Genomic DNA, 57,671 nt, shown 5'->3' with positions numbered 1-57,671 from the left:
TCGCCAATTCACGCGCAAAGCCGTTATCAAAATAGCCAGTCCTCGGCAGCACCTGTTGCTGGAAGGTCCGCGGCAATATCCGTTATGGCGTAAGAGGCACGCAGGGTCCCGTCGGACCCACGAACTGGAAAGCCGCGACATGAAAAACCGTGGGTTCCGGCATTTCTCATTCTATTGGGGATAAGCGCTGTCGTGTTCGCGGTCTTGAACCCACAATATTACACGCTTGCGCCTCAAATGTAACGGAGAGACGATTGTGATTACTTCCGCGCCGCCGTAACCGGATATCTATGCCGGTTCATATGCGTAGTGCAATTTCCTGTCTCGCTTGATTAATATAGAATTGATTCGAGAGCCGATTGGCAAGAGCCGTTTGTTACTTCCGTGTCGCGTCAGGATAGGTTGGTTATTGTGAGAAATCCAAGCCTTCGCCAGCTTGAGGCGTTAGTAGCGGTAGTCGGGGCCGGGACTGTTAGTCGCGCGGCCGAGGTGTTGCGAATATCGCAGCCCGCCGCGAGCAAACTGATTCAGGACTTGGAGGCAGATACTGGCCTTCAGCTCTTTGAACGCGAAAGCGGCCGCCTAGTACCAACTGATCGCGGAATGCGACTTTACGAAGAGGTAGAACGAATATTCGGAGGGGTCAATCAACTGGCCCGCGCTATCGAAGCCATCCGCCGCGAGGAGCACGGTCATCTTGTCATCGGCTCCATGCCGGCCCTTTCGGGTCCGTTTCTAAGCCGCGTCCTTGCACAGTTTCGTAAATGTCACCCCAATGTCTTCGTTTCGATAGAAGCGCGGAGCTCGCAGCTATTAACCGAAGCGGTGTTGTCACGCCGGCTCGATCTCGCTCTCGTCGCGAGAGGCGTCGAACACGACTCGATTATAGCGGAGCAATTGAAGAGCCCCCCTGCAGTGGCGATCTTGCCTCAAGGACATCGTCTCGCTAGGTTAAAAGAAACTACTCCTGCCGATCTGGCCGGAGAACCTTTTATCGCGTTTGCCCCTATGACGATGATGCGTAGAAAGGTGGATACAGCGTTCGAACAGAGGGGATTACGGCCAAACATTATTCTTGAGGCCACCACCGCGACGAACGTCGGCGCGCTGGTGGCGGCCGGACTCGGAGTGACCGTGGCTGATTGCCTCGCGATGGAGTCTGTCGCGGGCCGTGTTATAGTTCGACCATTCAGTCCAACCCTAAACTTCGAATATGAGCTCATCAGACCTATGAGAGCTCGCAACAGTATTCTCGTATCCGATTTCGCGAAGACGGTGCACGCCGCGGCCGCTGTACACGGTGAGCGCAACGAGCATCCCACGGCTTTCGTCTGTTGAGTCCGTTCAGAACTTCTGCTTTGCGCACTTTGGCATGAAGTAGCTTCGGATATTGACGAGCGCTTCGGCGACGGCAGCGGCATCCTCGTGGGTGGCGGCCCTTGGGTCTCGCTGAGTTTGCGGATTGGCGCGATGATATCGCCGGTGATGGCATGGCCGCGAATGACGGGTCGCCTCAGCTTCGGCGCGAACCCGGTTCCAGAAAGCAGACGTCTCAGTCCATGGCATCGAAGGTCTGATCATCGATCCTGGTAAACCTGGGCCGGTGGTCTTTCGGCGTTTCGGCGAGGCTCATTCCTGCTAATCCGGACGCCTCTGGCACCGATCTTCTTGAGCGTTCACGGATGGCGGAAAGCTCGGATAGCAGGTGATGGCGTCGTTTCGAGCGCAGCTTCTGCATTCGTCGGGCTGTTTTTTTGGCCTGATCGTTTGGGCAATCTTGGTCGGGATGCTCGCGCCGATATTTGGGCTTGTGAATGGAAAAAGAAACCCGCGCCGGAGATCAATACACGCGGGTTTTAGGTTGGTCGTCCGAACGACCCTGGGGGATGTGGGGAGGAGAGGAAACTCAACCCACAATCAAAGTGTGCTCATCGGCTCTGCCGGCGGCAATCGATATTTTTGTCGTCAGGCAAATTGCAGGTCGGTCACGATCAGGAGCAGTGGCGGCGGCGGGACTACCGTATCGATTTCCAATGCCACCCCGATATCGCCCAGCGCGGACCACACCTCGGCCGGGGCATTCGGATCGTTGGGGGGAAAGCCAGCTCAAAAGGCCTGTCATTGCATCGGGAATCGTTGACCAAGTGTGCTCGAGGCGATGTGGTCAATAACCGAGGATCGGGTCAACTCTGTTTCGTAGGCTTTTTCCAGCTCTCGATCTACCCAGATTGTCCGCAAGGATCACGAGGCAGCGATCAATATAACCATCTGGCGCATCGGCAGAAACGTGTGGAAACACCATTAGATTTGGTACGTCCCAGAGCTGTGAATCTGGGGGTAGCGGCTCCTGATCGAAGACATCAAGGATCGCGCCAGACAGGTGTCCGCTTGCGAGACAAGAAACCAACGCGGCATGGTCGATGACGCCACCGCGACCCAAATTTAGAACACCGGCGCCCGCTGGAAGCGCTGATAACTCTCGCAGGCCGATCACACGCTGCGTCTCGGGTGTGAGAGGGCAAGCCAAAATCAGGATCTCTACGTTTGGAAGCTCCTCGAGGACTCTATCAGGCGTGATCATGCGTTCAACCGACGCGAGAGGCGCTCCACCGCGACGAACACCCGTGACGCGGAAGTCAGCGCTGTGCAAACGTCGGGCGATTGCTCCACCCAAAGCTCCAACGCCATAGATCATAACGCGACGGCCTGCGGCCGTTCCGCGGAGTTGGCGCGACCAAGTGTGATTTCGTTGCCTCGTCGCAATTGAAGGCACGCGTTCATGCAACATCAAGGTCGCCATCAAACCAAATTCGCCGACTTTATCGGTATGGACACCGCTTGCGTTCGTAAGAGTAGTTGATGCGCCCAGCCAGTTGAAGGGAGCGTACTTTTCGACGCCAGCGCTGGTGCACTGAATAAGCTTCAAACATTTGCCCTCCGACGCTATGAAGGCCGTATCGAGCCTGCTGGCAACGAGGATATCAGCACCCCTAAATGCTTCTATGTCTCGTTCATCGGAATAGCGGCACGTCAATGCGGCTGGCGTGCAAACAGAGCTAAGACTTCTGAGGATTGCTTCCGCAGTGACTTGATAAGCGGCCACACCGTCGCGCACGTTCTCAATGTATATTCGCGGGGCCGAAACCCAGCCCTTCGAAGTGCCGTCTACCATACGATGTTTGATCCCAGTTCGTGCCCGAAAGTTTTGCTGATCTAATCGATGCAATCGGTTGTACTCATAATACAACCGGTTGCATTGTCAAGAAAACCCGATAAGAATTGGACGATGACCGACGCCAACCGTTGTCCCCGGCCAAACCGGCTGGTACGTTTCGCCAAACCGCCCCAGCCGGTCCAGTTTTTGGTAAACTCATTTTGGAATAAATATGCCACCTTCATCGACCGACGATCCCGTTAAACTGCCTGCCTCAGGGCGTCGGCCGACAATGGCCGAAATTGCGCGAATTGCCGGCGTCGATACCTCGACAGTGAGCCGCGCACTTGCAGGGAGCCCACGTGTTACGAAAGAGACGCGGGCGCTGATTGATAAAATAGTCAAAGAGACGGGGTACGTCGTTAACGAAACGGCCAGGCACCTGCGAGGCGGCCGAGCAAACCAGATCCTCGTAATCGTGTCGGACATCGCGGCGCCATTCTATTCCGACGTGGTTCAGGGCATCGTCGAAACGCTGGCTGAACGCGGCGTGAATGTTCTTCTCGGCGTCACGCTGCGCCAGCCTAAACGCGAGGCCCAGCTCGCCAAGCAATTGCTGACTGGCGTCGTAGATGGCATCATCACCGTCACTGGCAGCGTGCCGAAGCCAATTCTGAATATGCCTGGCTTTGAACGGAAGGTAGTTGCTATATCGCGGCCCGTTCCCCACGAGGGGATAACCTGCGTCACAATCGACAATTACGCCGCCACCAAACAGGTCATGCAACATCTACACCACATGGGACATCGGAATATCGTTTACATCGGCGGCCCAAATTACTCTGAAACGTACCGCGATCGAAGTGCGGCCTATGTCGACTTTATGCGAGAGAACGGCCTGGACGAATTCATCAAGATGCGCTCGACCGACACCTTCAACGACGATGCCGAATCCGGGCTCACGATCATGAAATCCATCCTTGAAGATGGAATTCGTCCCACTGCGGTTTTTTGTGCGACCGACGAACTTGCAATTGGCGCAATGGCAGCCTCTCGGCAAGCTGATCAAACCATACCGGACGACATGTCGTTCTTTGGATTTGATGACTTGAAATTGACTCCACTGATGTCGCCGCCGTTGTCGACAGTGTCAGTCCCTCGTTTTGAGATGGGCCGTAGTGGAGCTGAAGCGCTGTTCCGGCAAGTGTACAAGGACGCCCCAGTATCGACAAAGGTTGTGCTCGAACACCGGCTGATACTCAGGAAAAGTGTAGCCAACATCGCTTGAATTGGTCAACGATCGACGAGTTCAGCCAGGTGCGAAGGATCAGCGTGTCTGACCTCTCATGCCGGGTGACGCCGTGCGCGCCGGATCCGGTTTCGCCATCAAAGCCAACAAAAATTTCCCGTATCGCAGCCACATAAACTCACCGCGACGAAGATTCGATATTGACAATCCAACCGATTGCATGAGTAATACAAACGATTGGACAACTGGAAAACACCATGACTGAGAACTCAGCAACCCGTAATATTACCCACTCTTCTGGTGCCGACCGCGCCGACCAGATTGATCGCGCTCAGATTTCGGTATCGGGCATGTCGAAGCTCTGCGGTGAACCGGGACACTCTTCACCCCATCGTACTGACCAGATCAACCGGGTCGCTGCACTTGCAGAGGTGCTCCGCGCCAGGCAGATTGACGCCGCCATCATCGACGCTTCCGAGCACATGCGCTATCTGTTTGGTTATTCTCCAAGCGCGTCCATGTACCAATGCTGCATCGTCACGGCCGACGGCAGCGTACACGGCGTCGTGCGGAAACTGGATGAGGCGCTTTTCGCGTCGGTTTCGTGGGTCGAGGATAGGGTCACCTACCTGGATTGGGAAAGCCCGTTCGATGTGTTGGTCGCCGAGATACACAGACTTAGGCTCGCGAGCGCAACCATCGCTCAGGAACTCGACTCCCATTTCCTGACCGTACGTGACCAGCGTCGCATCGAAGCCGCACTTCCGAATGCGCGGTTCGCCGATATCTCAGGAACCCTCCTGAAAATGCGCGCGAGAAAGTCGCCGGCCGAGATCGAGGAGCATCGCCGTGCCGCTGCGATTGCCGACCTGGGCGTGGCTGCAATCGTTGATGCGATTAGGGAGGGCGTAAGCGAACGTGAGCTTGTTGCAGCAGGCTATTCCGCAGCGCTTGCGGCTGGCGCTGACAACAACGCGCCCCGCATCGTTTTGCTCGGCATGGGCTCTGCGACGCAGCACATGCATGGAAGTGTCGGCGACCGCCGTCTCGAGCCGGGCCAGCCCGTGCATATCGAACTTCTGCCGCAGTCCAATGGCTACTCCTCGCGAGTGATGAGGCCCGCCGTGCTCGGTACTGCGCCTGCGGACCTGCAGGCCAGCTTTGAGCAGTTGGTGGAGATCCAGGATCGTCAGTTTGCAGCAATCCGACCGGGCGTTGCAGCGAAGGAGATTGACCGGATCGCACGAGATGGGCTCGCCACTGCCGGTCTCCGGGCAAGTTTTCCTCACAACACCGGGTACGGGATTGGGATTATCACGGCACCGAAGCTGATGGACGCCACGCACTTGTACACGCCTGGAGCGGAGTGGGAACTCCAGCAGGGCATGGTGTTCCACATGTATCTTTCGGCAGCTGGGATACAGATTAGCGAGACAATCTGCGTGACCAACTACGGTGTCGAGATCCTGACGCGCTCGCCGCGGCGCCTGCAAATTCGACAGCTCGGAAGGAATGCCTGATGAATGATCGACTCCATCCTGCGGTCTCCTTCCAAGGCGTTACACGGCGATATGGAGCCGTCACTGCGGTCAACGATGTCAGTCTTGATATTGCTCAGGGCGAATTCTTCGCTCTGCTTGGATCGAGCGGTTCAGGCAAGACGACACTCCTTATGCTGCTCGCAGGTTTCGATAAACCGACCGAAGGCCGCGTCCTCATGTCCGGCACGTCGGTGACCGAGGTGCCACCGCACCGGCGTCAGATCGGGGTTGTGTTCCAGAACTATGCGCTCTTCCCGCACCTTACCGCAGCAGAAAACGTTGCCTATCCGCTGAAGATGCGAGGTATCGGGCGGGCAGTACGTGAGGAAAGGGTCAAGGCAGCACTGAGCCTCGTCAATCTCACCGAACGTGGTGCATCCTACCCCTCTCAATTGTCCGGGGGGCAGCAGCAGCGTGTGGCTTTGGCCCGTGCGCTCGTTTTCGGGCCGAGCCTCCTGCTCATGGACGAACCCCTTGGTGCGCTCGACCGAAGGCTTCGGGACCAGATGCAGCTTGAGTTGAAGCGGATTCAGGGCGAACTTGGAATCACGGTCATCTATGTGACGCATGATCAATCCGAAGCCATGGCGATGGCCAATCGGATTGGTATTATGGCCCACGGCCAACTCCTCCAGGTGGCCGACCCGGAAACCATCTATGCATCACCCTCCGATCACTTCGTCGCCAGGTTCCTGGGAGAGTGTTCGATTCTGAAGGTGACATCGATCGATGGCGGCCGCGGCTATGAGATTTCCGGTGCACGGCAAGCATTGCCGTTCATCACATCTAAGCCATTCGACATTGTTGTGCGCCCGGAGAATGTCTCCGTTCACTCGGCGGGGGCTCAGGCGACCGGAAATGTTTTCGAAGTTCCGGCGACTATTCGCGACATCACTTATCTCGGCGCCGGCTGGCGCGTGACACTCACACTTTCCGATGGGCAATCCTTGCTTGCCACTATCGTGCGCGGAGACGAAATTGCCGGCTATCTCTGCCCTGGCAAGCCCGTTTTCGCACGGTGGGCGCCAACGTCCGTCGCCGTACTTCCCGCCGAAGGATCGTCCTGAGGCGGTTTCACTGAGAGGCAAAGACATGACAAAAAGAGGGGTAAACACGATGAGACGTAGTTTCTGCACCAGCATCTCGATCGCAATGATTGCAGCAATCGGCGCTACGTTCGCCACCGCCGGGAATGCGGACGATTCCGGCAAAGTCGTTGTGGCATCATACGGCGGGTCCTTCCAAGATGCTCAGACCAAAGCCTTCTTCGAGCCTTATGCCAAGGTAACGGGCGCAACTGTGACCGGGACGACCGGTACAGGCTACGCTAAAGTCAAGGCGATGGTTACGAGCGGTAATATTACCTGGGATGTCATCTCTGCTGATGCAGCGGCGTATGAAAGCGAAGTGAAGGACGATCTGCTTCAACCAATCGATTATTCAGTGGTCAAAGCCGACGGCATCCCGGCTGAGTTGCGCACAAAATACGGCGTCGGCTACATGAAGTTCGCCCAGAACCTGGCTTGGAACAAAGACAAATTTCCGAACGGCCTGACGCCGGCACAGTTCTTTGACCCATCGGTGAAGGCTCGGCGGGTGATGCTCGCGCTGCCTTACTACAATCTCGAGTTTGCACTGCTGGCTGATGGTGTGAAGCCGGCCGATCTTTACCCTTTGGACGTGGACCGCGGCTTAAAGGTCATCGACCGCATCAAGGACCAGATCGTCGGTTTCAAGCCACCGTCAGATGTCCAAGCGCTGATCCAGCAGGGCGAAGTCGACGCCGCCTTTGGCCCCGGGGGGCGCCTCAACAATGCGATCAAGGCCGGCGCTAACTGGGCGTACACCTATGACGGGTCGGTCACGGTCGTTGAGTATTGGGCAGTGCTGAAGGGTGCACCGAATGCAGCAGAGGCGATGAAATTCATCAACTTTGCCGTTCAGCCCGAGCAGCAAGCGGAACTTCCCAAGCAGATATTCTATGGTCCGACTAACACTGATGCCCTGAAGCTGCTGGACCCGGCGCTGGCCAACGATCTGCCAGGCAATCCTGAGAACGAAAAGCTCGGTGGAGTTCTCAATTCGAAATGGTGGAACGATAACCTCGCGTCGGTGTCGACGCGCTGGTCCACCTACATCATGCAGTAAATGAGACGGAACGGGGAGACGGCGAGAATGAAGCTGAGCAGTGGGTTTGGAGACTGGGGGATTAATTGGAAGCAGCTTCTTATGCTGCTGCCAGTAGCCCTCTTGCTTCTCTTCGCTTTCATAATGCCGTTGCTAACAATTGTGCCGACGGCGTTTAGCGGCGATCCCGCCGCGCGGTTTGTACAAATCTTCGGCAGCCCGGTCTTTCGGACGGTCATCCTGACGACGGTCCGTATTGGTCTGGAAGCGACGGCGATCACCCTCGTCGTTGCTTTCCCGCTGGCATGGATATTGAGCCGGGCTACAGGCATCAAGATGCTTTTGCTCGGTCTCCTCGTTCTTATCCCCTTTTTGACAAGCGTTCTGGTGCGGACATTCGCCTGGCTCGCTATCCTTGGGCAGCGCGGCCTCGTTAACGCCGCGCTCCTTAAACTCGGACTGATCGCAGACCCCCTCCCGCTGCTATTCAGTGAACCCGCAGTTATTCTTGCTCTGGTTCACTCCTCTATCCCGATGATGGTCTTTTCACTTGTCACCATCTTACGACGGATCGATGGACGGACGCTCCTCGCAGCTCATACGCTGGGTGCTCCGCCGATACGGGCCTGGATGGGAATCGTCATTCCGTTGGCGATCCGTGGCATCCAATCCGGCGTCACGATCGTGTTTCTGTTCACGATGGCGAGCTTCATCGCACCGGCACTACTTGGAAACCAACGTCAGCAGATGCTCGCGCAGGTAATCCAATCGGAGCTTGAAAGCGGAGCCGATTGGCCGCTCGCCGCGGCACTTGGCATAACGCTCGCAGCCACGGCTACGATAATCGTCTTCGGGCTTTCGATGTTGGCGCGCCAGTTCTCCAGGTGGCAAAATCCCCGGCCATTGCCCTCAGCTCCCCCCCAAAATGCGAAGGGGGTCGACACATCCGTTCTTCGCAAGCCGATAGCCATGCCAAAGCCGGTTATTAGCCTTCCCGTCGTGTCTCATGCTCTCCGACTACTGGCTGAGCCGGTGTATCTTGTCGTTATATCAATCTACATCCTCCTTCCGCTGCTTGTGCTGTTTCCTGTGTCGTTCAGCTCGGCCGATGTTCTCATCTTCCCTCCGCCAGGTTATTCGCTCCGCTGGTTCGAGAAGATCCTTGGCAGCCCGGAATGGATTGGGGCAGGGCTCACTAGTCTTCGCATTGGCGCGGCGACCTGTGCTCTCAGCTTCGTGCTGGCTACGCTGACAGTTCTCGGCTTGGGACGTCGATCCCGGTTCCAAGGGACAGCAGAGGCCTTCGTTCAGTCGCCGCTGACGGTGCCGTCCGTCGTCTTCGCCCTGGGCGCATATCTGATGTTCGCGCGTGTCGGGCTTGTCGATACTGAGGCCGGAATCATCATTGCCCACACGGTTCTGATCTTCCCGGTTGTTTATCTGATTGCATCGGCCACGTTCAGTTCGATCGATCCCTGGTTGTCGTTCGCCGCCGCGACACTCGGAGCCAACCCGTGGCGGATATTCAGGACTGTGGTTTTCCCACTGCTGCTACCGGGTCTGGCAATCGGCGCGCTTCTTGCCATGCTGCTTTCATTCGATGAGTCAGTCGCGTCGATCTTCCTCAGCAACCTTGAGGTGAAGACATTGCCGAGAAAGCTCTGGGAAGGCATTCGCTTCAACACGAGCCCTGAATCTGCTGCGGTTTCGGCAATGCTACTGTGTGTCACTTTCCTGGCCATCACCATCGGCATTGCGGCAGTCTTCGGGCGTCGGCGAGGTGTACAGCTTGTGCGAACCCGGCCCGAACAGGCCTGACGTCTTCAGAGGAATAGAAATGCAGACCATTGAGAACATGCGGGTGTTCAACATCCGTGGCGGCGGATTGCATCCCGTAATCGTCGAACTTAGGACCAAGGACGGAATTGTTGGTTATGGCGAGGCAGCGGTCGCGTACGGCCTGGGCGCCGACGCTGCAGCCGGCATGCTGTCGGATCTGTCGCCGCGTGTCATCGGCGCCGATGCAACATACCCACGTCACGTCTGGCAGGAAATCTATGACAATTCCTTCTGGACCAAGGGCGGCGGTGCAATCGAATTCGCCGCGCTAAGCGCCATCGACCAAGCGCTTTGGGACATCAAGGCGAAGTCCCTTGGTGTACCAGTTTACGAGCTCTTCGGCGCAAAGTTCGAGAGCACGATCGAAACCTACGCAAACGGGTGGAGCACGCTTCACGACGATGTCACGGGTTGGGCGAACTCCGCCGAGCGACCACTCAAGGATGGCTTCCGCACCCTCAAATGTTATCCTCTCGCAGCACGACAGAAAGGTGCAACCCTTCGTCATGTGCAGAGGCGGCAGCTCGACGACGACGCATTTCGCCGCGCGATCGCCCGTGTGAAGACGTTGCGAAAGGTTGTCGGCCCGGACATCGGACTGATGTTCGACCTGTCCGGCGGGCTGAATAACGACCAGCTGATCCGCTTTATGGATGTCTGTGCCGAACTGGACGTAATTTGGATTGAGGAGCCGCTGGACCCCTTCAATTTGCAAGGATTGAAGAATCTGGCGGGTCGTTGGTCTATCCCGATCGCGGCTGGTGAGCGGATCTACACCCGCCATGGCTTCCGAAACCTCCTTGATACCGGCGGGGTAGACATTGTCATGCCCGATGTTGGTAATTGCGGTGGTGTATTCGAACTGGTGCAGATTGCCGCAATGGCGGAAGCCTATAATGCGCGACTGTCGATTCACAATTGCGCAAGCTCGCTGCTAACTGCCGCCTCCGTTCAGGTCGCGTCCGCGTCCGCAATGACCATGCCGCTCGAAACTTATCCGTACTACTCCGAAAAGAATGACTATGTGCAGGTTTTGCAGAATCCGCCGGAGAAGACGATCGTAAATGGGAAGCTTCAGGTCTCGGCCGCACCGGGTCTTGGCGCAGAAGTCGATCTTAACGCGATTGCACCATTCTGCAGCTTCGACTACGCGCGCGACGCGGCTTGATAAGCAACTGCGATTACGACGAGCGGCAAAGACGTGATCCTGCAGGCACCTAACCTCGGCACGTTCGCCCTTCCTACGCAGGAGGTTCTCCTCCCCTGGCTACAGCAGCTGCCCGGAAGCAGGAGCATTACTGGATACAAACGGTTTGGCCCCGTACGCAGGTCTCGGGGCCCTGCTTCGCGCGAGGGAACAACCTCATCTGCTACGAGCTCTTGAAGACGACCGCCGGCCACCCATTGACAATCCAATCGATTGTACATAGAAGACAAACGGTTGTAAAAACGCTCTTATCCCGCACGTTTCATGCGCTCTCAAGAATCTCTTGGACGAACTCGGTTATAGATTCTTCGGAGTCGCGCGTGAACATTGCGCACGAAGGTATGAACATGAACCAAGCATTTATCTCGGCCGCTGACCTTGGGCGGGCGCTAGCCCGAGGGGATTTTACGGCGGAAGCGCTTGTGACTGCGATGCTCACGCGCATTCACAAATACGACCCACAACTGAACGCCTTCGTCGAAGTTTACGCGGAAAGCGCGGTCGCCGCCGCTCGAGAATCAGACATTCGGCGGTCGCGAGACCAGGTGAAGAGCCTTCTTGACGGCGTTCCCTTTGCGGCAAAAGACCTCTTTGATGTCAAAGGCCATGCCACTCTCGCTGGTTCTAAAGCGACCTCTGGAACGATCGCCACGCGATCAGCAAACGCAATCCAGCGGTTGCTCGACAAGGGCATGGTTCTGGTTGGCAAAACACATACAGTGGAATTTGCGTATGGCAGCTGGGGAACCAATCCGAGCAGCAAAACCCCAATTAACCCCCGGGACGCATTAATGCCGCGTGTTCCGGGTGGCTCATCCAGTGGTTCGGGTGTGGCGGTTGCGGCCGGACTAGTACCTGTCGCTTTAGGCACGGATACGGGCGGCTCGGTTCGAACCCCCGCAGCGTTGTGCGGGGTCATCGGAATGAAAACCTCGCTTGGCCTAGTTGGAAGAGGCGGGGTACAACCGCTCGCATTTCTTTTCGATATCGTCGGCCCGATGACACGCAGCGTCGAAGATGCGGCGCTCGTTCTCGCAAGCTTACAGGGTGAGGATCCGGAAGATCCCTCGACATTTGGTGTGCCGCAGCATGATCCGGTCAATGACCTTGAAAAAGGAGTGGCGGGGTTGGTCCTGCGACACCCGACCATGGCTGACCTTGCTGCAGCAGAGCCCGGTATATTGGCACGGTTCAGGCAGACGCTCGACGAACTCAGGGCCATGGGCGCGCTGATCGAGGAAAAGCCGCTACCTCGCCCGCTCGAAACCTACGCAAGCCTTACTGCCAATATGACGACCGTGGAAGCTTGGGGCCGCTACCGTACGTTGGTCGAGCAGGAAAACAGCCTCGTTGATCCCGAAATTGCTAAGCGCATGTCGCGCGGCGCAACCATGGGGGTCGCGGATTATCTTGGTTATCTGGAGCAGCGCCGCATGATGCAGATCGAATTCGATGGCTATCTTGCAGGCGCGGATGCATTCCTGCTTCCCTCCTCACCAATCACCGCCAAACCTTTGGAAGGAATACACGACACTCCGGCTCCGTTTGGCATTTTCACCCGTCTCGCCAATCTAATGGATCTCGCGTCGATCAGCATTCCGATGGGCGACGTAGAGAATCTCCCCTCTGGACTTCAGATTGTTGTTCGCCGATTTGCCGACCCCATGGCGCTCCGCGTCGCTCGAGCGCTAGAAGTTCACCGGGGCGGGCTTTTCCTGGCCCCGTCACATTACTGAGTTTGCACGGCGCCAACGCATCCTTGTGAGGCTGGCGCCCTGCCAACTACGTTGACGGCCTGCCTGCCCTCTCTCTGAACCAGTCCATTGCCCGCTGCGCCTCGGCATGGGGCCGACCAGACGCCAGCAACGGCTGGAAAAGCTCTCTTGAAATTTCGACCCCGACCACCGGACTCCTCGGATCGGTGGGGAGGCTACGTGCAAGCCGCCCGTCTGCGAAACTGCCTACCCTCCCACCTATTTTTCATCTTGCGAAGGAAGATAGATTTCCAGGACGCCACGCTTGCCGTTTCGACGACCTACTTGGATTACAAGATCAATCGTCCGTTTCGCATAGGTGATAACTTCCGCGTGCGACAGCTTAACCCCAGATCGCATCACCATCAGCGCCAACCGGTCGAACGCAAGTGTCGGACTGTCGGCATGAATGGTCGTGATGGCACCAGGATGGCCCGTGTTGATCGCTTCTAGGAAGTCGTACGCCTCGACACCACGGATCTCGCCGAGGATGATCCGGTCCGGCCGCATACGCAGACAACTCTCCAGCAACTTCGACGGCATACGTGCGGAATTCTCTTTGCGGTCGGAAATCAGTCCGACTTGGTTCCGATTAGGTGGAAAGAGCTCCTGCGCGTCTTCGATTGTGATGAGACGCTCATTGGGGTCCATCATCTCTATCAAGGATCTAGCGACCGTCGTCTTGCCGGAAGAAGTGCCGCCAGAAATCAGAACGTTAAACCTTTCGTCGATCGCTTGGCGGAATAGTCCTTGCAGATCTCCGGCGTTCGCCATTTCGGCGATAGCTTTGTGACGAACCTTTCGTTCGTCATCCACCCGGATCTGAGCTCCCTCGACAAACCCGATATCCTCGCTCTTGAGCGCTCGCGTCAGGTACTTACGGATTGACAGCGAAACGCCATGTTCAATTGCTGGCTCGATCACGACTTGGACGCGTTGCGGACTTCCCCAAACCATCACCCGGCCAGATACGATCGGATGCAAAGCGCCGAGCGTGTTACGCGTTTCACCTGCCAGCTGCGCCCCGAGGCGTTTAATCGAGTGTGCCGATAACGACACATCAATCTCATGCATGTGTCCCGCGCCAGCGGCCTCAACAAAGATTGAGCCGTTTGGGTTGATGACAAGTTCGTTGATTCCGTCGTCGGTGAGATACTCCCGAAGCGGACTCAAATATTGCTCGACATAAGAAATTTCTCTGCTTGCATGGACGTGGTTCATCGCAGGATCAAATCCCTATTTACGAAAACACGAATCTCCTCACCCTGTGGAATGCGAATGACCGGGGGCAGCGACAGATATTCTTCCAGAATACCCTTCGTCTGGTCGCTCAGTTCGCCTCCCATGTCGTTCGCCAACTGAGCTCCCGCTCCTCCAGAGCTCTGACCTCCGCCACCAATGTTGATTGTGGTGCCGGAAGAACCAGAGTTTTTGCCGAGGCTTTCGGACAGGATCGTCGGAACCGCTCCGATTGCACTGATCAGAATTCCTGCTCCGAATTTCGTCGCGTAGCGGTTATCAACGTTGCCGAGCGTGCCGGATCTACCCAGGCGATCAGTGCCGATTGAACCGAGGGAAATGGAATTACCATCAGGCGTGATAGCTCGGTTCCAAGCGATCAAAACACGCTTTTGAGCGAGACCAACTTCGTTATTAAATTGGCCGATCAAGATTGTACCGTTGGGCATAAGGACACGCGAGCCGTCGAACGAGTAGACGGGCTGCGTGACCTGTGCTCGAATGCTACCCGGCAGCTGCGTGTCAATGGCTGTTTCTAGAACTGCTGGGATGATCGTGCCTTGAACGACTGTACGTGACGGATCACGCAACCGCTGCGAAACAGATGTTTGCCAGCTGCTCGATGCGGCAGCCTGCAAGAACCGCTCGTTCTGGTCTAGATCACCGGAGAATCCGTTTTCACCTGGAAGGGGCGCGCCCACAGCAAGCCCGTCCCCTTCATCGACAATAACTGCCTGCGATTGCCGCTGTTTCATGTCAATTTCTTGACTGTTTTTGAACTGCTCGGCCTGCAGGCGCGCCGCTTCCTCTGCTTGGCGGCGCTGCTCTTCTGCCTTTTCAGCAGCGGCACGAAGCTTCGCCGCTTCCTCAGCCATTGCTTTGCGCTCTTCTTCGAGCTTGCGCGCCATGGCATCGTTGTAGCTCGACAGCATCCGCTGGATCTCGCTGTTGGACATGCCAGGCTGACGATTTCGTTCCATTTCAGCCAGTTTCTCTTGCAACGCTTTGAACTTTTCGTTGAACGCGGCGCTGGGATCCTCTTCAGTCTTCACCGGTTCCGGAATTGCGGGCACTATGAAATCAAGATTCGTGGTGGCGGTCTTTTCTCGATCGACTTCCATGTCAACCTGCGAGGTCCTTGCATCATCGTTTCCGAAGATACCTAGCAACCTCAATGAGCCGGTCGAACCCACCGCAAGGACGAAGACGCCCAGTGCCACGGCAATGACTGCGAGGGTCGGAACGAGCCGGCTCATGCGCAGGCCCGCTTGTCCCGACTGGCGAGCTCGGCGAGCACCGAGCAATTCTTCGCGCTCGGCTGCCCGGCGACTCTCCTCATGGGGATCCGAAATCTCCCGCGGCAAAGGATCGAGGCTGTGCTCATTATCGGGCATGGGCGACCTCCTGCTTTGTCGCTAGACCAAACAGGGAAGGCCTGGGCTTAATGGCCTCTTGCTTACCTATGCAGACCGTTTCCTCACCGATCCTCAACACCCAAAACTCGCTAATTCCGTCGACAACCACTCGACTGCCCAGAGTTCGTGAGTTGATGAGCTCCTCAGTTCCCTTAGCGCCCACTTTCAAGATCGCTGGCCGAGGAGCATTTTCCGGCAAAAAGAAGCTAGTCTGCTTCCCATTGTCTTGCACCCAGATCGGGCGAAACGCTGCCTGCCCAGAGACCATATAGTTCGAGTTGATCCGCTCAGCTCTAGGCACGGGGTTTGCCTTTGCTTTGGTCGGGGCCGCATAGGTAAATATTGATCGAAACACCGGGAGTTCGCCCGTTCCAACCTGATACTCATTAAGTGAGCGCAGTTCAAAAGCATAGACTCGTGAATTCGTATAGATTGTCATGTTGGTGGCAGCGGAGGGGATCGTGGGCTTGATGCTTACGACATTGCCGCTCTTGAGCTTCACGACCTCCCAGGAGGCGCTGTCACCGATCAAGATTGATTGAACCTCTTCGTTTGCCGCAAATTGAACAGCGGTTACCGATTTCAGGTAAAGGTTGAGTTTGTAGACCTGGTTTTCACTGTATCGGTAGTGTTGGATGCGTGGATCTCGTTTGATCTCAGGCGCGGGGCCAGCGGCCTCCACCATCGAAGTGAGCGAGGCGCTGATCATTAGAATTGTGACAAATCGCTTAAACATGGGATCTCTTTCTCTAAACTAACTATTGAGTAGCCTCGGCATCAATGCGGTAGCTCTGCACACTGAACCCAAGAGGGTTCTTCCAAACTTCCTCAAGCTTGGCGTTGTCCTTTGGTGCGAATGCGTAGCCAACGGTCGCAACGAACGTACGCGCTGCGGTTTCCTTTCCTTTTTCCTCGCGGTACTTTGTAATGCGAACCCGCGCGAGGTCGAATGCGCCGCGCCGCGTAGCGGGGTTGATCGAGATCGATTTGACAACAACCCGTACGCGCACACCCTTGCCGTACACAGTTGGAGGATACTGAGGCGAACTGGAGTTCCATAGCTGAGCAAGCGTGGCTGCCGCATCTTCAGCAGATCGCGTCATCACATCGGGAATACGAATTGCGTTGTCAGCCGGGTCGAACGTCTCGCGATCAGTTACATAAGACACCAGTTGAGCCTGCAGAACGGCATCTTGCTGGTCCAGGGAAGCGGGGCGAACCTGAACAAGCTTTTCAGCTTCCCCCGTTGTCTTGTCCACCATGACGACGAAAGGCTTCGTCTCATTGAGGGGTAAGATTGCAACGAGGCACCCTAGTGCTGCCAAGGTCGCGATGACGGACCCAACAGCGATCTTTGCCCAACTGTCACGTTGCTGACGCAACGTAAAGAAAATTTCGTCTTCAAATAGATTCTTTAGCTCGGAATTTGACATAGTTGCCTCAAAGGAAAACTGGCTGACGTGAACTTAGGACTTAAGGTTATTCCGCTGTTCAGGAGATAGCTGGCTCCCGTCCCCAGTGTTCGACGAAGTGTGTGACGAAGATGGCGAGGAAGGTGAAGCTTGGCTCGCAGCGAAGGCAGGATTTCGGCTCATCTGGGCAGAACCCACGACTTTTTGCTCGCGCCGATTTCTCCAATATTGCTTTCGCTCGTCAGTATGCCGGCGCCATGCCGCAAAGCCAGTGAGTGCTGCCTGCTTAGGAGACGCGCCGGCCTTTAGCGCGCCGACGGTCGCTCCGGCAGCATGTAGGTGCTTTCGCGGATCCAACATTTGCCCCATGGCACGCTGCGGCACAGCTTCCGCTTTCCTCTTGAGAGTGTCAAAACCACTAACACGTCCGGCAAACGAGGTCATACGCCGGCCAACGCTGGCACCACCGACTGCAACCGAAGCTTGGGCAAGCGTCTGAGCCATGGTCGGAATGTGGAAAAGCAGAACCAAGGCCGCGATCATGACAAAGATGAAGCCGAAGAACTTTTGTTTATCCAGACTGCTCGCGCCCGAGGTGGCCAGGATGTGGGCTGCGAAATACAACACGATCGCCATTAAGGCGCCCAACAGGAGCGGGATCACGGCAAAGCCGACGAGAAGACTTACCCAACCTTGGAAGTAGCTTCTTGTCTTCTCCCACATGAACATTATGAGCCCGAGCGGCGCCAAACTAATGGCAAGGATCATCCCCACTTTGGCAATTAGCACGATGACAGCCGAGGCCGCGATGAAAATGCCGCCGACTAACAGGACAAGAATGCCCGAGAATACATTCCTGAAGGTCTTACCCATGTCGGTGATCGCTGTATCCCGGAAAAAATCCCGCGCTATCCAAACAATGGCGTGTCCAAACTCATCCATTGCCGCATAGGTTTTCGCTTCTCCGGCTCCGGTTATCACCGCAGGATCAAGGATGTCCTTACGGAGCGTTTCAATGTCTCTGGCGACCGCTTCAACGACCAGGTTGGAGTAGCCTTGGGTAATTCCTGTCAATGCGTCATAGATCGGGCTGAAGTTGCTCCATACCGTCGAAAAAGTCACGATAAGGATGTATGTAACCGCCCAGTTCAGATAGCGAGTCCACTCAATGTTGCGGGCCTGAAGAACATGATTCAACGCTATGAAGAGCAACGTCACAACGCCGATGACGGTCATCAGGGATTGTACCGGTTCGGCGACGGCGCTGAACACGGATTGCAGATAATCGACCGTCGCCTCGTCAATCGCAGTACCTATCGACTGTATAATTCCCATGACCTCACCTATTAAAGTCTTTAAGTCCGTCGACCCAGCTCTCCTCACTCGCTTCGCTCACCAGGACCATGAAGTAGGTGCTGACAATCGATGTGATGGCGGATTGTGTACGCAAGCTCTCGTTAGACTGCTGAGTAAGTTCGATCATGACCCGTGTGTTAAGGTCGATACTGGTTTTTAGATCAGGACTGCTTTCTAGCGCCGTGATGTAATCATCTAGACGTACATTGCTCAGATTGGCTTGTTTGTAGGCATTTTCAGCAGACGAAGCCGCAATCGCGCTTTTGGCTGCAAGGTGAGCCATCATCTTTTTTCCCGGAAGCTCGTCATCTTTAAGCTCGAAAGCCTGATCCAAGCTGAACGTTGTCCGGAATTCGTTGAGAGCTTCGATCAGATCTTTAGGGCCTTCAGGTGAACCACTTAGCGCACCTTCTGAGAGTTCCCGAAGGCCCTCGCCGCCTTTACGGCCCTGCACCTCTTCCGGCCCATTGAGAAGAGGGAAATTTTTCGGCCCTGTTTGCCCTTTTCGGATTAGCTCAAGCGCGTCCTTTTGCGCTTCGATGGATCCGACAATCTCAGAAATACCCCCTCCAATCAGGCGTGAGAGGCTCACAAGTTTCATCAATTGTTGAATGGCAACGGAATCATAACTCGCCGATGCATCCGACGGAGCGGTTGGCGCCGCTCCAACGCGGGGTTCCTCCACCGGCCGGATCTTCTCTTGCGCATTTGTTGGCAGGGCTACTGACATGCATGTCAGCAAGCTGACGCCTAAGAGAATTTTCATTGAAGATAGTCGGTTCATGCCACTACTCCCTCGGAGAATGGGACAAAAGTTTCCCAGTTACAGGCGCAGTTGTTCTTGCGCTCCGCAGGCACCGACTGGCAGCTGGCTAGCCCGGCGAGCGATAGAAACAAAGCAATCATGTTTAAGATCTTCATTGCAGCAGCATCTCCATTTGAAAGTCAGGACGGTCGCGCCAGCCCGGAGGCGCTTTTTCCCCACGCCCTCCACCAAGCACATCAAGCCCCGTCCCAATTTCGCTGAGATCGAAATCCAAGACGACGCTGTCGCCGCCTGACTTCAAAAGCACGAGATGGTTGTCGACATTGCTGATCTGAAGGAATGAGCTCTCTGTCGGGGTGAGATTTAGCGGCTCTAGTTCAGCTTCGGTGTTGAACGCGCTTGGGTAGATCAGGCGGGTTACGGCGCTCTCGAGGATCGCATCGCCGGCAGCGCTATTCTTGATGTGTGACACACGCTGGGTCAGAAGAACGACTGCAACGTTCTTCTTACGCATGGTCAGCATCCAATCTTTTAGCCGCGCTTGGAAGTAGGAATCGTCGAGCAGCTTCCATGCTTCGTCCAGGACAAGCAGTGTGGGATGCTCGTCCTCGACGAGACGTTCTACCCTGCGGAAGACGTAGCTTAGCCAGGCCGTTCTAATGAGATCGTTGTCGAAAATCTCGCTGAGATCGAATGCGGTTATCTTGTTTTCGAAAGCCAGCGGATCTTTCTCCTTGCCTCCAAAAAGCCATCCGAACTGTCCGGTTTCGTCCCATCGGCCAAGGCGGTTGTACAGGTCGCCGTCGTCGTCGGTTGCCCGTAATTGGCTGCGAAACTGCTCAAAGTTTTGCAGGCGGTGGTCCGCCACAACGTTGGATTGAACTGCGTCGTTCATCGCCTGGATTTGTATCGAGTTAAGGCGACCCCCATCTTGTTCCGCAAGAGCACTAAGCCAATCCGCCAGCCAGGCAGCGCCGCGGCTGTCGGCCTCGGCCCGCATTGGATTGAAGCCCGTCTCCTCGCCCATACGCACGGCTGAGTAGCGCCCGCCCATAGCTCGGACCGCCATCTCAAAACCATTATCCTTGTCGAAAAGAATGGTTCGGGCGCCTAGGCGCTGCGCTTGGCTGATAAGAAAGGCCGTACCCAGGGTTTTGCCAGAGCCTGTCTGCCCCAGAACAAGCGAATGACCGACGGTGCGATGGCCAGGGCGGCCGGGCAGATGGAAGTTGAAACGGAAAGTTTCACCGCGAGCCGTCGGGATGATTGTTACCGCTTCTCCCCAAGGGCATCTCTCCGGGGGGTTGCCTTTGGGAATACCATGCATGGCGCAAAGCTGGGCAAAATTGAGAGACGAAATCATTGCTCGCCGCGTGCGATAAGAGAAGTTTCCCGGATGCTGAGCGAAGTACACCGCCCGAGCGGAGAAGTTCTCTCGAACGATCGCGGCACCCGCGTCCTGCATGGCGCGGGTGACATATGCGACCGCCTGTTCCAGTTCTTTTTCAGTTGGGCAGAAAACAGCGATACTGCAGTGATGGTCTCCGAAGATTACCCGGCCAGACGCTACATCATCTTCGGCGTCTTCGAGCTGGGTCATCAGCGAAACCGCCGCGTCTTCGGCAGCCTGCATTTGCTTTCTAACGCGAGCGATTTTGCCTTGTGCGGAGATTGGATCGATCGGACTGAAGCTCTGAGTGACGACCGTGTCATAGGGCAAATTGAGGCGATCGAGGATGCCCGGATACGTGTCGATGGGATAGTCCTTAAGTGAAATGATGGTGCCGAAACGGCTGGCATCCGTCGGGCCGACGCAATCGAACATCCGGCTTCGGAAAGTTACCTGCGAGGTGGCAAGAAGATCTGATAGCGGATTGAATCGTGCCCCGGGAATGAGAGTGCCTCCCGAGCCATCCACCATCGTACGCAACAGCCCAAGCCAGCGCCCCTCAGACAGCGCCAACCGACTTGGTCTCGCCTCACTGACCGCGACCATGCAAGTCGTGATGAGTTGATCGAGGCGAAGGGCGCGGGCGGTCACCTCCTCGCGGCTGTGAACGTTCTTCCCTCCGAAAAGCCTCAACAGTTTGGTTAGTCTACGGGGTGGTCGAATCACCATAGTCACCATGGTCACGCGATCGCGAAGGCCCACATTCTGGAGATACGACTGCCAGCGACGGTCGATCTCTTCATTGAATGGATGTCCTTTGAGAGGCTCAATGGTGGGGCGCGTCTCGACCGAAATGCGATGGATGTAGTATGCGACATCGGCCCGTTGCTGGGCGATAAAGCGAGAGAGCGCGTTGGAGAGTTCCATCGTATGACGGTGGTCGACGGTATCCGCGTTGATGCCCTCAACGACGAAGGAGCCCATAAGGTCGCCATCTCGCAGCATGATCGTCAGGTCATCCACTTTGCTGAGGTAGGGAAGACCCGTTACGAGCAATTCGCTCTGCGTGTTGTCGGCGACCCTCCGGGTTGCGTGTGTGGGAGCTGCCTCAAGCACGATAGATATGTCCTTTCCCACGCAGCAGAGCGGGACTGATCCGTGTCTGCTGTACGGTTGCGATAAATACGCTGATGATCTTAGGATCGTAGGCAGCGAGCGCCCGCAGTAGGCTATAGCCCGAGCCCCCCATTACCAGAAGGTAGATAAAGGAGCGCGTGGCGATAAAGCCGAGCATCACCGTCACAACCAAGACGACCAAATACATTACGGGAAGGCCGGCGAAGGTCACTTCCCGGGTGAGACCGATGAACAACGGTGTGCGTTCCATCAGAGCTTCTCCTATCAAGATGGAATGGCCGAACCCTTCGCGTGGCCACAAAGGGCTCGGCCCTGTGACCGCCAATCAAACGGCGCTCAACCCCTCGACGAAACTTGCTCCGCCAAAAACAATTGCGATGCCGATGACCACGGCGACGGCATAGGTCCAATCCATGCGTCCGATCATGAACGAAAATCCAACGGCAATGACTGCTAGGGCGGAGACGGCGACACCGATGGGTCCGGTGATCGTCGAAACAATCTTATCCAGGAATGTCGTCACACCCGAAAAGTCCTGTGCCAGACTTGGCTGGGTCGAAATAAGCAAAAGCGCTGCTGTTGCGATTGCAACATCCGAGATCCTGCGATTGGTCAAAAAGTTGATAACTGACTTCATTTTGTTCCTCATGATTTGCGGAGAACCTGACCCAGGAAGTTACCCGGGATACTGATAGACCGTCGGGCCGCTTTTTGTGGACGGCGCGAGGGTTGGGCAGTCGGAGGGAGGCTTCCCTGCGACAAGGTATCTGTTGGCAAAGGTATGTGTGGGCTGCCGCTCCATCACAAAATCGACGGGCACTTCATTAGACGTAAGCGTCACAGCATGAAGGATGTCTGCCACGTACTGACGTGTTTCGCGGTACGGCGGAATTCCACGGTGCCTCTCCACTGCGCCAGGACCGGCATTATAGGCCGCAAGAGCGAGCTCTGGACTGCCGAATTGCGACAGCATGTTCGTCAAGTAGGTTGCAGCGCCCTGCAGATTGTCGGCCGCCGAGAACGAGTCGCAAACTCCCAGTTCAGCGGCCGTTGCCGGCATAAGTTGACCCAAACCGCGTGCGCCAGCTGAAGAAACTGCGAATTGATTGAAGCCACTTTCCCTTTGGATCATCGCAGTGAACAGCTCAACGAAAGACCGTTTATCGAGCCCGGCCCGTCTGACGGCCGGCATAGAGGCGAAGGCTAAAGCCACCTCTGCTGCTACGAGACGCATGCGTTGTTGCTCAATGCTTAACCTGCGCGACATTCCGCGCGGGGCAGGTAGGATCATTTGCCGCGAGATCGCCTTGCTGGCCGCATTGCCGGTAAGCGCGTTCATGTCCGAACGGAAGCTCGCGTCAGGCACCATGTATCCAACAGAAGCCTCATACGGGCCGCTACTGACCCCCGTCGGCGGCGCACCCTCTTGTGCGCCGCCATCCCTTTGGATCAAGGTTCCATCCTTGAGCTCATCAAATATTGCTGCATGCACTGTTGAATGAACCCCATGCAGCTGAACCAAATATATTACTGCAAATGTGATTGTGCTTTCTCGTATAAACACTCCTATCTTTGTCTTCCTGAAAACCCGCATGTTTTTCTCTCTAATATGCATTCTGTCAATTCAGATAGTTTCTTCAAAATTTCCTTCGTAACATTGACTACATACTGGCGACATCGTTCTTTCTGTCAACATTTCCCATGATTTCATTTGTAACCGGCCGCACAGAACTACACTTCCCCTTGGAACCTGGGGCCAGATACGTCGAAATTCGTTACAGTTGAAAGAGAAATGCTGCGCACAAACTCGGCCATTCGACCAGAGAAGCCATCTTTCCTGGGCTTTCGGCGTGCGCGATCGGTTGAATTCGTCAGCGATGCTCCGCCACGTGCATCGTGCCATACGTCCACTGACGATTGAGATTGTAGAACCAGATGCCTAGTTTCTCATCATAGCTTTAGAGCTGGGCGCGCAATCGTTGCCGCAAGGAGTGTCTGATGAAAAATATCATGATCGTAGACGACGATGTTTCGATTAGACGAATGCTGGGAGACTATCTATCGCAGCACGCATTCCGGATTAGCGCAGTTGAAAACCGCGCGCAAATGAACCGGCAAATGGCGATCGAGGCGCCCGATTTGGTGATCGTCGATATGAACCTTGGGCAAGAAGATGGCCTCGAGATCGTCCGTAACCTCAGCTCGAGCCGCAACGTTCCAATTATCATCATCAGTGGCGCCAGGCTGGACGAAGAGGATAAGGTGACTGGACTGGAGGTGGGCGCCCGCGACTATATCACCAAACCGTTCAGCATGCGCGAATTCCTAGCGCGTGTACGCGCGGCTTTGCGTGAACAGCCCGATAAACGCATCCACAGCTCTAAGATCTACACGTTTGATGGCTGGCGCGTAAGCACCAGGAATCGACAGCTTCGCCGGACTTCTGGCGAGGAGGTTAAGCTGACGTCCACCGAGTTTAATCTGCTCGTCGCCTTTTTGGAGGCGCCCCGACAGATCCTGTCTCGCGAGCAGCTTTTGCTCGCGACGCGCGTCCATGATCAAGAGATTTACGACCGAAGCGTTGACGTCCTTATCCTCAGACTACGCCGCAAACTCGAGATTGATGCGTCCACTCCGTCTTACATCAAAACTGAGCGCGGAATAGGCTATATGTTCAATGCCGAGGTTCACAGTGAAACGCTTCGGGTGCGCACACAATGATCCAGCACGAAGGCGGGGTGACCGGATTTAAGGCTAGTGGTCCGGAGCCTGCATCACCCCTGCCCTGCAGTGCCGCACTGGCGGGGGAGCTGGCTCACGAGTTTAATAACATTCTAACAACCATACTCGGCTACGCAGAGATGCTGGCCGAGTCATTTCCACAAGAGCACCCTGGGCAATATTTTACAGAGCAAATTCTTGAAGCCGGCCGTAAAGCCGAGAAGATCGCCGCGCAAGTTCTTACTATTAGTCGGAGAAGTAATTCCATGAGTCAGGTATTTAATGTACAAGAGGGCCTATCGGAGATACTGCCTAGCCTTTACACATCCGTGTCACCTCTGACGAGGCTCGACATCGATGTGTCTGATGTCCAGATGTTCATGGTTGGAACATCCCGCGAGTTGGAACACATGCTGGTCAGCCTATGCCGAAACGCAAGTGAAGCACAGGAAGGTGGCGGGTCTGTTCAACTGAGAATCGCGCCGCACAGGCAAATCGAAATCCTTAGACTGAAACACGGTGAGCTTGTCCCCGGGACCTATGTTCACATCTCCGTATGCGACGAAGGCCCTGGCATTGCACCCGAGCATGAGCGCCGCATCTTTGAGCCTTTTTTCACGACGGCACGGGGGCATGGCCGCACGGGGCTTGGCCTTTCCGTCGTACGTTCGACCGCTTGCGCACTCAACGGGCAGATAGACGTCCACAATAAGGCCACCGGGGGGACGTGTTTCGATCTCTATTTCCCGTTAGCGGTGGCCATTTAGTCTCCTCGCGCCGTATTTCAGCAGTATCTAACACGGATACGTGGATCTTAGCGCCCCGCAGGGAACTCCCTGCGGGGCAATTTGAATGCCAAACGTTCTTTCGGCCTTCGCGTGCCCCTTCACATAAGCCATCCGACCTGAGGGTATGTGCCATAACCATCGGCGTGGAAAGGACGGGCCGCTACTCTAGACCGGTCCCTGAGATGACACTAAACAGATCTGTGTGACAGCACTCCAAACAGCTTGCCCCATCTCCAACAGATCCTCAAAACTTGCGGGCAATGCCGATCGTAAACACGTTTTGATCAAGGTCGGCCTTGACCCCTGCCAAGTTGGCCGTCGAGTAGTCGTTGTACCGATACTCTGCTCGGAAAAATGTCGAGTCATTGATCGTCCAATCGACGCCAGCGCCGAGTGTCCATCCGTTTACAAAGTCGCTGTCGTCGGGGTTTTCGACAAACGCGTTCGTGGCCGTCCAGCCACCCGCAGCGTAAAACAAGGTATTCCCCACTACTTCACCCAAGCGAATTCGGGCCGCATATGATATATCGGTCCCAACTTGAGTGCCATAAAGGTTTCGATCGTTCCAATCGTAGGCGACGTCGCCTTCCAAGCCCACGATAGCATTTTCGCTTACAGGAAAATTGTAGCCGGCGAAAATTCCGAGACGCCGGCCGGCGAAGCTCTCTTCTAGAGTGTCGCAGTAACAATCGGCGTAGAAAAAACCCGTCATCAAGTTTGCACCAAGAGACACGCCTGCATAAAGTCCGTCCCATGCTAACGGGGGGGCCTGTTCTATAGGAGGCACCATAGGAGTCGACGGCGGCAGCTCAGGCAAGTCGGCGCTGTATACGGCTGTCGCAGAGAACCAAACGGAAGCTGCAATTGCAAGAAGTTGAGTATTCATAGGCCGTCCCTGTAATGATTGTGTATATGTATAATAATTTTTCTTAGATCTACGAACAACAACTCTATCATTTCATATGTAATTCAGACGCGAATTGGAGTCTTTCCCCCGTCCTCCTAGGTCCTGTTGACAAAGTGCTGCTGCCAATGCGAATCCTGCCGTCAGGGGGACGTCATGGCGATACTTAGGATTTATGATCTCAAAGAGAATGTCCTCGCGCTTGATCTCAGAGACTTACTGCGGCTTTTGACACCTCGATCTTTGCAGGCAAATTGGACAGTTTCGACCGTCAAGTCATCCAAACCTGGGCACGAATGGTTTGAGGCCACAGGTGACGGCGGCGAGCAACTGGAGGAGTTGGCGCAGGACGACGCCCGGCTTTCAGGCTCCGATCTAGCAGCCTTGGCCGAGAAGACGCAGCAGGTTATCTGGGGCGAGTTTGTCGGCTCCGGACCGATGCAGTCAGACAAGACATGGATTACGATCCGAGCCGTCGACAGCACATTCTACGAGATCGATACGGACGATGAGACGGTGCTGAGTAAGATCAGCTCGACCTACAAAGACGTCCGAACTGGGGAGGCTCCGGTTAGGTCATGGGTTTTGGACCATCCCGGTGAATGATGGCAGCCAGACGCGAACGGCAGCCAAAGCAAGGAAAGCAGCGAACGACCGTTCGGTTTTATCATAGCGGGTGGCTACGCGCCGAAACTGCTTGAGCTTGTTGAACAGGCGCTCGATACGGTTTCGATCCTTATAGGCCCGAAAGTCGCAGACGGGCGGCTCTTTTCGATTTGCCTTCGGCGGTATAACGGGCCTGATCCCGTGGGTCAGCAGTTCTTCACGCAGGAAGTCGCTGTCATAGCCCTTGTCAGCGAGAAACAATCTCGGTTTGCCAACTGGCATTGCTAGCAAGCCCGGAATGGCATTGTAGTCCGATGCTTCGCCACCCGTCAGGATGAAGCCGAGAGGGCGTCCTTGACCGTCTGCGCGGGCGTGGATTTTTGTCGTAAAGCCACCGCGTGATCGACCAAAAGCCTCCTTATAAGTCCCCCTTTAGCGCCCGCTGCCTGTGAATGGCCTCGAACCGTGGTGCTGTCGATCATGTGCTGCCAGTCGTCGGTTAGCCCCAACTCGATAAGCGTTTCGAGAAGTCCATCCCACACGCCTTGTTCCGCCCAACGACGGAAGCGAACATAGATGGAGTTCCACTTGCCGTAGCGCTCGTGCATGTCGCGCCAGGGGCAGCCGATCCGCAGAACATGCAGCATTCCGTTGAGATATCGCCGGTTGTCATGAGAGGGCCGAGACTTCCTGCCGCGCTCGGTAGGCAGCAGCCCCTCAATGATCCTCCATTCCAAATCCGTCAGATCGCCACGCGCCAAACCCGCCTCCTAAAAGACAGTTTTGAATCATGCTTCCACTGATTTGGGAATCCACTTTGTCAACAGGACCTAGTCTGCTTGGGGCTTGCTTTTTGCGGAAGGGAAAAATACACGGCGTATTGCCACGTTGTGATTGCCTCACGAATGACGAATCCTCCCAGCAGCCCCACGGATCGCTGCTTTGTGGTGAGATCCGGCCACGTCGCCAATAGCGAGCAAAGACGAGAAGAAGTATCCCGGGTTCCACTGGATAGACATCACCGGGGCTTTCCTGAGAACGACAGACGATGTTGAGCACCACGCCTGCCCGGGCGTCTTGTAGCTAGAGCTCGCCCCTTTTAATCGAGGTCATGCCCGGCGGCAGGAAAGTAGTTGGCCCATTCCTGCGGTTCGAACAGTTTGACGATGGAGCCGACGGTATTCCACAACGCGTCGACGAAACGCTCTGCCGTTGCCCGCAGGAGCGACTTGAGCTTCGACAAGGCGTTTTCAATGGGAATGAAATGGGGACTGGAAGACCACTACCTTCACCGCTGCGCCCAGGTTTTCCGGCATGACCTCGCCGATATGCCGCCTCCCGAATGCCGCCAAAACGCGGCTGCGAAGGTCCTCGCTCAATGCACGTCCCATTCCTGCCTCGCTGATTCGAAGGCAGAGGATCGCACCGAGTTGTGCTGGTCACCAAAATCCGATTCCGTGTTCAACGGATGCAACCGACGTGCTCTAGTCCAGGAGACTAGGTGATATCTCGGACGCTTAAAGTCGGCGCGTCCTGCTAAAGTGAGTGGCCTCCACGGCGGGTTCGCCGGCGGTATTCTTCCGGTGTTTGGCGACGGTTTGTGGGCTCGCGTACAAGCGCAAGCGGTTCCCCATCTTCAATGCCGAAGCGCCTTCTTTTGGGGGCTAATTGAGATTGCTCATTGGTAGACTGACCAATACGGGCGGCGTCAGCTGTTCTTTTTGTGCCCGTCAAGGCAGATGAGGAGGCTTCCGCCGGCTCGCCACTTGGTCGTATTGAACGAGAACGGACTCGTTCCGGCTTGTCGTGCCCGAGGCCGGAATCGTCCGACGCGCGCTGCTCGCGCTCATAGCGCACCCTCTGCTGCTCATCGAAGCGCAAGAGAGTCTGATCGCTTCCCAATTTCTCAAGCTCGGCCTCGATCCCGCGCGCGACGCGGCCAACATCCCCCGGCAGGTTCCAATTTACGCGCGATCGAACCTGGTCCCTCAAGATCGGATCACGTGTCCGCACATGTTCGTGCAGCACCTGGTGTAAATGACCGAGCGCATCCGTAAATCCCCTTGCTTGCTCCGGACTGAAATCAACACCTGAGTAGGCCGATACAACCTTCCGAAGTCCCAGTTCTCGTCCCAGGAGTTCAAGCGGAAGCCGACGCGAAATGGTCTCTTCATTAAGATTCTTCGCAATTCCGAGATTGTCGTCGGTTGTATCTGGTGAGCGAAAATGTGGAGAAAAGCTGGCAAATCTCTCTGCCCGCTGTAGCAAAGCGCGTCGCATTGATACCGCTAAGGGGCCATCGGTGATTTGAGCATCGACCATTGCCCCCACTTGCGCGAAGCGTTCCTGCACCCGCGGAGTGAAGTGGTAATTCCAATCCTCGTTGAGCAGCTTATAAGAGCCTTGGGCGATGCACTCTGCTGCGTAAGCGACAAGCCGATGCTCTGCTTTTGAAGCCGCTTGAGCTCTTTTCGACGCGACGATGTCGTTTGGAGCCTGCCGGTTCAAGAACGCCTTCCGCAGATCAGCATCCTGCGCTAGCAATCTCATGACGGCCAAACTCCGCCTGTCGCCTCGGGAGGCGTTCGACAAATCGTCCATCATTTCCACCTTCACTCTTCGAGGTCAGCGCTGGCGTATGAGCTACGCCTCTGAAGCGCTATGATACGGTCCAAAAGTGCGCGTTGATGCGCCATGCCCGAAATGTCACTATGCCGATCCTTCTCGTTCGCTTCTTCGTTCTCTTCTTTCTTGTTTTCCTGGGCCCAGATCCAATTTGAGGCAATCGTTCCAACATCTTCTGCATCGCCGTTGGCAGAGCTGCCAATCGTCCCGGTCCACTGAGTGTCATCAGAATATGGGGCGCCGCTATCAGCAGAAGCGTCCCGTTCGTCTGCATTCTCCCGGCTCTCGGTGGTAGCCGACAGATCCTCTGCCGTAGAAATGCCGCCAGTCATATCTTGCGGAATGCCCTCATCGTCCAGCTCTTCAGCGTTCGCGAGAGCGTGGGGCGTTTTCGCTGCCTCGGTCGGCGCAGGGTCAAAGGTGACGGGGTCAGGCATTGGCAGCGGTCCAGCCTGAGCCTCAAAAATCTTCTTCAGCTTTCGGTCCGCGTAATATTTCACTTTGTGCATGTGCAGTGGCGGCTGGCCCTTCACGAGAACAATTTGCATATTGTCGTTGATGAGACGAACCTGTTCGGGACGGAGTAACTTCTCGCCTTGCTCGGAAGCCTGTACCTGAGCGTTCCACCATTGCTTAGAATCGTAAGACTTGCTCTTCGCAGTAAACGTGTAGTCACCGATGGACTTGGAAATATATTCGGGGGTCTCATCGTCCGCGGTGGCCATGAAGACCTGCACGCCAGTGTTCGAGAGGAAGTTTTCCTTTCCTGCCTGCTCGTAGGCACCAGTCAGTGCAGAAAGGCTTTGGATAATGAACATGAAGCGGCCGCCATAACCAGCAATTGTGGTGACCGCAGTCTCGATTGCTTCGAGCTGGCCCAAGTGTTTGAACTCGTCCAGGAGGAACAGGACCTCGAATATCTCGTCCTTTCCTGGCATTTCTTGCTGCAGGATCGAGACGAGCTGCTGAAAGAACAACCTCACGAGCGGAGCTATGACCTCTAGGTCGTTCGGGCTGACCGTCAAGTAGATTGTTGTGGGGTCGCGGCGCAGATTATAAATATTAAAGTCCGAGCGGCTTGTCGCATTTTTTATCAGTGGATCAGCCCACAGATTGAGACCACCGTCACCCAAGACAGACGTGTAGGACGTGATAATCTTGGTGTCGTTACCAGCCATATTGTCGAAAATGCGCTGCACCTCCGGAATCTTGCTGCCTTCTGCCAGCTGCGCAAAAAGCTTGTATTTTTCTCCCGGCTGAGAAAAGAGGTCGTAGACGGCGCCTATAGTCGGTTCTCCCCGCTCAATGCACGCCAGGACGCCCGCCACAAACAGATCGCGCGCGCCGTCGATGAAGCCTTCCGCCCCTTTCCCCTTTGACGTGATCAGGTTGTTAGCTAATCGGCGCGCCTCAGAGAAGCGCCGCTCCGGACTTGTCGCTACGATATCGAGCACGGGATTGTAGCAGTGAGTTCGCCCTTCCTTATCCATTGGCGCAAATTTGAAGATGTTATCGCCATTTCGCTTTCGAGCTCGAGAGGTTAACTCAAATAGCTCGCCCTTAACGTCAAGCGCGAGAACGGAACCGTTGAAGGTCAGGAGTGTCGGGATAACAACACCGACGCCCTTGCCAGCTCGCGTAGGCGCGACCACAAGGCTATGGGGTTGCGGGCCATTGCTCAGGTACTTTCCCAATCCGCGAGGGCCTGTCGTCTTGCCGAATATTGGACCGGAGACTTTTTCATAAGGGAGCAGATACTTGAGCCGCGCCATCTCGGCAAACCGTCCCCATCTCGCAGTGCCGTGATGTTGCTTTTTAAACAAAAGCGCGGCAAGCCCCACCATCACGACGAAAACTGTGACAGCAACAATGATTACACAGTGGATGAAGAGTGGGCTGATGCGGCCTATATATAGTGGCGTCACGTACCAAAAAGCTAGTAGGTCAATTTCGACCAGGGCGTCGACGCCACCGCCAGCGCTTAAACTTACGTAAATATCACAGAACAGCAGTCCTAAAGGAATTGAGAGAACTGTGCTGAGAAGGAGGATGCGGACTTTGTCTCCAATGTTTTCCGGCATAATCCAGTTGCTCCTCAGCGGCCGCGAACCGGCGGCCGGTGATCGTAGAGCTCGGAAGTCCTCTCGTGCTTTTCGAGCGGGGACCTTGGTTCTCTCTCTTTTGAAGAATCTCGCCTCGCTTCCACGGGTTCTTTCCGATTTCTAGCGACGTCGATTATCATAGGTTTAGCGTGAACGACTGTCGTCGGAGGAACCGTCACGATCTCTGCACTTGAGTAAACGACCTCGGGGCTTGAAACTGCCGATTCCACGTCTGTCGCTGTGGTGTCGATGCTCCTTCTGTCCAGATCCGAGTCGCCCTGGAGCGAACTTCTATCCGACTCAAAAGAAGAAACGCTCGAGCGAATGCTATGTGACCAGCGGCTTTTATTACCGCCGTATACCGAGCCTCGATCTGTGTCGAACGACCAAGCAGTAGAAACAGTGTCTCTCCCGTCGATTGGGTCCTTACTAGTCCTCTCCAGCCGCGGTGATTTATTAGACGTGGACATATCTGAGAGCGGTTCCATTGAGCTCATCGATGTGCCAGGCGAAACCGCTCTCTGCCATTCCGATATAAGGTTTGGCGAAATACGCTCTGGGCTCCTCCCGTCTCCCAAACGAGGAGCTGCGCCCTCCAGAATCGCGAGCGTCTCTTCATGTGATTGCCGGGCTGCCCGAGCATTTGGGGCTCGAGAAATGATTTGCTCGGACTTGCCTTTACCGCTTTCGCTCGAAGCCCTCTCCGGCCTTGGCTGCCGGGTCTCATCTCGCAGAGCTCCTTCCTGTGGGCGCGCGCGCCCTGCTCTCTCTTCATGTGTCCGGCGATCGCCGCCACGTGAGCTGAAAAACTGACCGAGATTTCTTAAGTGGTCGCGCCAGCCTTTGCGTGGGCGCGCGCCGTGACTGTCCAGTTGTTGTATGTCCATGTTGTTCATGTGACTATTCCTCGCATGATCTCTGCCCGTCCGGCCTCATTCGGGAGACAGCAACAGCAAAGGCCTACTGCCTGCCATGATGCGCAGATCTGGGTCTCTCCTCCAGCCCCCGATGTGCTGGCGCTGGCTGGTGGTTTTCATCCTCAACTCCTCCCATCACCACATTGTCCGAGCCGTTAGCGCCCGCTTCATTGGCAAAATCGGTCTGACTGGCATTAACCCACTGGAGGGGTTTCGTATCTATCTCCTGTTTGACAGCGGTCGGGATAGCTGCGCTCCTTCCTCCATCATCCTTCCGCCAGCTTCCGGCTGGCCGGTAGTTTTCAGGGTCAAGTTCCATATCCGAACCCTTGGCATATGCAGCTGCACCCCTCCCTACTTGAACTCGTTCCTTCGACCGTCTCCCGGTAAGCTCTTCCCAGGTGTCTTTGACATGCTCGGAGATGTCGCGCTCGTTGATGGTCGCCATGTTTTCCCACATACCGGTCGGCTCGCCACTGCGATTAACTTTAGCGGCGAACCTGCGCTCAGGCGGGTAGGACATTTCGACGTTCTTGGCAGTCAAGCCCAATGCTGGAGACAAACGAAAGTCTTTCCCTTCGCCTTTCATCACGAAAATTGGACTTAGACCTTGAGTATTTGAACTGATATCGTAACTTGCGCCGGTATAGTTCCAGTCTTGAGAGCGAAGAGTGATTTTATGTCCCTCGGCTTGAACCTCGGCTTCCACCCCCTTCATAATTTTGTGAAAGGCTTCGGGCTCGCGTGCGCTAAACTTTTCAGCTGGATAAAGATGGTTGCCGTCTTTAACCAGAACGCTCAGTTGGTGCGGATATCCGGGCGGTATGTCAGCATCTGGACCGTGTTTTAATCGGTCCGCATGAGCGCCATCAGGAAACTTTTTCAAAACTCTCTCAGCCGGCCAAAAATCATCGCCAAAGTGAATCAACAATTGCGGGGTGTCTTTACTGTAGCCGGCGTCCTTGAGGTAGCTATTGAGCCGCTTTTCAACGCTTCTCCCGTCAGCTCTTAGGTTTTCCGCCCTTTGAGCAATGAAAGTCTGGGATTTTAGAATCAGTTCCTTTCCATCACGACCAAGAATCTGTTGTTCGTTTTTCCCCGCAAGTCCGTCGTCTGGATGGCGCCATTTTCCCACCAAACGGTTGTCCTTTCCGCGCACGAAGTAGTCAGGCAATGCCTGGCCGGAGACCTCCGGACTCACATCGCCGTAATCAAACATTTTCTCGCGCTCTCCGCCCGGAGTTTGATAAAACCGCGCTTGACCCTGAAGTTGCCGAGCCTGCTTATCTTTCCCGTCAGGAGTTTTTTGCACCTCTCCCAAGCGGTTCCTCAGAGTACCTTGACTTTCAGGCATTAGCGGATGAGCATTTGGCACACGCGCTTTTGTCATGGCGTCTCGAGCTAGGGATAATTGTTTCCCAAAGATCATCCCTTTGGGGGCCCCGGGGGGGAATGCGCGCGTCGCCTCGTCCAAAAATGTGTGGTGTAGGTTGCGTGGGGTCGCCAGATCACCCCGTCCGCCCGTCATCAAAATTTGCGTTTGACTATCGGGCGCAAAATCGTTCGTGGTAATATACCGCTTTTCACGTTTCTCGAATTCGGATCTTCTAACATACTCGATCGACGGAGGGCTACCCTCTTGTTCAATGCCGAATAGAATGTCATCACTATCTTTTACGAATACCCTAAAACCCTTAGGGGCGTTCACGTTTCCACTGCTATTTGGCATTGGCACACCTTCATATTAAAAACAAAATGAAAACAACTTAAATGGAGCTTGGTTTACTTCTTTGATTATGAATTTGTGTCGCCTTGTCGAATTCAGCCTGTTCCGCCTCTTCCTCGTCCTGGTAAATATCTTCAAATTCAAAATTATTCTGAGTATCGCCGAGGTCTTCTACGTCCTTTACGGTACTAGATTTTTCGTGAAGAATGTCCGTTTTTTTCACATTCATTACTTATCTCCTACTTATTTATATTCAGCGAAAACAGGTGATCTATAGTTGGGCAGATCGTAAGAGGTATAATAATCCTAGTCTCTGCGGTGGCAAACTCATAACTACTACATCTGAAACAGAACATTCAGATCGGTCGGTTGGTTTGCGGCCGGCGGTCGCGTTAACTGGCGCGGTTAGGATGGCAACCACGCGGTGTTAAACCCGAATTCCATCTCGAACGCGTGGACGATGGTCGAGCCCCCTCGACGCCATGTTTGCTTCGTGCTTTTGTGTTGCCCTTCCGAAAGCCGCCTCCGCGTCCGAATCGTCACTCGAGTAGCTCGATACACTACTTGGCCGAGCGTGTTCTTTACTCTGCACGTCAGACATCCTAGTTTGTACCGTCTTCCCAAGTTCCCGAGCCTGATAGGTTCGAGGCTCGAGCCGAGCCAATCCAGCGTCACTCGGCGCCGCCATCCTGACTGCATGTTGTTTTGTTGCCTTTCCGAAGGCCGCTTCCACGTCCGACTCGGCGCCTACTGAGTTTGATCCACTAAGTGGACGAGCGTGATCGTTGTTTCTAACGCTCCACACGCTCGCTTGCACCGGCGTTCCAGGTTCACGAGGCTGATGGAAGCGTGGACCGGGAGCGTTGTTTAACCTTTTTGGACCTGGATCGTTCATGCCGTGCATGTTTAAACGTTGAAGCGGCCGAGAGGGCGCACTTGCCTTGGGGTCCGATCCGTTTGCAAAAGCAACATCAATCCTATCTTTCGATCGCTTGTCCGTCCGAGGGTCGAACTCGGATACCGACGATACGGCAGAATCCCGTTTAGGAACGGTCAGGGGGGGCCCGCGGAACGGCGTGGCGGGGCGACGGAAATAGCTATCTGTGCGGTCAGATCGACCAACTATTGGTAGTGGAGGCAATGGAGGCAATTCCCTCTCTACTGGACTAGGAAACCTCCTATCGAGCAGCACATCCCCATCATCGGTGTAAGCAGTCCCTGAACTCTTTGTTGCCGAGGACGTCCTAGACCGCACATCCCTGAGTGCTTCGGCGAAAGATGTTTCGGCGGCCGCTTGTTGCAGCTCCTTAAGATGCGCTTTATTATCGACGCGCTCTGCTTGGGCCAGTTTCTCGACGGCTGTCAACTCAACAGGGACTTGCTTGGGTCCGCGACCGAACAGAGAGCGACTAACCTCCTTAAACTCTCGGCCGTCCTGGCCTGTCCTGAAGACAGTTTTTTTACTGTAAAACCTGCCGAATTTGTGCTCGGTCTCACGAAGGCTACCGTCTTCGTTCAACTTTGCAGTTCGTTCGTTTAACAGGCGGCGGTGCGAAGTGATCTCCCGCCCGATCTCCTTGCCTCTTTGATCGAACTGGGATTCATAAGTCTTGGAAAAAAGCCCGCCTAAACGCGATTTCATGACGGTGCTACTTAGTCCGTCAGGCGCGTTCCTTTTCTCGAATGAGGATAGCCGTGTCGTTCGCTTGATCCGTTCACGATTTCCGTACTTGTCAACTTCGTAGATCTTCTCCTTCCCTCCGAGAAGTTGCGTCTTTGGGAGCGTCCTCGTTCTGAGCTCGCGGACACCGTCTGTTCCGGCAATAGGCTTGCTCATTTCCTCCTGGTAAAAGCTCAGGAAGTGGCCATCCCGCTTGCGACCCGACCAGTAATTGGTTCGCTCGAGAACACCTCTTGCATTCACCTCCCAAGTCGCCTCAAAATTGGCTTTCGACACGTGAGCTTTTTTAAGGCCTTTCTTGTCAAAATCGTACGTCTGAAGGGCACGCCCGTTGTTAAGTTCAAGGTGAGAGAGGTATCCGCTGCTCCCATCGTAACGACTTACGGCTGTTGCCTCTGTTGCGCCAAATCTCGAGCCTATTTCGCGGGTTATTTCGCCATCGCCTGTGACGCGCGCTGTATTTCTACCTGAGCTATCTCGCGACACGTACTTATCTTCATCCGGCGCATATTTTGCGAGTAAATACTCATCCATTTTGGTATTTTTAAAGAACAATTTCGACGCTTTATATGTGCCATCGAAAACCAGAGCGTTCTCTCTCTTTTGCCTTCTCCGCTTCTGGACACTATTTTCGCTTGTGGATTTATCTTCCTGGAAGGAAGGATTCGCTTGACCGATCTTTGCCATGGTTGTTTGTTCCTCTTACTCTGCTAGACGCGTTTCCCATGTCGAAACGCGCAGCTTTGCGACGGGCCACTGATGGCCAATGATTCGACCCCACAGGGATTCCTGTTCGCTGTTTTTCTGCTTCCCATCGTATCCACTCGTGACATCCGACTCTCCTTCGTTAGCGAGAAAATCAGTCTTCGCGTCCGCCGCGACGAGGGTGGTGACGACCAGAACGGGCGCTTCGAGCCGGTTCACGCTCGTCAGACCTGCCAGATCCTGCCTCATTTTCGCCTGCAGAGCTTCCTTCTGCAGCGGAAGCTAGGCGCGGTCGCTTACTGTTGACCGCTGCCTCATCAGCGCGCCGTTTGCTGCCAGGATTCATCCTGTCATTCTGAGCGTCCCGCTCAGCTGTTATCCACGCTTCCTTCGCTTCCTCCGCTTCCTGGACCGCGCGTTTTTGAGCCCGTGTTACAGCGCCCGAACTGACCTTTTCCTCCGCCGCTTCCCATCGTTCTCTGGCCTTGTTAGCGGACTCTTCAAGAGCCTCGCCACGGCGAGTTAGAACGTTGGGCAGTTCTTTGTCTCTCCTGGCTCTCTTAGAAGGCCGTGTATCTTCCCGCTGTGCCCCACTCGCTGGCGGATCCCCGTTGGTGGCGTCAGAGCCAAGTGCTTCCGACCACCGCCGGCGAAGCCCCGTGCCAGCATCCTCGGCTCCTTCACCTGCTGCGGAGCCAGATGCGCCCGAACTGTCTGAAGTCGTGTGCATATTTTGGGGCAATCTCTCCCCCGGCCGCCCGGCGTCGTCGTCCAGATCCATCTGGCCAGGTACATCCGACGCGCCGTCTTCAAGAGAAGGATTCACATTTGGCTCCGCCCGGGCCGGCATCCAGTCATGCGTGACTGCACGAGCGCGCTCGACCTCGACAGGTTCCCTATCCGTGCCGGTTGCACTCCACTCTGGCTCCGGAGTGTGGCCCCGATCCGGTTCGACGCGATTGCCCGTCCCGCTTCCACTTTCGCTGCCCCCCTCTGTGACACGCACGAAATTGTCATCACCACCAGCAGCCCTGCGAAGCCATTGCTCGCGAATGGCTGGCGACTCCCTACGATACGCCACGTCACTGAAGTTTCTCGGCATTAGGCCCCGCCCCAGACGCGTCGTTGCCTCCAGATCCAAACCCTCTTCAAAGGCCGCTTCGACAAGCTCGTATCGCAGGTCGGAAAATGTGAACGTGTCGAGTACGTTTGGATTAGAACGCTCGCCCTGGCGATTTGCGATCTTCAGCCACCCCCCTTCAGTCGAACTTCGGCACACCACAATATGTATGTGTGGATGCCCTTTGTCTGTGTGTAAGGCGGTGATGTATGGGAACTTATGCTCACGCGCGCCTTCAGGAAAATCAGTTCGTCGGCGCGGTCTATCGAACAGCCGCGACGCAAAGTTTCGAGCTACTCGCTTTGCCAGTTCTTGGTTGGTCCCTGGAGGAAAGCTTGTGACCAAGTGAGTTGTCAAAGTTGGAGACGAACCGTCAACGATCTGGCCACGCTGCCACTTGCCTGTGCTCAGTGCCCATTCCTCAGCTGTCGCTAAGAACTTATCCGGAGACACAACCAACTCAGGCCCGCCGTAGCCATCAGGAAGCTCCAGAAGTACCGTTCCGTCTTGCGACAAGTAGCCAAATTGCCGCTTAGTATCCGCAGGGCAACGCGTGCCCCCGTTTCTGATCATCTTCGCGACTGCTTGCGGTCCCGACATCGTCTGGCCCTCCCGACTTAGGCTACTGCTGGCTCGCTTCTATAAGCATCGCCCGGCCATCGCGCCTGCGCTTTGAAATGTTGAGAAGCTGGTGGAGAAGCGAATCGAGGGTCATGAACTCCTTACCGAATGCCATTCGATGCTCATTAAGGGCGTCCATATTGATGTAATCGGAGCGCTGCGCCACCTGACGTAGGTCAGCAAGGCTTGCAGCCATCTCGCCGATACTGCGAGAGATATCCTGAAGCGACGTGCGTGATCCGATGTCGATCTCTAGAAATCCCGCAATCCGGCGTGCGGCGATACGCAGGGCCATATTGTTGGTTAGCCCTGCGGCGTTCACCTGCTCGGCAAAACTAAAAAACTCGGCTTCACGCAATCGGACACTAACGATCTTATAACCGTCAGGGTTCGGCATAACCTTCTGCGCTCGCGCGCCGTTTGGAATAATCGTTTCGGGCCAGAGGCTCAGTTCTCGATCTATCATTACGGAATCCTGAAATAACAAACATCAACTCACGATAACATTCATAATAAATATAGTTGTTGCCAAATAGTTTAGTCAATGGAAAGCATCCTTCTCGACGACTTACATCGGCTTACATCTGTAATACATCCCACCATCATTGCAGTCATGCTGCCTTTCCTGGAAGGTATACTTTATGACGAATAAACGTACTTTTCTACAAACATGAAAAAGGCATCATGGGCTCAAAGGAGTTTTCGATTACGAGTGGCGCAATCGGTTAGCTCTGGATGACCTTGTTAGAGTTTGGGTGAAACAATATGCTGCATGGTTGAGAGAAGCGGCGCATTCGTCTTTGAGGACTTCGCCGACGCGCCGCCATCGCGCGTCGACCGTTCGCTCGTTAGCTTCGCCAATATGCTGGCGGTGAAGCTCGACGACGCGCACTGCGGTCGCCGCCGATATTGGAAACCGTGAGGCATCTCCCGGCCGTCATGCCGCCCACAGCGTAGACGACGCGCCTGAATGCGACGGCGCAGAAAACAGCAGTCTCGTCAAGCCCGACGAGCTGCAGACGTTCTTGCCACGATCGATTTCAAGCCCAACATCGACACCGGTCCGTTGCTCTTACATTCAAGTAGAGCAGGGCTAAACACAACTCTCCAGACGGACCGTTCCATCTACGGTTAAGCTTGGCATGAGCCGGGTAACCAGCAAGCGCGGGCCGGCCCTCGTTAAGGCTCGCGGCGAACTCGGCAATGATGCATTTTAAGATCCGCAAATTGGTCGAGCACTTCTCACTTCTGGATGAGCGCGCAGTGATCCGGGAACCATATTTCAAGAGCATGATTTATTTCGACTGCAACAAACCCTCCGGCATTCGTTACAACCGAAATATTTTTCCGCTTTCAATCCTATAATAACCTATTGTTCTAAGAGTTCCTCTGCCAATATTATTGGTGGACGTATTTACATATATATTTTGCTTGAAGAAGTAAGAGGAACCCCCCGTGAAACTTGTGACATTCTGTTCGTTTAAAGGCGGCGCGGGCAAGACGACCGCCTTGATGGGCCTTTGCTCTGCGCTAATTAGCAGCGGCCGGCGGGTGGCCCTATTTGAGGCCGACGAAAACCGCCCCTTGAGCCGGTGGCGCGCGAATGCCGCCGAGCGGGATACCTGGGATCCAGGCTGCAGCATCTTTGTCGCCGATGAACTGCCTCTGCTTGAGGAAGCCTACGCGCAAGCCGACGCTGAACATTTTGACTATGTCCTAATCGATACCGAAGGCGGTTCGAGCGAACTCAACAATACGATTATCGCGAGCTCTAATCTGCTCATGGTTCCGACAATGCTCACCCCTCTAGACGTCGACGAAGCACTCGCGACATACCGCTACATCATTGAGCTTCTGATGGGCGAAGACCTCGTTATACCAACCGCGATTCTTCGTCAGCGCGTTCCCGTCGGTCGTCTAACGATGTCACAACGCTCCGTTTCTGACATGCTGCATGCGCTTCCCTTAACCCGCAACCCTCTACATGAACGTGACGCGTTTGCCTCGATGAAGGACCGCGGAATGCTGCACCTAAGTATCGAAAAAGCCGCAGCCGACCCGGGTCTGCGACTGGCCTTACGCAACTTGGATAATGCCATGGAAGAGCTACTTCAATTGGGAGAGTTCGTGGCCGAAGCTTTGGAGGCTTAAGACATGGGTATCCGCAAGCCATCGCTCACCGTTTCGGAAGCTCGACGGCTCGCCGAGGAACGATCTGCGCCAGAGAAATCACCTTCCAACACCGTCACCCCGGATCGCGCTCCCTCCTCAACGAAGAACGTTAATCCGCCCCCTCTCCCCTCACCAGCCTCGCCAATTGAATCCGGAACGGCGATGGCGACGAGCGCAGCTGAGAGGGGTTACGCCGCGAGAGCCGACGGTGATGATCAAGCCGTCGTAAAGAGGGAGGCCGCGGCACAGTCGGCGAAGGGCCTCACAAAGCCGGTACCATTTCTTCAGTCCCTCCTACCGTTACGCGCCGAGAAAACACAGGTTTTCCTATCCGCACTTCTCCCCGCCCCTGGTGTATCTCCTATTTATGAAATGTTGTGTCGGCAATATCCGCCCCGAAAAGCGTTGCAGATGGTGCTAAGGCGAGCCCTTCACGAATACGAAAGCATGCTCGAAGATGGGTCGTTCCGGAAGGGGCCCCAGTTCTATGCCACGAACCCCGCGACTCGTCTGGACGATTTTGTCCAGACGTCGCGAATGATGCCGAATCCCCTCCTCGGCATTGCTAGGGCGCATTTTGACCCACTCGGTCTTGAAAGCACCCGGAGCTTCGGTCGGAAACTGGCGAACGCGGCGCTTGCCAGCTTCTTCGCCCGGGAAACCGCCAAAAAATAGGCGAGATCGCGCCTACGCGATACCGGCTGCAGCTTTGCACTGACGCCGGTTCGCAGTCGCTTATAGCGACAATCCCAAAATAAATTCGACGTTTGGCGGGGCTAGGCGGCCCCTTCCAACACATGCGAGGCAATCATGCTGCGAACACCGGCATGGATGCTGTTGCGATGCCACCGTTCGTGCCAGATGAGCGACAAATTGTAGGGTGGCAACGCCGGCCCCTTGCTCGGCACGAATGTCTCCAGCCTATATCGCGACGCCAGATAGAGAGCCGAGGGAGCCGGAAGCACAAGCACCGCATCCGTGTCTTGAACGAGGCGCGCGGCCGTGTGGATATCCGGCACCGTCAATGTCTCACCGCCGCGTGGCCGCAGAGCGTCAAGTCCATCGTAGACCTCTCCGAAAGCAGTATTGTAACTTGATCCAATTCGGATTGATAAAAAACGGCTCAAATCCTTGTAGGCGATGCTCCCGCGCAGAGCGACGTGCTCAGTCCGGCAGACGCATAATGTCGGAACTGGCGGGAGACCTCGGCAATAGAATCCAGGGGAGGCGTCGTCTGCTAGCCCGAGCGCGAGGTCAAGCCGCCCGCTTTCGAGCTCGCTGAAAACATTCGAGAACCCGATCGACGGAAGAAACACGGTTGTGGGAGAGACCTCCCGGAAATAGTTGCTTAGATGCCCAGTCAGTAGAAGTGCAAGGTGGTCTGGCATTGCCAGGGAGAACCGCTCCATCGGCGCAGGCCGACCGCTAAAAATTTTGCCGATATTCTCAATAGCCGCATCAACCTTTGCTACCAGCTTTTCCGCAAGGGGCGTTAACTCGAACAGGCGGTTGCTTCGGATGAGCAGCTCATCTTCAAAAATTTCCCGTAAGCGGGACAATGCTCGGCTTGCTGCGGGCTGACTTAGGCGCACCTCATTGGCAGCGTGTGTAATATTACGGCACTTCAGGAGTGCATGTAGTACAAGCAAGAGGTTGAGATCAATCATCCCGAGATCGAGATCTTGCGCCTGGTCTCTCAGTGCTTGCCTCGCGGTCATGCGATTAATCTTCCCCCAAAAGCCGAACGGTGCGCACGGCCTCTTGGTCTTGCGCGATCGCAGCGCGAGTGATGCGCTGTATATCGTCGATCACGCGCGAATTTTGATTTTTGCTGGTGGCTTTTCTCCAACAGAGTTCAATTTGATGGCTGGCAATTTCAAGCGGCGGGACGAGCGCCGCAAGGCGCAACGTCTTAGTGAGCCAACCCGCAATCGCACGTGGTACCGTGAGGGCGTATCCGTTTTCGGCCGCCATCAAAGCCGCTGAGGTGATATCCGGGATGTCGATGAGGCGTGAGCGTCGAATCCCAGCGCCGAGCAGGGCTTGCGGCACCTGCGGAAACAGCTCCCGGCCATTCTCCACTAGGCTGATATGAGGAAGGGCGAGGAATGCCTCCTCGCTCGGGCGGGCGCCCCCCACCCGGTGGATATCAAACGAAACGAGGGTAACAAAATCTTCTTCCGCGATAGCTGCCCGTTCGAACTCACAGTATGTCCCATCTTGCCATGGGGAACCGAGCGTGAACTGCGCGCTCTTGGCGCGAAGTGCCGCAAACCCTTCCTCGGGAAACTTGTGCATATTCACTTTGATCAGATCATTTTCCCGCGAAGCCCATTGCATGAAATGAGGAAGCAGAGCGGGCATCAGTGTAGCAGTTATGCTAATTCGAACGTCTGAAATAGCCTGGCGCGCTGATAGGACTTCACGAACATGCGTCATGGCCGTCGGCACGATGCGGGCGAGATGTTCGCCGCGTGCGGTCAGGATCATCCCAGTTGAGCTTCTCACGAGGAGGTCGTCCCCGAGAAGGTCGCGCAGACGTGCCAGCGCCCTGCTCATGGTCGGCTGAGTTTGTCCAAGCTGCCTCGCGGCATGGGTAACGTTGCGATAGTGAAGCAACATCTCAAGAGCGACCAGGAGATTGAGATCGACACCTGCAAGCTTCTTCTCAAGCTCGTCGCCGCGCCCGGCGCCCAATCCAAGAGTTTCGAGGTGATCCATACTTCGAGCCTAGTGGTATGTTTGGAAGAAGAATGGTTGCCGTTCATGACCGGGCATTGGTGCAGTGGTATCGAAACAGTCGATATTTAACATGTCGGACTCTGCATTTAGATTATAAACAAAGATGGCTCGGATCAGGCATGTCGGATCAGATCCCGGATCTTTCCGTACTCGCGTCGGATTATCCAAGTCGATTTTTTAGTGGTGCTATTCGCCTAGGTTATACCTACATGACAAACCGCTGAGTGACGAAGAAAGACACTGGTCGGGATCCTGGGACCAATTTTGAAAAAGGTCGATGCCCGCATTCGATCATCCGGTGAGTCCACATGATTATAATCTTGTAAGGACTACCGGACCCACTGGACGTCCGACGCATGTGAGCACATAGCCCGCGCCAATTTCCCCATCAGAGAGGCAGCTATCCGCCTCCATCTCAACTTCGCCTGACAGCTTGCGCATTTTGCAGGACCCACAGCTTCCGGAGCGGCACGAATGATCCAACGTGACACCTGCGATCTCTGCCGCTTCAAGAATAGTCTGCCCCACGCCCGCCGAAAAACGCTCGCCGCTTCCTTCAATTGATACATGGGGCTGACTTGAAGCCGTGGGTGCTGCCATCGCTTTCGGGGGCAGCATCTTCGGCTGCCCCGTTTCGACCGGCGCTGCAAGGCGCGGCGACTGAAGAGCCTGAGGCGCCATTGGTTTGGGCACCGCGGGAGGCGACGCTTGCACGGCAGGCGAACGCACGGTCAGGGAGACCTGAGATGTCGGTATCGAGGCCGGGTTTGCCGCGACTGCGGCCTTGTTGGTCGTCGACACTGGCCCGTTCTGTGGAAGCGGAGTCGCAGCGTTTGAGCGAGAGGACTGAGCAGCTGCTGCGGCTGCGCCGAATGCCTCTTGATGGTATCGGTCAGCTGGTAGCCCCAGAGAAATAAGTATCGATTTTACAGCAGCCATGTACTGCGGGGGACCGCAAACAAACACCTCACGCTCGTTGAGGTCAGGAACGTGGGACTTGAACAACATGTCGTCAATGCCACCCGTCCGTCCATGCCACGGGATCCCCGGGGATGGTGCGCCAGGTATGATGGACAGCCGCAAGCGGCTCCCAAGGCGGGCGCTCAAATGTAGCAGTTCCTGTTGGAAAATAATGTCAGAAGGCGTCTTCACGTTATTGATAAAGATCACGTCCACGTTGTAGGCCAGGTCCGCAATCCAGCGTAGCATTGACATCAAGGGCGTGATGCCACTGCCGCCGGCGACAAAGAGCAGTTTCTCAGCCGGAAAGTTGACGCAACTGAATTTGCCAAAAGGTCCACTCGCCATGCATTCGACGCCCGGACGCATATTGTCGAACAGCCAGTTCGACATCCAACCCAGCGGCACCTTCTTTACTGTGATCGAGATCGCGTAAGGCCGCGACGGCGACGAAGAGATGGTATAAGTCCGACGTAGAATCGTGCCTTGAATGGGCACTTCGATCGTAATTGCTTGACCGGGTTGGTAGTGAAATAGTGCCCCCGGCTCACCGACGAACTCGTAAGTCTTCACGTCGCCTGTCTCTGCCGTCGCCGACACACAGAATAGCTTCATCTTGCCAGACAAGATCTTGCATTGATCCGGCTGCCTATGCGCCTGGATCACTTGCTTGAGAGAAGTCGAAGCATCAGCAGATGGAGACTCATGCTGGACGGAAACCTCCCGCTGCAGGGTCGGGGGAACGATTGTATCTCTAGGACGCGCCGCCACTTCAGCCAGCACGGGCTGCGACGGCAGGGGCGCCGCAACGCCCTCACCGTCGCCCGTGATATTCGTAACAGGCGAGGGCAGAGCTGGAGGGGAAGCGTCCATCAGGAGAGTGGCAAGATCATTCTTAGCCTGTGCCCGCAAAGGGTTGTCCTTTTGCCCGAGCTTCACGCCAAAAGAGCCGCGATCAAGCAAGATCAAGAAGCGGCCAAGGGCAGTCTTTAATTGCTTAGCCCGCTGATCTCCGATGTACCTGTGTACACGCTCGAGTGCTTCCGCGATCGATTTGATGTCAGTGGAAAAGACCCGATCCTCATAGTTACTCCAAAATGACGTGTACCGTTCCTTCAGATCTGCAAGGCCCGCCTTCAAATCCTCATTGCCGATCCAGCTTGTATCGTTGAGCAAGACCTGAAATCTTCGAACCTCCTGAGCCGTAATACTCCTCTCCATATCGGCTATATGCACAAAAAGCGAAAAAGCAACTCGCGCAATCTCAGCTGAGACATTTGGAACAGCGTGGTTCATAATCGTCATGCTTCTTTAATCCCTTAAATTTTATCAACATCAATAATATCAGAAACTGTACTCACTCTACCAAATTCACTATTTGGAAAGGCACCTGCGTGTCTTGAGTTGCTTTTCCGCCAATCAGCTTTGACTGCCGCGGCGCGAACCTCGGGCGTAGGCGGGACATCCAGGATCACGGCGAAATCGCTGCTAACTTCGGCGAAAACCTGCGAGGTGGACCCGCAGACTTCAGGGCTGATCAACTCGCCCGAACCGAAGGCAACGTTTGGGACAAAGTCCATCTCACCAGGATCGAACAAACGGACTTCCCCTTGGTGCACAAGAAAGTGGCCGTCCTCTGGGGCAATATTTTCCAGATGGCTCCCACGGACATAACGGCGGACGCGGGATTTAATCGCGAGGTCGGCAAGGCTGTTGAGGGATAGACGGCTCAAACGATCATTCTGGCTTAACATTCCGAGCCGAAGAATGGGCTGGGTTGGCACTGGCGTGGCGACGTCACTGGAGTTGACCCATTCGACCATGATCCTCGGCCCATTTTCAGAATTGCTGTCGAACGTGATGACACTCATCTTGTGCAGCTCGACAGACTCATCGTGGACCGCGTGGCCATCCACAAAGATTCTGCCACCATCCAGACGAACCAGTCTGATCTCACTTTGATGCACGCTGATCGCGGCGTGGTAGGTCCATGCGGCCGCGTCGGGAATAACTACGTCATTGTCAGGAGCTCGACCGAAGGTTACATAGTCTTGCTGGAAAGTGAGAATATCAGCCTTCGCCCCGGCGACGCTTGTTGCAATCCTCAGAAGCGGCTTTACCTGTCCCCGCTCTTCAATGCCGCCCATGCCAGCCATATGCAGGACCGTGGCCGACAAAAGCGGATGATCATCCACCACATTATCGCTAAGCATGCGCTGGGCGGCATCTTTAGCGATCGATGGGCTGATAAAACCCGAAATTACGAGCGCGACTGCCCGCAATACAGGATTTTCGAACAATAGCAGTTCGGCGAGGTTCTCCTCGACATCCAAGCTCCCCAGGATCGCCCTGCGCTGTGTGCGCCTTTCCATGCCCGCCCCGACCGAGGTGTCTCGCGTGGGCCCGTGATTTCCTGCCAAGATACCGAGAACCTGGGGGTCGAAGATGTCGCGCCATTGGTGACTAGGGGCCGAAGGCACGGTCTGTCTGAGCAGAGGCTCGAGAGCATGCCCTGACAATGACGCGAGGTCTTCGGCATAGTGCAGGGTTTCCGCACCTGGCTTGAAACTACTGAGAACCTGAAGGGCCTGGATGCGGGTCGCCTGCTCACGCGCATCCAGCGCGTCTAAAAGCAAATTTAGCAGTTGTGTGCCTAGTGGATCAGAGATTTCCGCAGCCTCCAAGCAAAGACGAACCGATTTCTGCCGCAAAAGCTCATCAAGTACATCTTCCATCTTGGCGCCGACGACACCGGTTTCGGAAGTGACCTCGTCGATTATTGCGACGTGGTCGGCTTCCGCGATCTGCAAGCTATGTCGCACAAGGTCGATTGTTTGTTTGAAGCTGGCGTCATTCATTAGGTCGCCAACGGCTATGCCTTCGTTCAGCCTGGTGGCGACGATGCCACTGACTAGGCTGCGATAATGTTCAAGCGAGGCTGCCTTTTCTTCCTGCGTCACCGACGCCGCATCCAAGCTACCGATGCCGGAAAGACCCAGCTCCTCGAGCAGGGCATTGTGCTCCTCCTCCGATATGTTCATTTGTGTCCGGAAGTCTTCAAGAAGCCTGAGTGAAGAACTATTTGCTGTCGACCCCTCAGTGACTGCTTCGTCAAGGATCTTCTGGTAGGCTTCAAGTTTTTGTTGTTTTGAATAGCCTGGCAAGACCTTCGTCAAAAGATATATCTCGTTCGCTTTCAACTGTTCGAGATTGCGCCCATCTAGAAACTTGCTAACATTGACTTTCATTTTCTTGAGTTCTGTCAGTAGGCTCGAAGCCATGCTCTCCTGTTGATAGCGAAAAGGGCTCTGCTGCAACGCACGTCTGAGCCAAATCGTGCTCAATGCGACTATGGCAATATCGATCAAACGGCCACCGAGGGTGGGGAGAAGAAGAATGTTTGGTCGCCCACCGAAAAGATAGAAGCTGTTGAAGGACAACCAAGCGGCCACTGACAGGCAATGGTGGACGAGCACCTTCTCCGTCATTGTCTCATCACGTGAACGCCACCTGCGATACAATGCTTCCAGGCCTCGTCCCAGCGCTAGAGACATTCCACAAGCAGACGCAAGGGTCAAAGGTGCGGCAACAATCTTTGGCACGGGAATCAAATGCCCGTCGATGTAAAGACCCGGTGCTAGCAGCTTTTGCCGTATACCATCTTCGTGCGTCCACAAACCAGAGAAATAGTAGTCCCAATTCCCGGCGTAGAGGAAATAATATCCGTAGAATCCTAGTATTAGTCCGAAAAACATATAGTAGACATCGCGCCGCTGCGGATCCAGAATACCGCTCCAATAAGAACGTTGCAGATCAATATCGCCACAATTCGACAAGCAACTTACGCAGGCACTGACATCTCCACGTGGCGTGCTCTTTCGGCACATCGACTGTGGCAGTTTAGGGCGCGTGAAATGTGGGTTAGATTCAAGTAAGCCGCCGGGTTCTGTATAGATTTTTTGAACGATGTTTGCCGGGCAGAAGTAGTTGCACCAGGTCTTCCCTCCCCAGAGCAGGCCGGTCAGCACGGCCATTGAGATTACGGTAAGAAGAGCGATGGCCATTGCCGTTCGGTCGGTATTAATAATGAGGAGGCGCGCGGTGACCCCTGTAAACAAAAAGCCGAACTGCACGTACCAGCTATTACGTGCCACCCAACTCTGCCGATCGATTAACGGCAACGTTTTTCGCACGAGCCCTGTGCGTCGCTCAAAGACACTGCGCCATCGACGAAGCCCGATTAGTCCTGGGATCTGGGAGGCCAGAGACAAGGGGCAGACTCGCCGCCAAGCTTCATGCCCGAATACGAGAAGGAAGAGAGGCACGATCGGAACGAGCATAGTCCAGAACAGCCGCGCACCCAGCGCGTATGGCTCGACGTGAACTTCCTTGCCTTGCACTATGACCGAATGGTCGGAAATTCTGAAGGGGCTGCTCAAATTGCCAGGCTCCGTTAGGCTGGCGGAGTATGGATCCCAAAGCAGAGACGCGATCAGGGTAAGCCAAGCCGCGAGCAATAGCCCCCGCACGCTCAGCATTTTCCGCTCCGCCACTCCTGAAAGCATTATTGCCCCCCCGTTGCGCGGTTCCAGCGTTGCGGCCATTCAATGAACCACGAGAACCACTATCCTTGTCTGCTGTCCGTTTAGGGTGAGTTGAACGACCTGCGTTACCTTGCTCAGCCTAGAATATCGTCACCATCGCGGAAGAGTACGCCTTCGCAAACAACCTCCTGACGCATAGTGGTATAGCCGTTATGCATGGTGCCCGATCTATCGCCTCAGCTATAAGCATGAAGGAAAGTGCGGAACGATTGCGGTCGGTCCCGACGCCGAGAGTGGGACCTAGGAGACAAGACTGCGATGACTGACGACCTTGCGGGCTTGCATGCCGCACCCCCCGTTAGAGCCCCCCTGGTGGGGAGGCCTTGGGGAACAACGCGCCTATTTATAATGGCTGCTGCATTTCTGAGCGGCTTGGCCGGGACAACCCTATCCTCAGATCTTGAAGTTCCCACATCCGGCTTTGCTTCGTCGCCAACAAAGGTCCAGGAGCCAATCAGTCCTCTGCCTCTGTCGATGCCCCTGGACGAAGGCAAAGTCCGACTCGGTGAGCGTCTCTTTGCCGATAGCCGGCTATCCTCCGGTAACGGCATATCATGCGCGAGCTGTCACATGCCCGCTTTCGGCATGACGGATGGGCGTTCAATTTCCAGCGGGCTTCCTGGCTATCCGGGGATTACTAACAGCCTGACAATATTGAACGTAGGATTCAATACGCAGTTTTCCTGGAGCGGGCAGACATTATCGCTTGAAGAACAAGCCGACAAAGTTATTGAAGCAAAACGCACAATGGGCGGCAGCTGGGAAGAGGTAGTCGCTACTTTGTCGGGCGACGACAGTGTCGCGGCGGAGTTCAAACAGAACTTTCCGGACGGTGTGACGCGGAAGAATATCGTGGATTCGCTCGTCGCCTACGAGAAATCTCTAATTACTCCAAATGCGCCATTCGACCGTTATTTAAGAGGCGAAACCGATGCCATTTCGGAAGATGCCAAGAATGGCTATCAGATCTTCAAGGACTACGGGTGCGTTTCGTGTCATCAGGGCATCAACGTGGGAGGTAATATGATGCAGGTATTCGGGATTTTCGGTTCACCGCCTTCAATTACGAAGGGTGCTGAAACCGCTGGTTCCGCCCATGGATCAGGAATAGCTGATGACAAGCCGGTTTTCCGCGTGCCGCCGCTTAGAAACGTCGCTGATACTGCGCCCTATTTCCATGATGGTTCTGCCAAGTCTCTCTCTGAAGCAATCTCTTTGATGGCGACCTATCAACTCGGCAGAGAAATATCCGACGACGACGTTTCCAAACTAGAGAGCTTTCTGAAAAGCCTGAGCGGCGACGTTTCGCCCGTCTTAAGCGATTGATTCAGTTTCTCCCTTCTCCGGTACTTCGCCCAACGATGAGAGTGAACGCTTTGACCTATCCTGCTATTCGAGAGTTCTTTGGCTCAAAGCTGAGCTGGGCGGCTGGTACTGGGCTGATCGTCGTTCTCGCCGCCTGCCTGGCTTGGCTGATCTGGCAGATCCAGGCGACCGACGCATCAATACCAAACTTCCGCGATCGCTTTGAAAGTGCACGTGTGACGGAAGCCCGGTGGGATAACGAGGTGCTCTCAATTCAGCTCGGTATCGCACCAAATTACGACTCCGTCACCGAAGCTGCACGCAATATGAAGGTCCGGATCGCAGAGCTCGCGCAAGAGGCGCAAAGACACGCTTCTTTGGTAAGTTTAAGCCCTTCTGTTGACGAATACAGAAGGGCTATAGAGCACAAGGCGTGGCTTTCCGAACAGGTCAAGGCGAGCTACGCGATGCTGCGAAACGCGGTCAGTGTACTACCCAATGCGATTTCGGACAGTTACGAAGCCCCTGAGGTGTTGCGGGTGCTCTCGAACTCCAACAAGCGCACCGCTGACCTGATTACTGAGGCGATAACAAGCATGGTGAGTTTTACGATCTCGCCCACTCCTTTGCTTCATAATGCTATTCAGGAGAAAAACGCCGCGTTGCGCGCCGCAATGAAAACGATGCCGCCTGTTTTAAGCAGAACTATCGAACGTTTTCTCGTGCAGATCGAAGTGGTAATCGCAGAGCGACAGCGTGGAAATGAGCTTATGCTCCAAATTACCTCGGTTCCCACCGATGCCGCTGCGGAGAGAATCCAAACAGAGCTCATTAGCCTTGAAAGGACAAGTGGAGACCGGCTTCAGCGCCTTTGGGGGATCTCGCTATTCCTCGCCGCTCTCTTGGTCATCACATTTATTTCATTCGTGTTCAGTCTACGTCGACGCTTCATGAAACTAAATAACGACAACCGCATGCTCGTTCAGGCCAATCAAGATGTTGAGGAGCAATTGGTTCAACATGCCAAACTATCTGCTCTGGGCCAAATGGTGGCCGGTATTACCCACGAGATCAACACGCCCCTCGCCTACGTCAAAGCTGTATTCGAGCTGATTAAAGAGCGGCTGCTGCCAGAACCAGAGAACGAAATGCATGGCGATGTGGAGGAAGACCTTAGTGAGGAGGCGCGTCGCGAAATGCGTGACGAACTCGAAACGCTTCTAAATGACGGCCTGCACGGCCTTGAAGAAATGGCGACACTCGTACGAACAATGAAGAACTTTAGCCGCCTTGACAAAGGTCACATTGAGGACTTCTCAGTCGAAGAGGGTATCGAAAGTGCGATCTTGATCGCACGTCCGCAGCTCAAATATGTTGCCGATGTCACCCGCGAGTTTGATGGCGTCCCGAAAATCGTCGGCTCACCGTCGCAACTGCGCCAAGTCATTCTCAATCTCATCGTCAACGCTGTTGACGCTATGGCAGCGCTTGACCGTCGGGGTATGCTGACCATCCGCACGCGCCTCACCTCGTTGGACACGGTTCAGATTGATGTCTGCGATAACGGTCCTGGTATCCCGGAAGATGTATTAGGCCGCATCTTCGATCCCTTCTTCACCACCAAACCAGTAGGCGAAGGAACCGGAATGGGCTTGTCGATCTGCTATCGCATTATCGAAAACCATGGCGGCACTATCACCGTCACCTCCAAGGTTGGCCGCGGTACTGTCTTCACAATCACCCTGCCTCGTCAGGATGAGAAAACGTCGGTGCTACCGCAGCGGATCGATCCGCTCGTGGCAGCTTAAACAGCAATAATCAACAACGGCGCGACCAAACGACCGCCAGCCCCTAGATCGAATCAGAGGTGACGTTATGAACGATAAACCAGTACTCCTTTTCGTTGATGACGAAGAGCGGATCGTTCGCCTGCTCAAGATTATGTTTCGCGGCCAATATGAAGTCTACACGGCCTTGAGCGCTCGTGAAGCTTTGGCGATCATGGAAACTGTTCCGGTCGATGTGATCGCCAGCGACCAGAGGATGCCGGAAACCACCGGGATCCAACTTCTCGCCCAAGTTCGTGAGCGTTGGCCCTCGACGGTAAGGCTGCTGTTGACCGGTTACAGCGACCTCGTCGCCATCATCGGAGCCGTCAATGAAGGGGAGGTCTTTCGTTTCCTGAATAAACCCTGGAACCAATCAGAACTGCGTTCGGTGATTGCTGAAGCGGTTGAGACCGCGCGCAGTGCAAGGGTCACCCGCCAAGTAGTTGAACCGGTTTGGCAGGGCAACAAAGAAGGAAGCCAGTTTTCTATCGCATCGCAGCTCCTTGCTATCGAAGGGTGTGAGGCCGATCGCCAGGAAGTGGTCGAGATGTTCACCTATGATTACCGGGTTCATGCGGCCTCGAGCCTTAAGGAAGCGATTCAAGTCTTGATCCAAGAACAGGTCGGTGTAATCGTCACCAACGCACAGGTCGATGGAGTGGACATCACCGACTTGCTGGCGGAAGTGGCGCGAATTGATCCGGCCATTACCGTCGTGGTAATGACAGCTTCCCCGCAAAGCGATACGGTTATCAAGTTGATTAACAGCGGCCGCATTTACCGGTTTGCTATCAAACCGCTCAGTCCCAATCTCTTCAGATTGGCAGTAAACGCAGCGATGCGCGAACACCATCGTCGTCTAGCGGATCCGCGTGTCGTGCGCCGTCGTATGCAGCGTGATGCGGCTCGCGAAGGAGGCAATGATGAAATCTATGCGAGCTTTGTGGAAAGCCTCGGTCGCTTCACCGAAGTGCACTAACCCCCACACATCATTGCCCTCGCTTAGGTAGTAAGATTGATTAAGCCAGTCCAACGTAAGTTACAGCTGTAACTGCATTCCTCTTACCGCCTGCCCCTGCAGCTTCTTGCGCGGCGGCAATCAAGGTGAGATTCAGCGTCAATCAGGATGAGACTCGGCGGCAGGGGTGTGACGAAGGGAGGGCGTAGCCCGACCGGAGTTACACCCCCGCCGCGGCGCAATTTTTCGGCGTCTCATGATCGCGGTCGGCCCGCGTTTCGGCAAAGTCCGGACAGGGTTTCCGGTAATCTCCGGACACCGTTGGAATGCACCCCTCATCTGAGACATATTAAGTAGCGGAATCAATGTCCAGCTTTTGCGAAGCGCGCACTATAACCGGACCGTTCGCCACGAATGGCTAGACCAGTAGTTCGCTGTTGGCTGCGTATGACTGGTTGTTGAAGGGCTTCAACGGTTCAGTGAGCCTCGACTGCGTGAGCGCTCATCATATTTCTCGGGTTGTTGCTGTCCTCGAACCGGCTCTCCGCCTAGGGAAACTGCCTCCTTTTCAAGAGCTGTATACCGCCGATCAAGACGTCTTAACCGGTTTTCCTCGAAATAAGCCCGCAGCTCTGAATCCACGGCGAGCGCACTCTTCAAGGCTGCGGATCCCGGTGGAAGCAGTCCAAATTTGTGTTGCTCAAAAGGCGTTAAGGAAGCCGCCCATAGCGGACGCAGGCCGAGAAATCGTTTTTCCTGTTCAGTAAACTGAGCGGCTTGATAAACATTAAGCTTGGCATAGGTGGGCTGATTAAATTGGTTATAATTCACCGCGAGGCAAAGGCTGCTGTCGGGCGGCAATACCGCGTCACCGCGACGGAATAACTCACTGCGCTTTGCGGCAATAAGGGGCAAACTCAAGTCGAACTTCCAAGGACGATCAGGTGGCGGTCTCAGCACCCGGAGCTTCCCTAAGGCCGAACTAATCGCTTCAAACTGGTTTGCTGAGTATGCATCTTTCCTCGCAATAGCAAACTCATCTTTGGACATCGTCCGAAAGCGATAGCCAAGTACCTGTCTTAACGGATCAGACATCTCTGCGGCTTGGTTTTCACTTAGCTGGATATAAACGCGTTTTCCCTCTTCGTTAGAAAAACGACTTTGAATGCAAAGACCAGAACCTGCGAGAAGCTTGTACTCTCCCGACTGAAACGACTTCTCGCCGTCAAATGTGAGAAACGGCCACCGATCGGGTGATGGTTCCCTCCCAAATATATTACCCTCAAGCGAATCCGCTTCGTACGGGAAAACGCCCATTTCCTCCCCGAGCTCCTCCTCGTTGCAAGCAAAAAACAGACGATCGTACAGCCCTACTTTGGATAGTAACGACCTGTATTTCTCTTCTGTAACGATATGACCGTGTGAGTAAACTCCAAGATCATGTTCCGGGGGCCACGTGTTAACGGATCTCAGATAGAGAGGAAATGGTCGCGATGCTGCGGCGCTGAGTTGGCCTGCTCGCACGGCATCAGGGGCTATCTGGCGTGGGCTGGGCCTAACGGATTGGCAGGGCCGATTCTGGTCTGTCGCCCAATCGACCAGCTTACGCGCGGGAGGGAGATTTTCGGTAGGAAGGTCCGCCGGCTGGCTCAAAGTCCCTGTTGCAACACCACCAATCTTGCTCTCTGCATAGGGCAAGAATTGCTCAAGTTCGGGCAACTCGTCATCTGAGAACTCGTCGGCGTGCTCAGCATCCTGCAAGATGCGATCGAGCTCGGGCAGTTCACGATCCGAGAAATCGGAGAACTCGTCGGCATGTTCGGCATCATGCAGGATTCGATCTAGCTCGGGCAGTTCATGATCCGAGAAATCGGAGAACTCGTCGACATGATCGGCTGCCTTCCTGCCCTGGATCGAGAGCTCTGCTTCTTCAACGATACGGTCAACCTCACTCGTTCCACCTTCCGGAAAATCAGAAAACCCGTCACTATCCTCGGCTCTTTTAGGCGATTTGGCCAGGTCGAGCTCTTGGCTTGAGACCTTATACGATGATGAGAGCCCGTCATTGCCAACATCAAATCTACGCCGTTTAGTGGGACGCTCATTCGAACTATATCTTCGCTCTTTCATGCACCCATCCAATTCGCATCGAAAAGGTCAACTGAATCAAATGTTGGCTGGACCAATTTAGAGTAACTTAGCTTCTAAGACCCTGACTCGAGTCTCGCCAGCCTCAATATGCTTCTTACCCGAGTGGCTGTCCAATACAGCCCGGTGAAAGCTTGCAAGAGACAGAGATTGGAACATGTCCGAGCATCAACGAACCAGGCTAGAGGCAGGATCCCACCTATGTGGAGTCGCCGCTAAAGCGGAGGAGTTAAGAACCCACCCGCCAATCGGCCATGCCGGTTCAATTGCCAGCTACAGCGGACGGGTATGGAACATCTCTCGTACAATCTCTCGCAGCGACGATTTGGTGGCATTCGCAAAGAAATACGAGCATTGTGCAGCCAGAGATGGGCACTGCAAGGAAGGCGGACAGTCCGAACTGGTTCTCAATGCGACCGGGGCCGGCCATGTCCTAACGCATGCTGGAGAACCCGATCATCCGCGGACTAACGCGCGACCTCGATCGTTCCGCTCGTCTAGGCCTGCCGGTCTCCCCTTCGAAGCTTGACTATTTTCGATGTTCCGAACTGCCTTTGCGACCGAGCCCGGCTCGACGCCATTCAGTTGCATCTGTTTGGGAGCGACTACCTGGTTCTGTTGAGTTTGCAGTTCCGAGCCTTGACGGTTGTGAATTGCGTCAACCGCCGTTTTGACTGAGTTGGGAATTCCGCCGTTCCCCCTGATTGCTTCATACTCATCGGTGCCAGTCATCACGACATCTAGTCGTCTAGCCCCTGATAGTCTCTCGCGAATGGCCGCGGGGCCACGGCTAATTTTTGCAGTATTCGCATTGCTTTCGTTGCTCATCAAAAGTATCCCAATTTACCCATGTCCATAGATTAATCTAAACCCCCGCCTTTGAAAATTAATAATCACTACAAATGCAATAGTAAGAAACTCTGTTTTGCGGCGAAGCCGGGCGGCTCTTTACCGGTGCGCCTCGTGTTGTAGACTGCTGGAGTTTAGCTGCCGCTCGCCGGTTCGTTTAGTTGCCGAAGATAGACTTTCCGCGTGGGCCACCCGCGCGCCAGTCGACCGGCAGTCGTATTAAAAAAGGGACGTCGAGATCGTTGGCGGATTCCACCAAGCGCCAAGGCTCCTTGCCGCGTCAAGACTAAGTCGGGGCTGGATTATGCACAGTGACCAAGGTGTTGCGACCAGATACGCCTCACCACACTTACAAACGTAACTCATGTATTCGCACTCGAGATTGACTTGTATCTAATAGCTCACATTAATTGCCAGCCCAGGGCTCGCTGAGCCAATGAGAAGCAGCAAACGATCGCCCGAGATGGTTAAAAACCAAGAAACCGCATTACATCGTGGCTCTGCCATCTCACTTCTTGGCGACGTCGACTCCGGCGATGAAGACAGCCTTCTCATGTCCGCCGATCGCTGTTCCTACATTTACGATCGCAAAATCGCGCCGGCGAATCTCGTCAAAGAAGGAGTCCGAGGTCGGCCCCAATTTTGGATTGTTGCCGGCGAAAACGGCATCGGCAAGACAACTGCTATGGACAACATAGCAGCCCGCTTGCGGGGTCCGACGCAAAAGATCTGTCCAGACGACTTAGTCAAGTACGTGGATGGATATCATGATCTCGCGGCGAAAGATCCTGGAATGGCCCAAGAAGAAGCGCGCGAGTTCACGCCTGAGTGGTGTGACAAGCTGCGAGATGACGCGGGCGAGATGGGAGCTCACATCTTAGTAGAATGCAGCATGCCATTAGGTATGCAGGAAGACATCGAATTTGCCGAGAGCTGGGGATATGAGACGGTACTTTATCTTATCGCTGAGCCAAGAGAAATAAGCTGGACAGCTGTCGTAGACCGAACCGATAAAGCACTAAAGAGCGACCATATCGGGACGAATGCCATGGTCTCGGACAGGGGCCACACCCAAAGGTACGCAGCTTGGCCGCGCGCCATTTTCGACGCAGAGCGCGACGTGAATTTTGACAGAATTGTCATTGCCCGGCGTGATGGCACCATAATGTATGAGAACCGCCGAGAACAACGTGACGGCAGCAAACGGTGGATGAAGAAGCCACAAGGGCTAGATGTCCTGTTACTTGAACGCCACCGAGGACTGAGCACCGATCAGATTCAGTGGCTCGATAACACCTGGCAAAGGCTTGCAAGCAGCCCTCAACTGAAGGGTGATCGGTTTATGCGCAGCATGCCACTCGACCAGTATAAAAACAGCATCCTCACGCGAGCAAACAGCGCAGGAAGCCGCTTTGACCCGTTCGTTCATCAGGCCGCGTCGAATGCTCAGGCGGCGGCGGAATGGCACAATCACTTGGTCAGAGATCTGGAACTCGTCAAGACCAGCCGCAACAATTTGGGGCCGTCGGAGCAGTTTGACAAGCACCTCGATCGGTATGCCGAGGCTCTTATTGACCAAGCCTACCGGCCGCCACCACAATCCGCCCCTATACGGCGTCTTGGCCAAGCTTCACTTCTCCCTTCGAAGCCAGTCCGGCATTCCCCAGGCTCAAGGGCGCCTGCTTCAGAACCAAAGCGAAGCTCTACAACGACCGAACTCACCGGATCGTTGAACGATGCATTCAATGAAGAAACTCGTCAAACGAAACGACCTAGGTTGGAAGAGCGCACCCGGACGGGGCATCAGCGGTAACGTCGCGAAGCCCATGAGCTTCAAGAAGTGTGAGAGCGTGGAGAGAAAGGCCTCCGCTTGGCAAGGATTTTTGGTGTGGCAGCGCGTTGGTTGCGTATTCCGATGAAGCCGGCCATCGATTCCGATTTGAAGCCGGCCGGTCATTCCGATTTCATTCCGGCCGGCGTTCCGAATTGAAGGCGGCCATTT

The 57,671-nt window shown here is 55.1% G+C and carries 43 protein-coding genes and 4 pseudogenes (1 of these 47 running past the window's edge); 19 read left to right on the top strand and 28 right to left on the bottom strand.

The genetic code is table 11. The features are described 5' to 3' along the window. Positions 1-13 (bottom strand): annotated as a pseudogene (istB, locus tag ASD00_RS23065) (IS21-like element helper ATPase IstB) (its annotated part extends 517 nt beyond the left edge of the window); the annotation flags it as partial. A 371-nt stretch (positions 14-384) separates the two neighbouring features. On the opposite strand from istB, the pseudogene ASD00_RS41860 reads away from it, so the two are divergent. After that, positions 385-591, top strand: a pseudogene (locus tag ASD00_RS41860) (LysR family transcriptional regulator); the annotation flags it as partial. A gap of 12 nt (positions 592-603) precedes the next feature. Next, a complete protein-coding gene (locus ASD00_RS23060) occupies positions 604-1,338 on the top strand; it encodes a LysR substrate-binding domain-containing protein (protein ID WP_244496105.1) in 735 nt (244 codons plus the stop codon). 6 nt (positions 1,339-1,344) lie between these two features. On the opposite strand, the pseudogene ASD00_RS39110 reads toward ASD00_RS23060, so the two are convergent. Beyond that, a pseudogene (locus tag ASD00_RS39110) lies at positions 1,345-1,630 on the bottom strand (YecA family protein); the annotation flags it as partial. A 534-nt stretch (positions 1,631-2,164) separates the two neighbouring features. Next, positions 2,165-2,926 (bottom strand): D-2-hydroxyacid dehydrogenase, encoded by a 762-nt coding sequence (locus ASD00_RS23055; RefSeq protein ID WP_162249750.1) that lies wholly within the window; start codon positions 2,924-2,926, stop codon positions 2,165-2,167. Between the two features lie 520 nt (positions 2,927-3,446). Between ASD00_RS23055 and ASD00_RS23050 the strand changes: the two genes are divergently transcribed. From ASD00_RS23050 to ASD00_RS23020, 7 genes are all read left to right on the top strand, one after another. Continuing rightward, the gene (locus ASD00_RS23050; protein WP_057209037.1) at positions 3,447-4,442 is read left to right on the top strand and encodes a LacI family DNA-binding transcriptional regulator; all 996 of its coding nucleotides are present in this window, start codon (positions 3,447-3,449) and stop codon (positions 4,440-4,442) included. Positions 4,443-4,660: 218 nt separating this feature from the next. Beyond that, positions 4,661-5,923 (top strand): Xaa-Pro peptidase family protein, encoded by a 1,263-nt coding sequence (locus ASD00_RS23045; protein WP_057209034.1) that lies wholly within the window; start codon positions 4,661-4,663, stop codon positions 5,921-5,923. Further along, positions 5,923-7,011 (top strand): polyamine ABC transporter ATP-binding protein, encoded by a 1,089-nt coding sequence (gene potA, locus ASD00_RS23040; RefSeq protein ID WP_057209031.1) that lies wholly within the window; start codon positions 5,923-5,925, stop codon positions 7,009-7,011. Before ASD00_RS23045 ends, potA begins: the two co-directional genes overlap by 1 nt. 49 nt (positions 7,012-7,060) lie before the next feature. Next, entirely contained in the window at positions 7,061-8,092 is a 1,032-nt protein-coding gene (locus ASD00_RS23035; protein WP_162249748.1) for an ABC transporter substrate-binding protein, read from the top strand. A 27-nt stretch (positions 8,093-8,119) separates the two neighbouring features. Beyond that, a complete protein-coding gene (locus tag ASD00_RS23030) occupies positions 8,120-9,889 on the top strand; it encodes an ABC transporter permease subunit (RefSeq protein WP_057209026.1) in 1,770 nt (589 codons plus the stop codon). A gap of 19 nt (positions 9,890-9,908) precedes the next feature. Continuing rightward, positions 9,909-11,078 carry a mandelate racemase/muconate lactonizing enzyme family protein gene (locus tag ASD00_RS23025; protein ID WP_057209023.1) on the top strand — a complete coding sequence of 390 codons (1,170 nt, stop codon included), beginning with the start codon at positions 9,909-9,911 and terminating at the stop codon, positions 11,076-11,078. A gap of 359 nt (positions 11,079-11,437) precedes the next feature. Further along, positions 11,438-12,853, top strand: a complete 1,416-nt coding sequence (locus ASD00_RS23020; RefSeq protein WP_156585749.1) for an amidase — start codon at positions 11,438-11,440, stop codon at positions 12,851-12,853. 237 nt (positions 12,854-13,090) lie between these two features. Here the strand turns inward: ASD00_RS23020 and virB11 are convergent, their stop codons facing one another. The 10 genes from virB11 to ASD00_RS22970 all read right to left on the bottom strand — a co-directional run bounded on the left by virB11 (position 13,091) and on the right by ASD00_RS22970 (position 23,180). Beyond that, positions 13,091-14,092 carry a P-type DNA transfer ATPase VirB11 gene (gene virB11, locus ASD00_RS23015; RefSeq protein ID WP_057209018.1) on the bottom strand — a complete coding sequence of 334 codons (1,002 nt, stop codon included), beginning with the start codon at positions 14,090-14,092 and terminating at the stop codon, positions 13,091-13,093. Further along, the gene (locus ASD00_RS23010) at positions 14,089-15,504 is read right to left on the bottom strand and encodes a TrbI/VirB10 family protein (RefSeq protein WP_057209015.1); all 1,416 of its coding nucleotides are present in this window, start codon (positions 15,502-15,504) and stop codon (positions 14,089-14,091) included. Before ASD00_RS23010 ends, virB11 begins: the two co-directional genes overlap by 4 nt. Continuing rightward, positions 15,494-16,261: a TrbG/VirB9 family P-type conjugative transfer protein gene (locus ASD00_RS23005; RefSeq protein ID WP_057209012.1), complete on the bottom strand. Its 768-nt coding sequence runs from the start codon at positions 16,259-16,261 to the stop codon at positions 15,494-15,496. Before ASD00_RS23005 ends, ASD00_RS23010 begins: the two co-directional genes overlap by 11 nt. Before the next feature lie 22 nt (positions 16,262-16,283). Continuing rightward, entirely contained in the window at positions 16,284-16,958 is a 675-nt protein-coding gene (locus tag ASD00_RS23000) for a type IV secretion system protein (RefSeq protein ID WP_057209009.1), read from the bottom strand. 33 nt (positions 16,959-16,991) lie between these two features. Beyond that, positions 16,992-18,272, bottom strand: a complete 1,281-nt coding sequence (locus ASD00_RS22995; protein WP_063963328.1) for a type IV secretion system protein — start codon at positions 18,270-18,272, stop codon at positions 16,992-16,994. Between the two features lie 4 nt (positions 18,273-18,276). Continuing rightward, positions 18,277-19,077: a type IV secretion system protein gene (locus tag ASD00_RS22990; protein ID WP_057209008.1), complete on the bottom strand. Its 801-nt coding sequence runs from the start codon at positions 19,075-19,077 to the stop codon at positions 18,277-18,279. 133 nt (positions 19,078-19,210) lie between these two features. Continuing rightward, the gene (locus ASD00_RS22985) at positions 19,211-21,565 is read right to left on the bottom strand and encodes a DUF87 domain-containing protein (protein WP_244496103.1); all 2,355 of its coding nucleotides are present in this window, start codon (positions 21,563-21,565) and stop codon (positions 19,211-19,213) included. Next, complete coding sequence (locus ASD00_RS22980; RefSeq protein ID WP_057209005.1) at positions 21,558-21,836, bottom strand: VirB3 family type IV secretion system protein; 279 nt, start codon at positions 21,834-21,836, stop codon at positions 21,558-21,560. The genes ASD00_RS22985 and ASD00_RS22980 overlap by 8 nt, the downstream gene beginning before the upstream one ends. 75 nt (positions 21,837-21,911) lie before the next feature. Then, positions 21,912-22,223, bottom strand: a complete 312-nt coding sequence (locus ASD00_RS22975) for a TrbC/VirB2 family protein (RefSeq protein ID WP_063963327.1) — start codon at positions 22,221-22,223, stop codon at positions 21,912-21,914. 39 nt (positions 22,224-22,262) lie between these two features. Then, complete coding sequence (locus tag ASD00_RS22970) at positions 22,263-23,180, bottom strand: lytic transglycosylase domain-containing protein (protein WP_082523688.1); 918 nt, start codon at positions 23,178-23,180, stop codon at positions 22,263-22,265. Between the two features lie 404 nt (positions 23,181-23,584). Here ASD00_RS22970 and ASD00_RS22965 point away from each other — a divergent pair, with 404 nt between their 5' ends. Together ASD00_RS22965 and ASD00_RS22960 are read left to right on the top strand one after the other, a co-directional pair. Next, positions 23,585-24,307: a response regulator gene (locus ASD00_RS22965; protein WP_057209000.1), complete on the top strand. Its 723-nt coding sequence runs from the start codon at positions 23,585-23,587 to the stop codon at positions 24,305-24,307. Continuing rightward, positions 24,304-25,074, top strand: coding sequence for an ATP-binding protein (locus tag ASD00_RS22960; protein WP_057208998.1), 771 nt, complete (start codon positions 24,304-24,306; stop codon positions 25,072-25,074). Before ASD00_RS22965 ends, ASD00_RS22960 begins: the two co-directional genes overlap by 4 nt. A gap of 265 nt (positions 25,075-25,339) precedes the next feature. Here ASD00_RS22960 and ASD00_RS22955 read toward each other — a convergent pair whose 3' ends face one another. Next, positions 25,340-25,981: a porin family protein gene (locus ASD00_RS22955; protein WP_063963326.1), complete on the bottom strand. Its 642-nt coding sequence runs from the start codon at positions 25,979-25,981 to the stop codon at positions 25,340-25,342. 174 nt (positions 25,982-26,155) lie between these two features. On the opposite strand from ASD00_RS22955, the gene ASD00_RS22950 reads away from it, so the two are divergent. Continuing rightward, positions 26,156-26,605, top strand: coding sequence for a hypothetical protein (locus ASD00_RS22950; RefSeq protein ID WP_057208994.1), 450 nt, complete (start codon positions 26,156-26,158; stop codon positions 26,603-26,605). Here ASD00_RS22950 and ASD00_RS40320 read toward each other — a convergent pair. The 9 genes and pseudogenes from ASD00_RS40320 to ASD00_RS22905 form a co-directional block, all read right to left on the bottom strand. Next, positions 26,576-27,366 (bottom strand): IS5 family transposase gene (locus ASD00_RS40320; protein ID WP_156585747.1). Its coding sequence is split into 2 segments (ribosomal slippage): positions 26,576-27,036 and positions 27,036-27,366, totalling 792 coding nucleotides; the frame shifts between segments, so codons are not numbered across the junction. The genes ASD00_RS22950 and ASD00_RS40320 overlap by 30 nt on opposite strands. A 338-nt stretch (positions 27,367-27,704) precedes the next feature. After that, positions 27,705-27,878 (bottom strand): annotated as a pseudogene (locus ASD00_RS38130) (IS630 family transposase); the annotation flags it as partial. A 263-nt stretch (positions 27,879-28,141) separates the two neighbouring features. Further along, positions 28,142-29,209, bottom strand: coding sequence for a hypothetical protein (locus tag ASD00_RS22935; RefSeq protein ID WP_057208987.1), 1,068 nt, complete (start codon positions 29,207-29,209; stop codon positions 28,142-28,144). A gap of 8 nt (positions 29,210-29,217) precedes the next feature. After that, complete coding sequence (virD4, locus tag ASD00_RS22930; RefSeq protein ID WP_057208985.1) at positions 29,218-31,311, bottom strand: type IV secretion system ATPase VirD4; 2,094 nt, start codon at positions 31,309-31,311, stop codon at positions 29,218-29,220. 981 nt (positions 31,312-32,292) lie between these two features. After that, complete coding sequence (locus tag ASD00_RS22925; protein ID WP_057208982.1) at positions 32,293-33,978, bottom strand: hypothetical protein; 1,686 nt, start codon at positions 33,976-33,978, stop codon at positions 32,293-32,295. A 37-nt stretch (positions 33,979-34,015) separates the two neighbouring features. Beyond that, positions 34,016-34,204, bottom strand: a complete 189-nt coding sequence (locus ASD00_RS22920; RefSeq protein WP_057208980.1) for a hypothetical protein — start codon at positions 34,202-34,204, stop codon at positions 34,016-34,018. Positions 34,205-34,402: 198 nt separating this feature from the next. Continuing rightward, a complete protein-coding gene (locus ASD00_RS22915) occupies positions 34,403-36,343 on the bottom strand; it encodes a hypothetical protein (RefSeq protein WP_057208978.1) in 1,941 nt (646 codons plus the stop codon). A 15-nt stretch (positions 36,344-36,358) separates the two neighbouring features. After that, entirely contained in the window at positions 36,359-36,610 is a 252-nt protein-coding gene (locus tag ASD00_RS40780; protein WP_057208976.1) for a hypothetical protein, read from the bottom strand. A gap of 1,493 nt (positions 36,611-38,103) precedes the next feature. Continuing rightward, on the bottom strand, positions 38,104-38,568 hold the full coding sequence (locus ASD00_RS22905; protein ID WP_057208974.1) for a DNA mobilization endonuclease VirD1/MobC family subunit: 465 nt from the start codon (positions 38,566-38,568) through the stop codon (positions 38,104-38,106). A gap of 306 nt (positions 38,569-38,874) precedes the next feature. Between ASD00_RS22905 and ASD00_RS40310 the strand changes: the two genes are divergently transcribed. From ASD00_RS40310 to ASD00_RS22895, 3 genes are all read left to right on the top strand, one after another. Continuing rightward, a complete protein-coding gene (locus ASD00_RS40310) occupies positions 38,875-39,024 on the top strand; it encodes a hypothetical protein (RefSeq protein ID WP_156585743.1) in 150 nt (49 codons plus the stop codon). Positions 39,025-39,557: 533 nt separating this feature from the next. Beyond that, on the top strand, positions 39,558-40,253 hold the full coding sequence (locus tag ASD00_RS22900) for a conjugal transfer ATPase VirC1 (protein WP_057208972.1): 696 nt from the start codon (positions 39,558-39,560) through the stop codon (positions 40,251-40,253). Between the two features lie 3 nt (positions 40,254-40,256). After that, entirely contained in the window at positions 40,257-40,949 is a 693-nt protein-coding gene (locus tag ASD00_RS22895; RefSeq protein WP_082523683.1) for a VirC2 family conjugal transfer protein, read from the top strand. Positions 40,950-41,050: 101 nt separating this feature from the next. On the opposite strand, the gene ASD00_RS22890 is transcribed toward ASD00_RS22895, so the two are convergent. From ASD00_RS22890 to ASD00_RS22875, 4 genes are all read right to left on the bottom strand, one after another. Further along, entirely contained in the window at positions 41,051-41,992 is a 942-nt protein-coding gene (locus ASD00_RS22890) for a LysR family transcriptional regulator (RefSeq protein ID WP_057208969.1), read from the bottom strand. Positions 41,993-41,996: 4 nt separating this feature from the next. Further along, a complete protein-coding gene (locus tag ASD00_RS22885) occupies positions 41,997-42,995 on the bottom strand; it encodes a LysR family transcriptional regulator (protein WP_057208967.1) in 999 nt (332 codons plus the stop codon). 333 nt (positions 42,996-43,328) lie between these two features. Continuing rightward, positions 43,329-45,281, bottom strand: a complete 1,953-nt coding sequence (locus ASD00_RS22880; RefSeq protein ID WP_057208964.1) for a hybrid-cluster NAD(P)-dependent oxidoreductase — start codon at positions 45,279-45,281, stop codon at positions 43,329-43,331. A 14-nt stretch (positions 45,282-45,295) separates the two neighbouring features. Then, positions 45,296-48,580: an FHA domain-containing protein gene (locus ASD00_RS22875; protein ID WP_057208962.1), complete on the bottom strand. Its 3,285-nt coding sequence runs from the start codon at positions 48,578-48,580 to the stop codon at positions 45,296-45,298. A gap of 258 nt (positions 48,581-48,838) precedes the next feature. Between ASD00_RS22875 and ASD00_RS38125 the strand changes: the two genes are divergently transcribed. The 3 genes from ASD00_RS38125 to ASD00_RS22860 all read left to right on the top strand — a co-directional run bounded on the left by ASD00_RS38125 (position 48,839) and on the right by ASD00_RS22860 (position 52,693). After that, positions 48,839-49,906 (top strand): cytochrome c peroxidase, encoded by a 1,068-nt coding sequence (locus ASD00_RS38125; RefSeq protein WP_082523682.1) that lies wholly within the window; start codon positions 48,839-48,841, stop codon positions 49,904-49,906. 50 nt (positions 49,907-49,956) lie between these two features. Then, the gene (locus tag ASD00_RS22865; protein ID WP_162249747.1) at positions 49,957-51,693 is read left to right on the top strand and encodes an ATP-binding protein; all 1,737 of its coding nucleotides are present in this window, start codon (positions 49,957-49,959) and stop codon (positions 51,691-51,693) included. A gap of 67 nt (positions 51,694-51,760) precedes the next feature. Next, positions 51,761-52,693: a response regulator gene (locus ASD00_RS22860; RefSeq protein WP_057208956.1), complete on the top strand. Its 933-nt coding sequence runs from the start codon at positions 51,761-51,763 to the stop codon at positions 52,691-52,693. 447 nt (positions 52,694-53,140) lie between these two features. Here the strand turns inward: ASD00_RS22860 and ASD00_RS40305 are convergent, their stop codons facing one another. Next, a complete protein-coding gene (locus ASD00_RS40305; protein ID WP_156585739.1) occupies positions 53,141-54,802 on the bottom strand; it encodes a hypothetical protein in 1,662 nt (553 codons plus the stop codon). A gap of 1,330 nt (positions 54,803-56,132) precedes the next feature. Here ASD00_RS40305 and ASD00_RS22840 point away from each other — a divergent pair. Beyond that, positions 56,133-57,482 (top strand): zeta toxin family protein, encoded by a 1,350-nt coding sequence (locus tag ASD00_RS22840; RefSeq protein ID WP_057208948.1) that lies wholly within the window; start codon positions 56,133-56,135, stop codon positions 57,480-57,482. Positions 57,483-57,671: the final 189 nt, after the last annotated feature.

Origin of the sequence: Ensifer sp. Root31, assembly GCF_001424825.1 — a bacterium.
GTDB lineage: Bacteria > Pseudomonadota > Alphaproteobacteria > Rhizobiales > Rhizobiaceae > Ensifer > Ensifer canadensis.
This window is presented reverse-complemented; position numbering and strand designations above follow the sequence as displayed.

Coding starts and splice junctions, on each gene's coding strand:
- ASD00_RS23060 (WP_244496105.1), top strand. CDS start 604: ATGCGACTTTACGAAGAGGTAGAACGAATATTCGGAGGGGTCAATCAA.
- ASD00_RS23050 (WP_057209037.1), top strand. CDS start 3,447: ATGGCCGAAATTGCGCGAATTGCCGGCGTCGATACCTCGACAGTGAGC.
- ASD00_RS23045 (WP_057209034.1), top strand. CDS start 4,661: ATGACTGAGAACTCAGCAACCCGTAATATTACCCACTCTTCTGGTGCC.
- potA (WP_057209031.1), top strand. CDS start 5,923: ATGAATGATCGACTCCATCCTGCGGTCTCCTTCCAAGGCGTTACACGG.
- ASD00_RS23035 (WP_162249748.1), top strand. CDS start 7,061: ATGAGACGTAGTTTCTGCACCAGCATCTCGATCGCAATGATTGCAGCA.
- ASD00_RS23030 (WP_057209026.1), top strand. CDS start 8,120: ATGAAGCTGAGCAGTGGGTTTGGAGACTGGGGGATTAATTGGAAGCAG.
- ASD00_RS23025 (WP_057209023.1), top strand. CDS start 9,909: ATGCAGACCATTGAGAACATGCGGGTGTTCAACATCCGTGGCGGCGGA.
- virB11 (WP_057209018.1), bottom strand. CDS start 14,092: ATGAACCACGTCCATGCAAGCAGAGAAATTTCTTATGTCGAGCAATAT.
- ASD00_RS23010 (WP_057209015.1), bottom strand. CDS start 15,504: ATGCCCGATAATGAGCACAGCCTCGATCCTTTGCCGCGGGAGATTTCG.
- ASD00_RS23005 (WP_057209012.1), bottom strand. CDS start 16,261: ATGTTTAAGCGATTTGTCACAATTCTAATGATCAGCGCCTCGCTCACT.
- ASD00_RS23000 (WP_057209009.1), bottom strand. CDS start 16,958: ATGTCAAATTCCGAGCTAAAGAATCTATTTGAAGACGAAATTTTCTTT.
- ASD00_RS22995 (WP_063963328.1), bottom strand. CDS start 18,272: ATGGGAATTATACAGTCGATAGGTACTGCGATTGACGAGGCGACGGTC.
- ASD00_RS22990 (WP_057209008.1), bottom strand. CDS start 19,077: ATGAACCGACTATCTTCAATGAAAATTCTCTTAGGCGTCAGCTTGCTG.
- ASD00_RS22980 (WP_057209005.1), bottom strand. CDS start 21,836: ATGGAACGCACACCGTTGTTCATCGGTCTCACCCGGGAAGTGACCTTC.
- ASD00_RS22975 (WP_063963327.1), bottom strand. CDS start 22,223: ATGAAGTCAGTTATCAACTTTTTGACCAATCGCAGGATCTCGGATGTT.
- ASD00_RS22970 (WP_082523688.1), bottom strand. CDS start 23,180: ATGCGGGTTTTCAGGAAGACAAAGATAGGAGTGTTTATACGAGAAAGC.
- ASD00_RS22965 (WP_057209000.1), top strand. CDS start 23,585: ATGAAAAATATCATGATCGTAGACGACGATGTTTCGATTAGACGAATG.
- ASD00_RS22960 (WP_057208998.1), top strand. CDS start 24,304: ATGATCCAGCACGAAGGCGGGGTGACCGGATTTAAGGCTAGTGGTCCG.
- ASD00_RS22955 (WP_063963326.1), bottom strand. CDS start 25,981: ATGAATACTCAACTTCTTGCAATTGCAGCTTCCGTTTGGTTCTCTGCG.
- ASD00_RS22950 (WP_057208994.1), top strand. CDS start 26,156: ATGGCGATACTTAGGATTTATGATCTCAAAGAGAATGTCCTCGCGCTT.
- ASD00_RS22935 (WP_057208987.1), bottom strand. CDS start 29,209: ATGATGGACGATTTGTCGAACGCCTCCCGAGGCGACAGGCGGAGTTTG.
- virD4 (WP_057208985.1), bottom strand. CDS start 31,311: ATGCCGGAAAACATTGGAGACAAAGTCCGCATCCTCCTTCTCAGCACA.
- ASD00_RS22925 (WP_057208982.1), bottom strand. CDS start 33,978: ATGCCAAATAGCAGTGGAAACGTGAACGCCCCTAAGGGTTTTAGGGTA.
- ASD00_RS22920 (WP_057208980.1), bottom strand. CDS start 34,204: ATGAATGTGAAAAAAACGGACATTCTTCACGAAAAATCTAGTACCGTA.
- ASD00_RS22915 (WP_057208978.1), bottom strand. CDS start 36,343: ATGGCAAAGATCGGTCAAGCGAATCCTTCCTTCCAGGAAGATAAATCC.
- ASD00_RS40780 (WP_057208976.1), bottom strand. CDS start 36,610: ATGAGGCAGGATCTGGCAGGTCTGACGAGCGTGAACCGGCTCGAAGCG.
- ASD00_RS22905 (WP_057208974.1), bottom strand. CDS start 38,568: ATGATAGATCGAGAACTGAGCCTCTGGCCCGAAACGATTATTCCAAAC.
- ASD00_RS40310 (WP_156585743.1), top strand. CDS start 38,875: ATGGTTGAGAGAAGCGGCGCATTCGTCTTTGAGGACTTCGCCGACGCG.
- ASD00_RS22895 (WP_082523683.1), top strand. CDS start 40,257: ATGGGTATCCGCAAGCCATCGCTCACCGTTTCGGAAGCTCGACGGCTC.
- ASD00_RS22890 (WP_057208969.1), bottom strand. CDS start 41,992: ATGACCGCGAGGCAAGCACTGAGAGACCAGGCGCAAGATCTCGATCTC.
- ASD00_RS22885 (WP_057208967.1), bottom strand. CDS start 42,995: ATGGATCACCTCGAAACTCTTGGATTGGGCGCCGGGCGCGGCGACGAG.
- ASD00_RS22880 (WP_057208964.1), bottom strand. CDS start 45,281: ATGACGATTATGAACCACGCTGTTCCAAATGTCTCAGCTGAGATTGCG.
- ASD00_RS22875 (WP_057208962.1), bottom strand. CDS start 48,580: ATGGCCGCAACGCTGGAACCGCGCAACGGGGGGGCAATAATGCTTTCA.
- ASD00_RS38125 (WP_082523682.1), top strand. CDS start 48,839: ATGACTGACGACCTTGCGGGCTTGCATGCCGCACCCCCCGTTAGAGCC.
- ASD00_RS22860 (WP_057208956.1), top strand. CDS start 51,761: ATGAACGATAAACCAGTACTCCTTTTCGTTGATGACGAAGAGCGGATC.
- ASD00_RS40305 (WP_156585739.1), bottom strand. CDS start 54,802: ATGAAAGAGCGAAGATATAGTTCGAATGAGCGTCCCACTAAACGGCGT.
- ASD00_RS22840 (WP_057208948.1), top strand. CDS start 56,133: ATGGTTAAAAACCAAGAAACCGCATTACATCGTGGCTCTGCCATCTCA.